The organism is Streptomyces sp. NPDC004266, from assembly GCF_042874095.1.
GTDB lineage: Bacteria > Actinomycetota > Actinomycetes > Streptomycetales > Streptomycetaceae > Streptomyces.
On sequence record NZ_JBIAMM010000016.1, the window covers coordinates 162,494 to 217,582 of the forward strand.

At 72.8% G+C, this 55,089-nt stretch carries 53 protein-coding genes, 1 tRNA gene and 1 riboswitch (2 of these 55 only partly in view); of the genes, 34 read left to right on the forward strand and 20 right to left on the reverse strand.

The window, feature by feature from the left end; all coding sequences use genetic code 11:
• Window positions 1-1,554, forward strand: the 3' portion of a protein-coding gene (gene helR, locus ACFYUZ_RS31840) for an RNA polymerase recycling motor ATPase HelR (RefSeq protein WP_389315076.1). The gene continues 612 nt to the left of window position 1, outside the view; only the last 1,554 of its 2,166 coding nucleotides appear in the window; its start codon lies beyond the left edge, outside the window; the stop codon is at window positions 1,552-1,554.
• A gap of 43 nt (window positions 1,555-1,597) precedes the next feature.
• Window positions 1,598-2,032 (forward strand): VOC family protein, encoded by a 435-nt coding sequence (locus tag ACFYUZ_RS31845; RefSeq protein WP_389315078.1) that lies wholly within the window; start codon window positions 1,598-1,600, stop codon window positions 2,030-2,032.
• 46 nt (window positions 2,033-2,078) lie between these two features.
• Here the strand turns inward: ACFYUZ_RS31845 and ACFYUZ_RS31850 are convergent, their stop codons facing one another.
• The 3 genes from ACFYUZ_RS31850 to ACFYUZ_RS31860 are packed head-to-tail and all read right to left on the reverse strand — an operon-like array spanning window position 2,079 to window position 3,692.
• Entirely contained in the window at window positions 2,079-2,687 is a 609-nt protein-coding gene (locus tag ACFYUZ_RS31850) for a GNAT family N-acetyltransferase (RefSeq protein ID WP_389315080.1), read from the reverse strand.
• Between the two features lie 58 nt (window positions 2,688-2,745).
• Window positions 2,746-3,324, reverse strand: coding sequence for an HAAS signaling domain-containing protein (locus ACFYUZ_RS31855; protein ID WP_389315082.1), 579 nt, complete (start codon window positions 3,322-3,324; stop codon window positions 2,746-2,748).
• Window positions 3,321-3,692, reverse strand: coding sequence for a PadR family transcriptional regulator (locus ACFYUZ_RS31860; protein ID WP_123459182.1), 372 nt, complete (start codon window positions 3,690-3,692; stop codon window positions 3,321-3,323). The genes ACFYUZ_RS31855 and ACFYUZ_RS31860 overlap by 4 nt, the downstream gene beginning before the upstream one ends.
• Before the next feature lie 76 nt (window positions 3,693-3,768).
• On the opposite strand from ACFYUZ_RS31860, the gene ACFYUZ_RS31865 reads away from it, so the two are divergent.
• Complete coding sequence (locus ACFYUZ_RS31865) at window positions 3,769-4,506, forward strand: DUF2625 domain-containing protein (RefSeq protein ID WP_389315084.1); 738 nt, start codon at window positions 3,769-3,771, stop codon at window positions 4,504-4,506.
• Window positions 4,503-5,006 (forward strand): GNAT family N-acetyltransferase, encoded by a 504-nt coding sequence (locus ACFYUZ_RS31870; protein ID WP_389315086.1) that lies wholly within the window; start codon window positions 4,503-4,505, stop codon window positions 5,004-5,006. Before ACFYUZ_RS31865 ends, ACFYUZ_RS31870 begins: the two co-directional genes overlap by 4 nt.
• A gap of 75 nt (window positions 5,007-5,081) precedes the next feature.
• Here ACFYUZ_RS31870 and ACFYUZ_RS31875 read toward each other — a convergent pair whose 3' ends face one another.
• A complete protein-coding gene (locus ACFYUZ_RS31875) occupies window positions 5,082-7,418 on the reverse strand; it encodes a YfhO family protein (RefSeq protein WP_389315088.1) in 2,337 nt (778 codons plus the stop codon).
• Window positions 7,419-7,544: 126 nt separating this feature from the next.
• Here ACFYUZ_RS31875 and ACFYUZ_RS31880 point away from each other — a divergent pair, with 126 nt between their 5' ends.
• The 3 genes from ACFYUZ_RS31880 to ACFYUZ_RS31890 all read left to right on the forward strand — a co-directional run bounded on the left by ACFYUZ_RS31880 (window position 7,545) and on the right by ACFYUZ_RS31890 (window position 10,244).
• Complete coding sequence (locus ACFYUZ_RS31880) at window positions 7,545-8,528, forward strand: glycosyltransferase family 2 protein (protein WP_389315090.1); 984 nt, start codon at window positions 7,545-7,547, stop codon at window positions 8,526-8,528.
• A gap of 80 nt (window positions 8,529-8,608) precedes the next feature.
• Window positions 8,609-9,253: a SurA N-terminal domain-containing protein gene (locus ACFYUZ_RS31885; protein WP_389315092.1), complete on the forward strand. Its 645-nt coding sequence runs from the start codon at window positions 8,609-8,611 to the stop codon at window positions 9,251-9,253.
• 19 nt (window positions 9,254-9,272) lie between these two features.
• Window positions 9,273-10,244 carry a nucleoside triphosphate pyrophosphohydrolase gene (locus tag ACFYUZ_RS31890; protein WP_389315094.1) on the forward strand — a complete coding sequence of 324 codons (972 nt, stop codon included), beginning with the start codon at window positions 9,273-9,275 and terminating at the stop codon, window positions 10,242-10,244.
• A 13-nt stretch (window positions 10,245-10,257) separates the two neighbouring features.
• Here the strand turns inward: ACFYUZ_RS31890 and ACFYUZ_RS31895 are convergent, their stop codons facing one another.
• Window positions 10,258-11,493: a globin domain-containing protein gene (locus tag ACFYUZ_RS31895; protein ID WP_389315096.1), complete on the reverse strand. Its 1,236-nt coding sequence runs from the start codon at window positions 11,491-11,493 to the stop codon at window positions 10,258-10,260.
• Between the two features lie 88 nt (window positions 11,494-11,581).
• On the opposite strand from ACFYUZ_RS31895, the gene ACFYUZ_RS31900 reads away from it, so the two are divergent.
• The 9 genes from ACFYUZ_RS31900 (at window position 11,582) to ACFYUZ_RS31940 (ending at window position 22,100) form a co-directional block, all read left to right on the forward strand.
• The gene (locus tag ACFYUZ_RS31900; protein WP_389315098.1) at window positions 11,582-12,865 is read left to right on the forward strand and encodes a cytochrome P450; all 1,284 of its coding nucleotides are present in this window, start codon (window positions 11,582-11,584) and stop codon (window positions 12,863-12,865) included.
• 94 nt (window positions 12,866-12,959) lie between these two features.
• The gene (locus ACFYUZ_RS31905; protein ID WP_389315100.1) at window positions 12,960-14,006 is read left to right on the forward strand and encodes a transglycosylase family protein; all 1,047 of its coding nucleotides are present in this window, start codon (window positions 12,960-12,962) and stop codon (window positions 14,004-14,006) included.
• Window positions 14,007-14,264: 258 nt separating this feature from the next.
• Window positions 14,265-14,438, forward strand: a riboswitch (cyclic di-AMP (ydaO/yuaA leader).
• Between the two features lie 3 nt (window positions 14,439-14,441).
• Window positions 14,442-15,164 carry a transglycosylase family protein gene (locus ACFYUZ_RS31910; RefSeq protein ID WP_389315102.1) on the forward strand — a complete coding sequence of 241 codons (723 nt, stop codon included), beginning with the start codon at window positions 14,442-14,444 and terminating at the stop codon, window positions 15,162-15,164.
• 358 nt (window positions 15,165-15,522) lie between these two features.
• A complete protein-coding gene (gene eno, locus ACFYUZ_RS31915) occupies window positions 15,523-16,809 on the forward strand; it encodes a phosphopyruvate hydratase (protein WP_389315103.1) in 1,287 nt (428 codons plus the stop codon).
• 90 nt (window positions 16,810-16,899) lie between these two features.
• Window positions 16,900-17,370: a septum formation initiator family protein gene (locus tag ACFYUZ_RS31920; RefSeq protein WP_389315105.1), complete on the forward strand. Its 471-nt coding sequence runs from the start codon at window positions 16,900-16,902 to the stop codon at window positions 17,368-17,370.
• 32 nt (window positions 17,371-17,402) lie between these two features.
• The gene (locus ACFYUZ_RS31925; protein ID WP_389315107.1) at window positions 17,403-17,942 is read left to right on the forward strand and encodes a DUF501 domain-containing protein; all 540 of its coding nucleotides are present in this window, start codon (window positions 17,403-17,405) and stop codon (window positions 17,940-17,942) included.
• The gene (locus ACFYUZ_RS31930) at window positions 17,939-18,853 is read left to right on the forward strand and encodes an exopolyphosphatase (RefSeq protein WP_389315109.1); all 915 of its coding nucleotides are present in this window, start codon (window positions 17,939-17,941) and stop codon (window positions 18,851-18,853) included. Before ACFYUZ_RS31925 ends, ACFYUZ_RS31930 begins: the two co-directional genes overlap by 4 nt.
• 370 nt (window positions 18,854-19,223) lie before the next feature.
• Complete coding sequence (locus ACFYUZ_RS31935) at window positions 19,224-20,609, forward strand: NAD(P)/FAD-dependent oxidoreductase (protein ID WP_389315111.1); 1,386 nt, start codon at window positions 19,224-19,226, stop codon at window positions 20,607-20,609.
• A gap of 192 nt (window positions 20,610-20,801) precedes the next feature.
• Window positions 20,802-22,100 carry a class I SAM-dependent methyltransferase gene (locus ACFYUZ_RS31940; protein WP_389315113.1) on the forward strand — a complete coding sequence of 433 codons (1,299 nt, stop codon included), beginning with the start codon at window positions 20,802-20,804 and terminating at the stop codon, window positions 22,098-22,100.
• Between the two features lie 62 nt (window positions 22,101-22,162).
• Here ACFYUZ_RS31940 and ACFYUZ_RS31945 read toward each other — a convergent pair whose 3' ends face one another.
• Together ACFYUZ_RS31945 and ACFYUZ_RS31950 are read right to left on the reverse strand one after the other, a co-directional pair.
• Window positions 22,163-24,694, reverse strand: a complete 2,532-nt coding sequence (locus ACFYUZ_RS31945) for an ABC transporter permease (protein WP_389315115.1) — start codon at window positions 24,692-24,694, stop codon at window positions 22,163-22,165.
• A gap of 53 nt (window positions 24,695-24,747) precedes the next feature.
• Window positions 24,748-25,518, reverse strand: a complete 771-nt coding sequence (locus ACFYUZ_RS31950) for an ABC transporter ATP-binding protein (protein ID WP_389315116.1) — start codon at window positions 25,516-25,518, stop codon at window positions 24,748-24,750.
• Window positions 25,519-25,898: 380 nt separating this feature from the next.
• Here ACFYUZ_RS31950 and ACFYUZ_RS31955 point away from each other — a divergent pair.
• Window positions 25,899-25,983, forward strand: a tRNA-Leu gene (locus ACFYUZ_RS31955).
• Between the two features lie 8 nt (window positions 25,984-25,991).
• On the opposite strand, the gene ACFYUZ_RS31960 is transcribed toward ACFYUZ_RS31955, so the two are convergent.
• Window positions 25,992-26,609 (reverse strand): hypothetical protein, encoded by a 618-nt coding sequence (locus ACFYUZ_RS31960; protein ID WP_389315118.1) that lies wholly within the window; start codon window positions 26,607-26,609, stop codon window positions 25,992-25,994.
• A gap of 184 nt (window positions 26,610-26,793) precedes the next feature.
• On the opposite strand from ACFYUZ_RS31960, the gene ACFYUZ_RS31965 reads away from it, so the two are divergent.
• Window positions 26,794-27,696, forward strand: a complete 903-nt coding sequence (locus ACFYUZ_RS31965) for a Bax inhibitor-1/YccA family protein (RefSeq protein WP_389315120.1) — start codon at window positions 26,794-26,796, stop codon at window positions 27,694-27,696.
• Between the two features lie 64 nt (window positions 27,697-27,760).
• Here the strand turns inward: ACFYUZ_RS31965 and ACFYUZ_RS31970 are convergent, their stop codons facing one another.
• On the reverse strand, window positions 27,761-28,321 hold the full coding sequence (locus tag ACFYUZ_RS31970; protein WP_389315122.1) for a TetR/AcrR family transcriptional regulator: 561 nt from the start codon (window positions 28,319-28,321) through the stop codon (window positions 27,761-27,763).
• A 102-nt stretch (window positions 28,322-28,423) separates the two neighbouring features.
• Here ACFYUZ_RS31970 and ACFYUZ_RS31975 point away from each other — a divergent pair, with 102 nt between their 5' ends.
• Together ACFYUZ_RS31975 and ACFYUZ_RS31980 are read left to right on the forward strand one after the other, a co-directional pair.
• On the forward strand, window positions 28,424-29,296 hold the full coding sequence (locus ACFYUZ_RS31975) for an alpha/beta fold hydrolase (protein WP_389315124.1): 873 nt from the start codon (window positions 28,424-28,426) through the stop codon (window positions 29,294-29,296).
• Between the two features lie 41 nt (window positions 29,297-29,337).
• On the forward strand, window positions 29,338-29,667 hold the full coding sequence (locus tag ACFYUZ_RS31980) for a hypothetical protein (protein ID WP_389315126.1): 330 nt from the start codon (window positions 29,338-29,340) through the stop codon (window positions 29,665-29,667).
• A gap of 65 nt (window positions 29,668-29,732) precedes the next feature.
• On the opposite strand, the gene ACFYUZ_RS31985 is transcribed toward ACFYUZ_RS31980, so the two are convergent.
• From ACFYUZ_RS31985 to ACFYUZ_RS31995, 3 genes are all read right to left on the reverse strand, one after another.
• Window positions 29,733-30,566, reverse strand: a complete 834-nt coding sequence (locus tag ACFYUZ_RS31985; protein WP_389315128.1) for a hypothetical protein — start codon at window positions 30,564-30,566, stop codon at window positions 29,733-29,735.
• Window positions 30,567-31,117: 551 nt separating this feature from the next.
• Complete coding sequence (locus ACFYUZ_RS31990; protein ID WP_389315129.1) at window positions 31,118-32,338, reverse strand: acetyl-CoA C-acetyltransferase; 1,221 nt, start codon at window positions 32,336-32,338, stop codon at window positions 31,118-31,120.
• A 151-nt stretch (window positions 32,339-32,489) separates the two neighbouring features.
• Window positions 32,490-33,485, reverse strand: a complete 996-nt coding sequence (locus ACFYUZ_RS31995) for an SGNH/GDSL hydrolase family protein (RefSeq protein WP_389315131.1) — start codon at window positions 33,483-33,485, stop codon at window positions 32,490-32,492.
• Between the two features lie 104 nt (window positions 33,486-33,589).
• Between ACFYUZ_RS31995 and ACFYUZ_RS32000 the strand changes: the two genes are divergently transcribed.
• Together ACFYUZ_RS32000 and ACFYUZ_RS32005 are read left to right on the forward strand one after the other, a co-directional pair.
• Complete coding sequence (locus tag ACFYUZ_RS32000) at window positions 33,590-34,978, forward strand: cystathionine beta-synthase (RefSeq protein WP_389315133.1); 1,389 nt, start codon at window positions 33,590-33,592, stop codon at window positions 34,976-34,978.
• A gap of 422 nt (window positions 34,979-35,400) precedes the next feature.
• Window positions 35,401-36,234, forward strand: a complete 834-nt coding sequence (locus ACFYUZ_RS32005) for a MurR/RpiR family transcriptional regulator (RefSeq protein WP_389315135.1) — start codon at window positions 35,401-35,403, stop codon at window positions 36,232-36,234.
• A gap of 21 nt (window positions 36,235-36,255) precedes the next feature.
• Here ACFYUZ_RS32005 and ACFYUZ_RS32010 read toward each other — a convergent pair whose 3' ends face one another.
• The 5 genes from ACFYUZ_RS32010 to ACFYUZ_RS32030 form a co-directional block, all read right to left on the reverse strand.
• A complete protein-coding gene (locus ACFYUZ_RS32010; RefSeq protein WP_389315137.1) occupies window positions 36,256-36,627 on the reverse strand; it encodes a hypothetical protein in 372 nt (123 codons plus the stop codon).
• A gap of 54 nt (window positions 36,628-36,681) precedes the next feature.
• Window positions 36,682-37,074 (reverse strand): roadblock/LC7 domain-containing protein, encoded by a 393-nt coding sequence (locus ACFYUZ_RS32015; RefSeq protein WP_389315139.1) that lies wholly within the window; start codon window positions 37,072-37,074, stop codon window positions 36,682-36,684.
• A 41-nt stretch (window positions 37,075-37,115) separates the two neighbouring features.
• On the reverse strand, window positions 37,116-37,880 hold the full coding sequence (locus ACFYUZ_RS32020) for a transcriptional regulator (protein ID WP_389315141.1): 765 nt from the start codon (window positions 37,878-37,880) through the stop codon (window positions 37,116-37,118).
• Entirely contained in the window at window positions 37,877-38,269 is a 393-nt protein-coding gene (locus ACFYUZ_RS32025; RefSeq protein WP_389315142.1) for a hypothetical protein, read from the reverse strand. The genes ACFYUZ_RS32020 and ACFYUZ_RS32025 overlap by 4 nt, the downstream gene beginning before the upstream one ends.
• Window positions 38,270-38,454: 185 nt before the next feature.
• A complete protein-coding gene (locus tag ACFYUZ_RS32030; RefSeq protein ID WP_389315144.1) occupies window positions 38,455-39,792 on the reverse strand; it encodes a diaminopimelate decarboxylase in 1,338 nt (445 codons plus the stop codon).
• Window positions 39,793-39,887: 95 nt separating this feature from the next.
• Between ACFYUZ_RS32030 and hutU the strand changes: the two genes are divergently transcribed.
• The 5 genes from hutU to ACFYUZ_RS32055 all read left to right on the forward strand — a co-directional run bounded on the left by hutU (window position 39,888) and on the right by ACFYUZ_RS32055 (window position 46,038).
• Complete coding sequence (gene hutU, locus ACFYUZ_RS32035) at window positions 39,888-41,564, forward strand: urocanate hydratase (RefSeq protein WP_389315146.1); 1,677 nt, start codon at window positions 39,888-39,890, stop codon at window positions 41,562-41,564.
• Between the two features lie 17 nt (window positions 41,565-41,581).
• On the forward strand, window positions 41,582-42,778 hold the full coding sequence (locus ACFYUZ_RS32040; RefSeq protein ID WP_389315192.1) for an allantoate amidohydrolase: 1,197 nt from the start codon (window positions 41,582-41,584) through the stop codon (window positions 42,776-42,778).
• On the forward strand, window positions 42,769-44,109 hold the full coding sequence (locus tag ACFYUZ_RS32045; RefSeq protein WP_389315148.1) for a formimidoylglutamate deiminase: 1,341 nt from the start codon (window positions 42,769-42,771) through the stop codon (window positions 44,107-44,109). The genes ACFYUZ_RS32040 and ACFYUZ_RS32045 overlap by 10 nt, the downstream gene beginning before the upstream one ends.
• Before the next feature lie 103 nt (window positions 44,110-44,212).
• Window positions 44,213-45,382: an imidazolonepropionase gene (gene hutI / locus ACFYUZ_RS32050; protein ID WP_389315150.1), complete on the forward strand. Its 1,170-nt coding sequence runs from the start codon at window positions 44,213-44,215 to the stop codon at window positions 45,380-45,382.
• Between the two features lie 23 nt (window positions 45,383-45,405).
• Window positions 45,406-46,038 carry a LysE family translocator gene (locus ACFYUZ_RS32055; RefSeq protein ID WP_389315152.1) on the forward strand — a complete coding sequence of 211 codons (633 nt, stop codon included), beginning with the start codon at window positions 45,406-45,408 and terminating at the stop codon, window positions 46,036-46,038.
• 6 nt (window positions 46,039-46,044) lie between these two features.
• Here the strand turns inward: ACFYUZ_RS32055 and ACFYUZ_RS32060 are convergent, their stop codons facing one another.
• Together ACFYUZ_RS32060 and ACFYUZ_RS32065 are read right to left on the reverse strand one after the other, a co-directional pair.
• On the reverse strand, window positions 46,045-46,401 hold the full coding sequence (locus ACFYUZ_RS32060; RefSeq protein WP_389315153.1) for a hypothetical protein: 357 nt from the start codon (window positions 46,399-46,401) through the stop codon (window positions 46,045-46,047).
• 231 nt (window positions 46,402-46,632) lie between these two features.
• The gene (locus ACFYUZ_RS32065) at window positions 46,633-47,529 is read right to left on the reverse strand and encodes an RNA polymerase sigma factor SigF (RefSeq protein WP_389315155.1); all 897 of its coding nucleotides are present in this window, start codon (window positions 47,527-47,529) and stop codon (window positions 46,633-46,635) included.
• Window positions 47,530-47,750: 221 nt separating this feature from the next.
• On the opposite strand from ACFYUZ_RS32065, the gene ACFYUZ_RS32070 reads away from it, so the two are divergent.
• The 6 genes from ACFYUZ_RS32070 to ACFYUZ_RS32095 all read left to right on the forward strand — a co-directional run bounded on the left by ACFYUZ_RS32070 (window position 47,751) and on the right by ACFYUZ_RS32095 (window position 52,919).
• Entirely contained in the window at window positions 47,751-48,119 is a 369-nt protein-coding gene (locus tag ACFYUZ_RS32070; RefSeq protein ID WP_389315157.1) for an STAS domain-containing protein, read from the forward strand.
• Window positions 48,120-48,210: 91 nt separating this feature from the next.
• On the forward strand, window positions 48,211-48,630 hold the full coding sequence (locus ACFYUZ_RS32075; RefSeq protein ID WP_389315159.1) for an ATP-binding protein: 420 nt from the start codon (window positions 48,211-48,213) through the stop codon (window positions 48,628-48,630).
• A 119-nt stretch (window positions 48,631-48,749) separates the two neighbouring features.
• Window positions 48,750-49,433: a peptidase gene (locus ACFYUZ_RS32080; RefSeq protein ID WP_389315193.1), complete on the forward strand. Its 684-nt coding sequence runs from the start codon at window positions 48,750-48,752 to the stop codon at window positions 49,431-49,433.
• Window positions 49,433-50,395, forward strand: coding sequence for a hypothetical protein (locus ACFYUZ_RS32085; RefSeq protein WP_389315161.1), 963 nt, complete (start codon window positions 49,433-49,435; stop codon window positions 50,393-50,395). Before ACFYUZ_RS32080 ends, ACFYUZ_RS32085 begins: the two co-directional genes overlap by 1 nt.
• Window positions 50,392-51,450 carry a hypothetical protein gene (locus ACFYUZ_RS32090; protein WP_389315162.1) on the forward strand — a complete coding sequence of 353 codons (1,059 nt, stop codon included), beginning with the start codon at window positions 50,392-50,394 and terminating at the stop codon, window positions 51,448-51,450. Before ACFYUZ_RS32085 ends, ACFYUZ_RS32090 begins: the two co-directional genes overlap by 4 nt.
• A 14-nt stretch (window positions 51,451-51,464) precedes the next feature.
• The gene (locus ACFYUZ_RS32095) at window positions 51,465-52,919 is read left to right on the forward strand and encodes a hypothetical protein (RefSeq protein WP_389315164.1); all 1,455 of its coding nucleotides are present in this window, start codon (window positions 51,465-51,467) and stop codon (window positions 52,917-52,919) included.
• 63 nt (window positions 52,920-52,982) lie between these two features.
• Here ACFYUZ_RS32095 and ACFYUZ_RS32100 read toward each other — a convergent pair whose 3' ends face one another.
• Entirely contained in the window at window positions 52,983-54,503 is a 1,521-nt protein-coding gene (locus ACFYUZ_RS32100; RefSeq protein ID WP_389315166.1) for a peptide MFS transporter, read from the reverse strand.
• 426 nt (window positions 54,504-54,929) lie between these two features.
• Between ACFYUZ_RS32100 and ACFYUZ_RS32105 the strand changes: the two genes are divergently transcribed.
• Window positions 54,930-55,089, forward strand: the 5' end (the start) of a protein-coding gene (locus ACFYUZ_RS32105) for a response regulator transcription factor (protein ID WP_030690380.1). The gene runs 518 nt beyond the window's last position; 160 of the gene's 678 nt are visible here — the first part of the coding sequence; its start codon is at window positions 54,930-54,932; the stop codon falls past the right edge of the window.

A 55,089-nucleotide genomic window follows, 5' to 3' on the forward strand; every position in this document is an offset into this window, starting at 1 on the left:
CGCGCCGGCTCGCGCGGCGCCCTCGTCGTCGACGGCGGCCCCGGCACCGGCAAGACGGTCGTCGCCCTGCACCGCACCGCGCACCTCCTCTACTCCGATCCGCGCCTCGGGCACCGCCGGGGAGGCGTGCTCTTCGTCGGTCCGCACCAGCCCTACCTGAACTACGTCTCCGACGTGCTGCCCAGCCTCGGCGAGGAGGGCGTGCGGACCTGCACCGTGCGCGACCTGGTCGCCGAGGGCGCGAGGGCGACGGCCGAGACCGACCCGGAGGCGGCCCGCCTGAAGTCCTCGCGGGAGATGGTCACGGCCATCGAGAAGGCCGTCGCGTTCTACGAGGAGCCGCCGACCGAGGGCATGACCGTCTCCACCCACTGGTCGGACATCCCGCTGACCGCCGCCGACTGGGCGGAGGCCTTCGACGCGGCCGAGCCGGGGACCCCGCACAACGAGGCCCGCGAGCAGATCTGGGAGCACCTGGTCTCCCTCCTGTTCGACAAGTACGACGGCGAGGAGGTCCCGGAGGAGCAGTTCCGCGCGTCGCTGCGCCAGGACCGGGAGTTGACCGGCGCCCTCCACGGCGCCTGGCCGATGCTGGAGGCGGCCGACCTCGTCGGCGACCTGTGGACGGTCCCCGCGTACCTGCGGATGTGCGCGCCCTGGCTGACCCCCGACGAGGTGAAGCGGCTGCGGCGCGCGGACGCCCAGGCGTGGACGGTCTCGGACCTGCCCCTCCTGGACGCGGCCCGGCAGCGGCTCGGCGACCCGGCGTCGGCCCGGCTCAAGCTGCGGCGCAAGGCCACCGTCGCCGCCGAGCGCGAGCGCATGGCCGGCGTCATCGACAGCATCGTCGCGGCCGACGCCGACGGCGAGGGCGCGGTCACGATGCTGCGGGGCGAGGACCTCCGGAACCGCCTGGTCGACGAGGACGCCCTGCCGACCGCGGAACACGAGCCGCTCGACGGCCCGTTCGCGCACATCGTGGTGGACGAGGCGCAGGAACTGACCGACGCGGAGTGGCAGATGCTGCTCCTGCGCTGCCCGTCGAAGAGCTTCACGATCGTCGGCGACCGCGCCCAGGCCCGGCACGGCTTCACCGAGTCGTGGCGGGAGCGCCTGGAGCGGGCCGGCTTCGACCGCATCGAGACCACGTCCCTGAGCATCAACTACCGCACGCCGGAGGAGGTCATGGCGGAGGCCGAGCCGGTCATCCGCGCCGCGCTCCCGGACGCCAACGTGCCGACGTCCATCCGCAGCAACGGCGTCCCGGTCACCCACGGTCCCGTCGCCGAGCTGGAGGAGATCCTCGACGCCTGGCTCGCGGAGAACGCCGAGGGCGTCGCTTGCGTCATCGGCGCCCCCGCCTTCCGCGAGCGCCCCCGGGTCCGCTCGCTCACCCCCTCGCTCTCCAAGGGCCTGGAGTTCGACCTGGTCGTCCTCGTCGACCCGGACTCCTTCGGCGAGGGCATCGAGGGCGCGGTCGACCGCTACGTGGCGATGACCCGCGCGACCCGGCGCCTGGTGGTCCTGACGAGCACCGCGACCCGGGGGGCCTGAAAAGGAAGTGAGCGGCGCGGGCGCCCCTTGTTACGGTGGCCGAATGGCATCGATCAAGGAATTCCAGGTCACGTTCGACTGCGCGAAGCCCGTGCGACTCGCCGCCTTCTGGTGCGAGGTCCTGGGGTACGTCCTGCCGCCGGCCCCGGAGGGCTTCGACACGTGGGAGGAGTACGACCGTTCGGTGCCGGCCGAGGAGCAGGACACCTACTTCGCGTGCAGCGACCCCTCGGGCAAGGGGCCGCGCCTGCTCTTCCAGCGCGTCCCCGAGGGCAAGGTCGTCAAGAACCGGGTGCACCTCGACGTGCGGGCCGGCACGGGCCTCGTGGGCGAGGAGCGCCTCGCCGTCCTGGAGGCCGAATGCGCGCGCCTGGTCGAGCTCGGCGCGACCCATCTGAAGACGCTGTACGCCGACGGGGAGAACGAGTCCTGCATCAACATGCAGGACATCGAGGGCAACGAGTTCTGTCTCGACTGAGCGCGTGCCGGAGGCCCCGCGCGGGCGGGGCCTCCGGCGAACGGCGTCAGGCGCCCCGCGGGTCGCGCTTCATGGACCACAGGACGGGGCCGCCGCCCGGCAGGGAGAACTCCCCGCGGACCCTGAAGCCGAAGTGCTCGTAGACCGGCAGGTTGTCCGGCTTGGAGGACTCCAGGTAGACCGGCAGGCCCGCCGCGTCGGCCTTGGCGAGGCCGGAGCGGAGCAGGGCGGAGCCGTGGCCCAGGCCGCGGGCGGCGGGATCGGCGCCGATGACGGCGAGGTACCAGTGGGGCTCGGCGGGCCCGTGCTCGGCGGCCGCCGTGACGGCCTCCTGGAAGGCCGGGGCGCGGTCGCCGAGTATCTCCACGAGCTCCCGGACGGTCTCCGCGTCGGGGACGGCCTTGTCCGCCCCCTCGGGCGAGACCCAGAAGGCGGCGGCCGACCCGGTCCGCTCGCAGACGCCGTGGAGGCCGTACTGCCGGGTGAAGAGGGTCGTGAAGTAGCGGCCGAGGCCCGCCTCGCGGGTGGCGGCGTCGGGGAAGAACCAGCGCATCATCGGGTCGTCGCCGAAGGCGGAGGCCAGGGTGCGGCCGACCGTGTGAGCGTCGTCGATCGTGGCCGTTTTCGGTGTGTTCGACAGGGTCATACGGGTCATTCTGCACCCGTGATGATCTTGGTCGGCGGGCGGGTGGCCCCTGTCCTTCCGGGCCTGGTCAAGCGGCCTGTGCCGGGGCCCGGAGCAGACGGACCGCCGCCGTCGCGGGCAGGGCGATGCTCACGGCGAGAAGGATGAGCAGCTCCACCATGCCGAGGCGGGCGGCCAGGAGGAGCATGCTGAGACCGACCGTGACCGGCGCCGCGAGGGTCAGGGCGGTCGCGACCGCCTTCGTCCGCCGCTGCCACGCGGCGGACGTCCACAGCAGGCCGAGCCCCAGGGCGAGGGCGGCCAGGCCGGCGAAGGGGGAGGTGAGCGCGGCGAGGCCGCTCACGCCGAGCAGGACGGCGGTGAGGACGCTCCGTGACCGGGGCTGGGGGGCCGCCGAAGGGGCGGCGGGAACGGCGGTGGTCTCCGGCTCCTCCGCGCGGGCGGCCGCGACGATGGCGGAGGGGCTGCCGAGCCGTTCGAGCGCCGCGCGGACGGCCTCCGGGTCCTGCTCCTCCCCGACGGCGACCGCGAGGTGTTCGCGCAGGTCGGCGAGGAGTTCCTCGCGGCGCCCTGCGGGCAGGAAGGACGCCTCCCGCTCGATCGTGGCCAGGTAGTCGGTCACGAGGGGGTGTTCGGTGCCGGTCATGCGGAGCCTCCGTGGGATGCGGTCAGGAAGTGGTCGACGCCGTCGCGGAAGCGCGGCCAGCTCTCGGCGAACTCGGCGAGCGCGGTCCTGCCGGGCGCGGTGAGCGTGTAGTAGCGGCGGGCGGGGCCGGTGGCCGACTCGCGCAGCTCGGTGTCGACGAGTCCGTCGCGGCGAAGCCGGGACAGCAAGGGGTAGATCGTGCCCTGGCTGGTGGTCATGACGCTGACGGCGGCCAGCTCGTCGAGGATCTCGACGCCGTAGCGCGGGCCGTCGCGCAGCAGGGCCAGGACGCAGTACTCCAGTACGCCCTTGCGCAGCTGACTGGCGACCTTTCCGGACGCCTCTGATCTTGCTTCGCCAGGAACCATGCAATGCAAGATACCCCCGGAAGTGCCGTCGATCAACGGAGAACCGCGGCGGAGCGGCGCGTGCGACGATGCCGGGGTGCGAGAACTGCGTGGACTGAGCGAACTGACCGAGGTCGAGGACCCGGCGTGGCCGCTGCTCGAAGAGGAGCTGCGGACGGCACAGGTGCCCGTCGAGGTGCTGGACGCCGACCCCGCGCGAGGAGCGGCCACGCTCCTCCAGACGCAGGTCACCGTCCGCTCGTACCTGGGCGCGTTCCTCTTCCGCACCGGCGGCGCCCTCGTCGACGACGGCTGGCTGCGGGTGTACGGCAGCCCGGCCGTCCACAACGACCGGCGCCTGCCCGGCCTCGCCCGGGTCAACGGCTACCCCGCCGAGCCCGACCCCGCCTGGCGGCCCGCCGCCGGACTCGTCGTCGCGCACGACGTGCTCGGCGGGGCCTTCGCGATCCAGGGCGGCACGGAGGAGGAGACCGGACTGCCGGGCAGCCCCGGCGAGATGGTCTACTTCGCGCCCGACTCGCTGCGCTGGGACGCGATCGGCGCCGGGTACGGGGCCTGGCTGTCGTGGGTGCTCGCCGGGGGGATCGAGGAGTTCTACGAGGGCCTGCGCTGGCCCGGCTGGCGCGACGAGGCACCCGGCCTGACCGGCGGCGAGGGACTCAGCCTCTACCCGCCCCTGTGGTCCGCCGAGGCGCACCAGGACCTGGCCGGGACCAGCCGCGCGGTCGTCCCCCTGGGGCAGCTGCTCGGGCTGGGACGCGAGACGGCCCTGCAGCTCGACGGCACCGACCCCGGCTTCCTGGGGGACGTGTGACCCTCCGGACCGCGACCGTGCGCACCCGGCGGCTCGACCTCGTGCCGCTCGCCGTCGCGCACGCCGACGAGATGGCCGGGGTCCTCGCCGACCCCGCCCTCCACGCCTTCATCGGAGGCGCCCCGCTCACCGCGCCCGAACTGCGCGCCCGGTACGAGCGGTTGGTCGCCGGACCGCCCGATCCGGCGGTCGTCTGGTGCAACTGGGTGGTGCGGCTCCGCGAGGAGGACCGGCTCGCCGGGACGGTCCAGGCGACGGTCACCGACGGCGGGCGGACCGCCGAGGTCGCGTGGGTGACCGGGACCGAGTGGCAGGGGCGGGGGATCGCCCGGGAAGCGGCCGGGGCCCTCGTCGGCCTGCTGGCCGACCGGGGCGTCCGCACCGTCGTCGCCCACGTCCACCCCGGCCACGCGGCCTCCGCCGCCGTCGCCCGCGCGGCCGGCCTCGCGCCGACGGGGGAGGAACGGGCCGGCGAGGTCCGCTGGGAGCTGCGGCCGTGAGCGGGGACGGGCGGCGTCGCCTCCCGCCAGGGCTCCGGGACGAGGCGCTCGTCGTCCCGCCCGCCGGCGGGGCCGTCAGCGAGGCGACCGCCCGGCCCTGACGCGCACCAGGACCACCCCCAGCAGCCCCAGCGCCGCCACCGCCCCCGCCGCCAGGCCCGCCCGCAGGCCCGGCGGGCGGAACGTGCAGGAGAGCTCGCCGCCGCCGGCCGGGACGGCCAGGAGGCCGCCGTACGAGGCCGGTTCGGCGCCCCCGCAGTGCCAGCCCGCGATGCGGGGCGCCGCGACGACCGCCGTGCCGGCGCCCGGCGGGAGGGTGGCCCGTATGCCGTCCGGGGTGACGCGGACCGAGGTCGCCGCGCGGGCGCGCAGGGCGGTCACCGCCGAGCGGAGGCGGTCGTGGTCCAGGCAGCCCAGCTCGCCCGGCCCCGGCAGGTCCGGCCTCAGGCCGGGGACCCGCTGGACGCCCAGCGAGGCCAGGGCCGCGCGGCGCTTCGGGGTGCCGCCGAGGAGGTGGACCGGGGCGTTCCCGCCGAGGCGGGCCGTGCCCGTCGCGTCGGGGGACCAGAGGAAGACCTCCGTGTCGACCCGGCAGGCGCCCGCGCGCGGAGCCCCGTACACCCGGGCGCCGAGCAGGAGTTCCTGGTTGCGGAAGGGCGACGGGCCGTAGACCGGGGGCGGGCCCGGGGGCCGTACCGTCACCAGCGGCAGGCGCGTGTCCGTACGCACGACCGCGCCGTCCCGCCAGCGCGCGCCCACGCCGAACAGCGCGTCCGTCACCGGATTGTCCAGGCTCGGCAGGTTCCGGCCGCGCGAGGTCCAGCCGCCGCCGAGCGCGGCCAGGGTCTCCGTCAGGACCGCCGGGGTGTGGCTGCTGTAGTACGCCGCGCCCTGGCCGCCCAGGAGCAGCGGATCGTTGCCCGCGACCCGGGGCAGCCCGGAGTCCGTGCGGTAGGCGGGCCAGCCGTCCGCCGCCGCGAGCGCCGCCGCCCGCCGCTCGTGCTCCGCGCCCCACGGCGGGTAGTCGTCGAGCCGGGCGAGCCGCTCCCGGTCCGCGTACGCCGTGGTCGCCGCCGCCTGCCCCAGCAGGGTTCCGGTCACGAGGAGCGCGGCGAGGAGTCCGTACCGGCCCCGGCGGGGCAGGAGGAGCGCGCCCGCCACCGCCGCCAGGCCGACGCCCGCGAGGAGCAGCGCCCAGGGGGTGAGGAGCGGGCTCGGCAGGGCCCCGGCCGTGAGGGCCAGGACGACCGCCGCCCCGCCGAGCAGCGACCTGCGGTCCGGGAGGCCGTGGGCGAGGCCCGTCCAGGCGGTGAGGACCAGGACGCCGGACAGGACGAAGGTCTGGCGGTACGGGCTGCCGTTCGGGGTGGCGAAGACGTGCCAGACGAGGTGCGTCGGACCCCACTGCATCGACGCCGCGGCCGCCGCGCACAGACCGCCCCACAGCCACCGCTCGCGGCCCGGCGCGTCCCGGCGGAAGAGCAGCGCCCCCGCGAGCAGCGGCACCGCCGTGCAGACGAAGGCCGCTGGCGTCGAGAAGCTGTAGGTCGCCGGGAGCAACCGGGCAAAGAAGTCCGTGCCGGCCGCCGGGACGAAGTCCCGGACGACGCCCGGGTAGGCGTGCCGGGAGCCGAGGAGGACGGGCACCAGGACGGGGGCCGCGAGGCCCACGCCGAGGGCCGTCGTCACCGCCGCGCGGAGCAGCGTCCGCCACCGGAAGGAGTCCGTGACCGCCAGCCGGACCAGGAGCACCAGGGCGGCGCCCAGGGTCGCCATGTACGCCGTGTAGAAGTTCGCGAACCAGCAGCCCGCCACCACCAGGGACCCCAGGAGCGGCCGCCGGCCCTCCCGCACCCACTCGCCCACCAGGCAGAGCAGCGGGAAGGCGACCAGGCCGTCCAGCCACATCGGGTTGTACGTGCCCTCCGCGAGCGACCACCCGCACAGGGCGTACGAGGCGCCGAGCACCGCCGCCCACCACCACGCCCCGGCCGGGCCGAGGCGCCGCAGCAGGAACGTCATCGCCGCCGCCGCGACCGCCGTCTTCAGGACGGTGATCCCGTACACCGCGTACTCGACGTCGCCGCGCGGGAAGAGCGCGACCAGCGGCGCGAAGGGGCTCGACAGATAGGTGCCGTAGTCGGGCAGGAAGCTCGTGCCCCAGCCGGCCCCCCAGTCCAGCAGCAGCCCGCCGTCCGCCCGGCCGCGCAGCAGGTCCCACAGGTGCGCGTGGAACGGCACGAACTGGTTGGCGAGGTCGTTGACGGCCCGGCGGCGCGGCCCGAAGGGGAACACCCGGGCGACGGCGTCCCCGCCGCAGACGGCGACGACGGACAGGGCGGCGGCGAGCGCCGGAGCGAGCGGGCCGGAGGGGCGGGCGGGGGGCGGCTGGAAGCGCGTGGCGTTCGGCATGGCCGTTCGAATATGCCAGCGCCCCCACGGGAAGGGGCGGGCCCGCCGGGCCAGTTCACGAGATGGTCGTCTGAAGGTCATCCACCCGGACCGGCCGGGACACCGGGCTCCGTTGTCGTGGTCCGCGTGCTGCTCTCGATCGTCGTCCCGTGCTTCAACGAGGAGGACGTCCTCGCCCGCTTCCACGACCACGTGACCGCCGAACTGGACCGCCTCGACGGGGAGTTCGAGATCGTCTACGTGGACGACGGCAGCCGGGACGGGACCCTCCCCCTGCTCCAGGAGCTCGCCGGCCGCGACCCGGACCGGGTCCGCTACCTCTCCTTCAGCCGCAACTTCGGCAAGGAGGCCGCGATGCTCGCCGGGCTCCGGCACGCCGCCGGAGACGCCGTCGTGATCATGGACGCCGACCTCCAGCACCCGCCGGAGCTCGTGCACCGCATGGTCGCCCTGCACGCCGAGGGGTACGACCAGGTCGTCGCCCGCCGCACCCGCGAGGGCGACCGGGTCACCCGTACCCTCACCGCCCGCCTCTACTACCGGGCGATCAACCGGCTCGTCGACGTCGAGCTCGTCGACGGCGTCGGGGACTTCCGGCTGCTGTCGCGGCGCACCGTCGACGCCGTCCTCGGACTCGGCGAGTACAACCGCTTCTCCAAGGGCCTCTTCGCCTGGGTCGGCTTCCGCACCACGACCTTCTCCTACGAGAACGCCGTCCGCGAGCAGGGCCGCTCCAAGTGGACCTTCGGCAAGCTCCTCAACTACGGCCTCGACGGCCTCCTCTCCTTCAACAACAAGCCCCTGCGGGCCGCCGTCCACCTCGGGCTCCTCCTCACCGTCGTCGCCCTCGGCTACGCGGCCTGGATCGTCGGCGACGCCCTCGTCAACGGCGTCGACACCCCCGGCTACGTCACCCTCCTCGTCGCCGTCACCGCCCTCGCCGGGGTGCAGATGGTGATGGCCGGGCTGATCGGCGAGTACGTCGGACGCATCTACTACGAGGTGAAGCGGCGGCCGCACTACCTGCTGAAGGAGACGAGCGGCGCTTCGCGGGCGGCCGACACCCGGGTGACGGGTGAGTCGTTGTGGGAAACAGTCGCTCCGAAGTAGTGGCTCCGGCCCCGGCGACTCCCTACCATCGATCACCGCAAGGTCGTTCAACTGACGCACGACCAGCCCGGGAGGCTCCTTTGCACCGCCGCACTGCGCTCACCGTCTCCGCCGCCCTCCTCGCCGCGGCCCCGCTGCTCACCGCCTGCGGCAGTGACGCCCATCCAGGAGCGGCGGCCGTCGTCGGCGGCCAGCGGATCGAGGTCGCCGGCCTGCAGGCGCAGGTCGAGGACGTGCGGGACGCGCAGGCGGCCTCGCCGCAGTCCGCGCAGCTCGTCGCGGCCACCGGTGACCTCAGCCGCCGCAAGCTCAACGTCATGATCTTCGACCGGGTCGTCGACGAGGTCGCCCGCGACAACGGCGTCACCGCCGGCCGCGCCGAACTCCAGCAGGCCCGGGACTCCTTCGTCCGCCAGGCCGGCGGCGAGGAGCAGCTCAAGGCCGTCCTCCTCCAGGAGCAGGGCGTGGCGCCCGACCAGATCGACGCGTTCGTCCGCCGCAACGTCCTCATGAACAAGATCGCCCAGAAGCTGGGGGTCACCGAGAGCCCCGAGGGCCAGAAGAAGCTGACGGACGTCTTCTCCGCCGCCTCCAAGAAGCTCGGCATCGAGGTGAACCCGCGCTACGGCCGCTGGGACGACGCCCAGGTCCGGCTCTCCGACACCACGGCCCCCTGGCTCCGCCAGATCAGCCAGGACCCGGCCGCCGTCCCGTCCGGAGCATGAGCCGAGGTAGGTTCGAGGGGTGACTTCTGAGAGCCCCGGCCGCATCGTCCTGCTCACCGCCAGCCACCGCGTGGCGCCCGGACTGCTGTCCTGGCCCGCCTGGCAGGCGCTGCACGGGGCCGACCGGGTGCTCTGCCCCGACGAGGACCACCCCCAGCTGCCGTACCTGCGGGAGGCCGGCGTCGCCGTCGAGCACGTCCGGCCCACCGCCGAGGAGCTCGTCGAGGCCTGCGCCGGAGGCCGCACGGTCCTGCTGCTGCCCTCCGGCGAGGGGGACAGGGCGCTGACCGACGGCCTCGCCCGGCTCGCCGGTTCAGGCCGCGTGTCCATGCCCGACCTGGAGCTGCTGCCCGGCTCGTACGACCTGCCCGGCGCCCGCCTCCTCGACCTCGTGCAGATCATGGACCGCATCCGCCGCGAGTGCCCCTGGACCTCCCGCCAGACCCACCGGGGGCTCGCCAAGTACGCCATCGAGGAGGCGTACGAGCTCGTCGAGGCGATCGAGGAGGGCGACCGGCGGGAGCTGCGCGAGGAGCTCGGGGACGTGCTGCTCCAGGTCGTCTTCCACGCCCGGATCGCCGAGGAGGACGCGGAGGAACCGTTCTCCGTGGACGACGTCGCCGGGACGCTCGTCGAGAAGCTGATCCACCGGCACCCGCACGTCTTCGGGGACGCCACCGCCGAGACCCCCGAGGACGTCCACGCGCACTGGCTGCGCACCAAGGCCGTCGAGAAGCAGCGGGAGTCCGTCACCGACGGGGTGCCGCTCGGGCAGCCGGGGCTCGCGCTCGCCGCGAAGCTCGCGGGCCGGGTCCGCACGGCGGGCCTCGACGTCGAGCTCCCGGCGGGCGAGGGCATCGGCTACGAACTGCTCGCCCTCGCCGCCCGCGCCGACGCGGCCGGCGTGGACCCGGAGGCGGCCCTGCGGGCGGCGGCCCGGACGTACCGCGACACGATCCGCGCGGCGGAGGGCGTGAAGGACATCCCCTAGGTGTGCTGTCCGGTCACGGTCCGAAGGACGTCCCCCGGCTCCGGGCGCGCGGCGCCCGGGCCTCCGGGTCGTGCCAGAGGGGCGCCGGGGGGCTCAGGAGGCGTTCGGCCGCCGTGCTCGGGCGGGTGGTGAAGCGGCCCACGGGCGGCAGGGTGTCGTGGTGGATCCGCGCCGGGTCCGTGCCCAGCTCCTCCAGGAGCTCGGCGACCTCCGCCACGAAGGCCGGCGGCCCGGCGAGGTACACGTCGTGCGCGGACCATCGGACGCACGCCCGCAGCGCCTGGAGCAGCCGCTCGGTCGCCCGGTCCTTGCGCTGCCGGGGCGCGGCCGTGATGTAGGTGACGTTCAGGCCGGGGAGGCGCTCCTTCAGGAGCTCGGCGGCCTCGCGCGCGTACAGGTACTCCCTGGAGCGGGCCACCACGAACAGCCGGCCCTCCAGCCCCGGCTCGGCCCCGGCGGCCTCCGCCAGGAGCGCCCGCACCGGGGCCCAGCCCGTGCCCCCGCATATATAGGTGCGCAGTCCGCCCGGCGGCGTCCGCGCGACGAGCCCGCCGCCGGGGGCGCTGAGCCGCAGCACCTCGCCCGGGCCCGTCTCCTCGACCAGCGCCGTGCTCATCGCGCCGCCCGCGACCCGGCTCACGTGCAGCTCCACCGTGCCGTCGGGGCGGGGCGCGTCGGCGAGGGAGTAGGTGCGCCAGACGCGCGGGACCCGCAGCGAGCTGACGCTGACGTACTGGCCGGGCAGGTAGGGGAGGGGCCGGCGGGGGCGGAGGGTGAGGACGGCCAGGTCGTCGCCGTACCGCTCGTGCCGCACGACGTCCGCGTCCCACCAGGCGGGCTCCCCGGCCCCGGCCGCCGCGTCGGCGCCCGCCAGCATCAGATCGGCGACGTGCCCGTACGCCTCGGTCCAGGCCTTCTCCGCCTCGATCGTCCAGGCGGCGCCGGCCGCGTGCGCGAACGCGGCGACCAGGCTCTGCCCGACGGCCGCGTACAGCGCGGGGGAGGCGAGGAACCTGCGGTGGTCGCGGCCCAGCTGCCCGAGGTAGGCCGCGAGCCCGGGGTCCTCCAGGTGGGTCACCACATGCGTGAGCGCGGCGAGGAGCCGGTCCCGCTGGGGGAGCATGTCCTCGGGGAAGAGCTCGCGCACCCCGGGGTTGTGCCGGAAGAGGTGCGAGTAGAAGAACGTGACGGCGTGCTCGGCCCGTCTCTCGACGACCGCGAACGTGCTCCGGAGCAGCTGGTGATCCACTGACAGGAATCTAGGGCACAACCCGCACGGGTCGATCACGGATTCTCCACATGGTCTGCCTCCCGGGACCGCCCTGTACGGTCGTGGCGTGAGTACGACCCCCGGCCCCGCCCCCGCGCCCGAGCTCTTCACCTGGGAGTTCGCCGGCGACCCTTACCCCGCCTACGCCTGGCTGCGGGAGCACGCCCCCGTCCACCGGACGACGCTGCCCAGCGGGGTCGAGGCCTGGCTCGTGACCCGGTACGCGGACGCCCGGCAGGCCCTCGCCGACCAGCGGCTCTCCAAGAACCCCGCGCACCACGACGAGTCCCCGCACGCGAAGGGGAAGACCGGCATCCCCGGCGAGCGCAAGGCCGAGCTGATGACGCATCTGCTCAACATCGACCCGCCGGACCACACCCGGCTGCGGCGGCTCGTCTCGAAGGCCTTCACCCCGCGCCGGGTCGCCGAGTTCGCCCCGCGGGTGCAGGAGCTCACGGACCGTCTCATCGACGCCTTCGCCGAGCGGGGGAGCGCCGACCTCATCCACGAGTTCGCCTTCCCGCTGCCCATCTACGCGATCTGCGACCTGCTCGGCGTGCCGCCGGAGGACCAGGACGACTTCCGGGACTGGGCCGGGATGATGATCCGGCACGGCGGGGGCCCGCGCGGCGGGGTCGCCCGGTCGGTGAAGAAGATGCGCGGCTACCTCGCCGAGCTGATCCACCGCAAGCGCGAAGAGCCGGGAGACGACCTCATCTCGGGGCTCATCAAGGCCTCCGACCACGGCGAGCACCTCACCGAGAACGAGGCCGCCGCCATGGCCTTCATCCTGCTGTTCGCCGGCTTCGAGACGACCGTCAACCTCATCGGCAACGGCGTGTACCAGCTGCTGCGCCACCCCGGGCAGCGCGCGCGGCTCCAGGCCTCGCTCGCCGCCGGGGAGACCGGCCTCCTGGAGACCGGGGTCGAGGAGCTGCTGCGGTACGACGGGCCCGTGGAGATGGCGACCTGGCGGTACGCGACGCGGGCGCTGACCATCGGCGGGCAGGAGATCCCGGCGGGCGATCCGGTGCTCGTGGTGCTCGCCGCCGCCGACCGGGACCCGGAGCGGTTCGACGGGCCGGACACCCTCGACCTCGCCCGGCGCGACAACCAGCACCTCGGCTACGGGCACGGCATCCACTACTGCCTGGGCGCGCCGCTCGCCCGCCTCGAAGGGCAGACGGCGCTCGCGACCCTGCTGACCCGGCTGCCGGACCTGCGGCTCGCCGCCGATCCGGCCGAACTGCGGTGGCGCGGTGGCCTCATCATGCGTGGTTTGCGCACGCTTCCGGTGGAGTTCTCCCCTTCCGTACCGGTCCCGCCCACTGACGTGCCATCAGAAATGTGATCTTCGTGTGATCGTGGCGCCATCGACTTGTGACGGACGTTCGAATGCCGCTACGTTTCCCGGCAGTCTCAGCCGTCACGCGAAAGGCGTTCCTATGCGTTCCGGGAACGGACGACACCGTCGCCCCCGTCAGGCCCCCGCCCTCGTCGTCGCCGCAGGTGTGACCGGATCCGCCATGGCGCTGCCGTTGCTCGCCACCGGATCCGCCTCCGCCGCCGACGCCGCCACCTGGGACCGGGTCGCCGAGTGCGAGTCCGGTGGCCAGTGGAGCGCCAACTTCGGCAACGGCATGTACGGCGGCCTCCAGTTCACCCAGGACAGCTGGGAGCGCAACGGCGGCCTCGCCTACGCGCCCAGCCCCGACCTGGCCAGCCGCGCCCAGCAGATCGCGGTGGCCGAGAAGGCCCTCGCCAAGGGCAGCACCGAGTGGGCCACCTGCGCGCCGATCGCGGGCCTGACCAACGACGGCAAGGCCACCGGCGTGAACCCCGGCCCGGCCGTCGTCCCGGCGGCGCCCACCGGCCCCCTTCCCGAGTCCGACCGCACCGCCGGCACCCCGACGGCTCCGTCGGCGACCGCGGGGACGGCGGACCGGTCCGCCGCGTCCGCGACCCCCTCCGCGCCGGCCACGCCGACCGCTCCGGTGACCTCCGCCACGCCGACCGCGCCGGCCACGTCCGCCACGCCCGCCGCGCCGACGGCTCCGGGCGCTCCCGGTGCTTCCGTTACGCCCGGTACGCCGGATTCGTCCGTCACGCCGGGAGCTGACGCGCCGTCGGCCACCCCCGGCACCGGCAAGCACCGGGGCGAGGCCGCGCCTGAGGAATCCGACAAGACGGGTGGTTCGCCCGAATCGGGTCGACACGCTTCGAGTGTGGACAAGATGGGTGAAAAGGTCGACGCCACGCCCGCGACTGACGAAGCGAAGAATTCGGGCGCAACGGACAGTCAGGACACTCCGGGCGAGTACACCGTGCAGCCGGGCGACAGCCTGTCCGGCATTGCGCAGGAGAACGAACTCTCCGGGGGCTGGACCGCCCTCTACGACGCCAACCGGCAGACGGTGGGCACCGATCCGAACCTCATCCTGCCTGGTCAGAGCCTCGACCTGACGGTGGGTTCGACGACGGCGGCCGGTTAGTTCGCGGGCTTATGTCCGGTTCTGGGGAAGTGAGACATGGGTCTCTTCGCCCCAACTGGCGTGTCGCGTCCGCAAACTTTGCTTCCGTCACCTCTCACCTGCACAAACACCACCCGCCGGAGGGTGGACAAGGGCGATTTTTCCTCATTGCGCCTCTTTGAACTTCCGGCGGGTCTGTGTCTACGGTCGTCACCGCTCGCCACCGCGGGCCCCGTCGACCGAAACGCCGAATCCTGCCGTCGGCCGATGGGAACAGTCGTCGCGCAAGCGCCGAAGGCAGGAGTGGGGGACCCAAGGTAAGTGCCGGTCCCGGCCGTTGAGACAGACGGCCGACGACCGGCTTGGGGTGAAGCCGCGTGCAAGGACACGCGGCCGGGCAACTTTCCGGCCCGAACCCGACAGCTCACCTCACAGGCGTCGGTGAGGAGAATCCCCATGCTGTTTTCCGCCAAGGGCAAACACCGCCGTCCCTCCAAGGCCACCCAGGTCGCCGCCCTCGTCGGCGTCACCGGCATCGCCGTCGCCGCCCCGCTGATGACCGCGGGCACCGCCTCGGCCGCCACCTCCGCCGAGTGGGACGCCGTCGCCCAGTGCGAGTCCGGCGGCAACTGGGCCATCAACACCGGCAACGGCTTCTACGGCGGCCTGCAGTTCACCAACTCCACCTGGGCCGCCTTCGGTGGCACCGCCTACGCCCCGCGCGCCGACCTGGCGTCGAAGTCCCAGCAGATCGCCGTCGCCGAGAAGGTCCTCGCGGGCCAGGGCAAGGGCGCGTGGCCGAGCTGCGGCGTCGGCCTCTCCGGTGCCTCCTACGACGGCGGCGCCGCCGAGAGCACCCCGCAGCAGAGCGAGCCCCAGCAGGCCGCCCCGAAGCAGGCCGCGCCGCAGCAGGCCGCGCCGAAGCAGCAGGAGCGTCGCGCCGAGCAGCCGACCACCCGCAGCGAGCAGCGCAAGGCCCCCAAGACCGTCACCACCCCGACCGGTGAGAAGGTCAAGAAGGGCGACGGCGAGTACAAGGTCGTCACCGGCGACACCCTCAGCAAGATCGCCCAGGCGCACGGCGTCAAGGGCGGCTGGGCCAAGCTCTTCGAGTTGAACGAGGACGTCGTCGAGAACGCCGACCTCATCTACCCGGGTCAGCAGCTCCACCTGAAGTGAGCCCGGCGGCTCGCGTGAGTCCGGCGGCTCACGCGGCCCCGACGACCCTCCCGCGGTGACCACCCCGGTCCGGCGCGCCCTTCCCCCGTGCGCGCCGGACCGGGGTTCCCCCGTTCACGGAGACCGTTCGCGGGGGGCCGCTCGCGGAGGCCGCTCGCGGAGCCCCGGGGCCCCTGGCGGTTACCGTCCAGTAGATCTGGGGTCCTTCGTCCCGGGATGCGTGCCCTTGGGTCCTTTTTCGTCCCAGCGGGCGGGCGCCCGGCCGGTCGGAGCCCCCGAGCCGGTTAGGCTCTTGCCGCAAGGCCACGCGACCCTGCACCGACCTTGCGTCACATCCAGCGTCACATCCCAGAAGGAGATGCTCGTGCCGTCCATCGACGTCGTCGTAGCCCGGGAAATCCTGGACTCCCGAGGCAACCCCACGGTCGAGGTCGAGGTCGGCCTCGACGACGGCAGCACCGGCCGTGCTGCCGTTCCGTCCGGTGCCTCCACCGGTGCCTTCGAGGCCATCGAGCTCCGCGACGGTGACCCCAACCGTTACCAGGGCAAGGGTGTCGAGAAGGCCGTCCTCGCCGTCATCGAGCAGATCGGCCCGGAGCTCGTCGGCTACGACGCCACCGAGCAGCGCCTGATCGACCAGGCCATGTTCGACCTGGACGCGACCGAGAACAAGGGCTCGCTCGGCGCCAACGCCATCCTCGGCGTCTCCCTCGCCGTCGCGCACGCCGCCTCCGAGGCCAGCGACCTCCCGCTCTTCCGCTACCTGGGCGGCCCGAACGCGCACCTGCTGCCCGTTCCGATGATGAACATCCTCAACGGCGGTTCGCACGCGGACTCCAACGTGGACATCCAGGAGTTCATGATCGCCCCGATCGGCGCGGAGTCCTTCTCCGAGGCCCTCCGCTGGGGCGCGGAGATCTACCACACCCTCAAGAGCGTCCTGAAGCGCAAGGGCCTCTCCACCGGCCTCGGCGACGAGGGCGGCTTCGCCCCGAACCTGGAGTCGAACCGCGCCGCCCTCGACCTCATCGTCGAGGCCATCAAGGAGGCCGGCTACACCCCGGGCACCGACGTCGCGCTCGCGCTCGACGTCGCCGCGTCCGAGTTCTACAAGGACGGCGCGTACGAGTTCGAGGGCAAGTCCCGCTCGGCCGCCGAGATGACCGAGTACTACGCCGAGCTCGTCTCCGCGTACCCGCTGGTCTCCATCGAGGACCCGCTGTTCGAGGACGACTGGGCCGGCTGGAAGGTCATCACCGAGAAGCTGGGCGACAAGGTCCAGATCGTCGGCGACGACCTCTTCGTCACCAACCCGGAGCGCCTGGCCCGTGGCATCGAGGAGGGCACCGCCAACGCCCTCCTGGTCAAGGTCAACCAGATCGGCTCGCTGACCGAGACCCTCGACGCCGTCGAGCTCGCCCAGCGCAACGGCTTCAAGTGCATGATGTCCCACCGCTCCGGCGAGACCGAGGACGTCACCATCGCCGACCTCGCCGTCGCCGTGAACTGCGGCCAGATCAAGACCGGCGCCCCGGCCCGCTCGGACCGCGTCGCCAAGTACAACCAGCTGCTGCGCATCGAGGAGATCCTCGACGACGCCGCGGTCTACGCCGGCCGCAGCGCCTTCCCGCGCTTCAAGGGCTGACCTCGCCTGACGCTGTAGTTACGTCCGTCCCCGTACTCGGTCCCGTACCGTGTGCGGGGACGTACGCGTGAACAGGGGAGGCGACACGACATGGCCGCGAAGGACCGGGACCGGTTCTCGACCGCGACCCGGATCAGACTGCTCGGCGAGCAGACCGCCGCCCGTGTCTACCGCTCCCAGACCCGCCGTCAGGCCCGCCGCTCCCGGCTCACCGGCCGCGCGGCCTTCCTGGCCCTCGTGGTCTGCTCCCTCGTCGTGGCGCTCGCCTACCCGATGCGGAGCTACGTCTCCCAGCAGGGCGAGATCGCCGAACAGGAGCGCCGGGCCGCCGAGGCCGCCCGGCGGGTCGAGGAGCTGAAGGACGAGAAGGCCCGCCTCCAGGACCCGGCCTACGTCCGCCGCCTCGCCCGCGAGCACCTGCACTACGTGATGCCCGGCGAGACCGGCTTCACCGTGGACGACCCCGACGCGGAGCGACGGCCCCGCGCCGACCAGGGCGCGGCCGACCGCCCCTGGTACGACAACCTCTGGGACGGCGTCGACCACGCCGACCGTCCCTGACCACTCCTCCGCGACACACGAGCAAGGCAGACATGGAAACGCCCCCTCCGCAGACCGAACGCACCGAGCCCACCGAGACGGACATCGCCGCCTTCGAGCTCCAGCTCGGCCGCCCGCCCCGCGGCCTGCGCGCCATCGCGCACCGCTGCCCGTGCGGCAACCCGGACGTCGTCGAGACCGCGCCCCGGCTCCCCGACGGCACGCCCTTCCCCACCACGTACTACCTGACCTGCCCCCGGGCGGCCTCGGCCATCGGCACCCTGGAGGCCAACGGGGTCATGAAGGAGATGCAGGCCCGGCTCGCCACCGACCCGGAACTCGCCGCCGCCTACCGGGCCGCGCACGAGGACTACATCGCCCGCCGCGACGCCATCGAGGTCCTGGAGGGCTTCCCGAGCGCCGGCGGCATGCCGGACCGGGTCAAGTGCCTGCATGTCCTCGTCGGCCACTCGCTGGCCGCGGGCCCGGGCGTGAACCCGTTCGGCGACGAGGCGCTCGCGATGCTGCCGGAGTGGTGGGCGAAGGGCCCCTGCGTGAACCCCTGCGCCGACGAGGAAGAAGGCGAGAAGTGACCCGGGTCGCCGGAATCGACTGCGGTACGAACTCCATCCGCCTCCTCGTCGCCGACGTCCACCCGGAGACCGGCGAGCTGATCGAGCTGGACCGGCGGATGACGATCGTCCGGCTCGGCCAGGGCGTCGACAAGACGGGCCGGCTCGCCCCCGAGGCCCTGGAGCGGACCTTCGCGGCCTGCCGCGAGTACGCCGAGGTCATCAGGGAACTGGGCGCCGAGCGGATCCGCTTCGTCGCCACCTCCGCCTCCCGCGACGCCGAGAACCGCGCGGACTTCGTGAACGGGGTCGTGGAGATCCTGGGCGTCGAGCCCGAGGTCATCACCGGCGACCAGGAGGCCGAGTTCTCCTTCACCGGCGCCACCGGCGAGCTGCACGGGGACGACCGGCGCCTCGTCGTGGACATCGGCGGCGGCTCCACCGAGTTCGTGGTCGGCAACAAGCACGTCGAGGCCGCCCGCTCCGTCGACATCGGCTGCGTCCGGCTCACCGAGCGGCACGTCCGGCACGACCCGCCGACCGCCGAGGAGGTCGCCGCGATCCGCGCCGACGTCCGGGCCGCGCTCGACCTGGCCGCCGAGGCCGTGCCGATCGACACGGCGGAGACCCTCGTCGGGCTCGCCGGCTCCGTCACCACGGTCGCCGCGATCGCCCTCGGGCTCCCCGAGTACGACTCCGAGAAGGTCCACCACTCCCGTCTCTCCGCCGCCCAGGTCGCCGAGGTGACCGAGCGGCTGCTCGCCTCCACCCACGACGAGCGGGCCGCGATCCCCGTCATCCACCCCGGCCGGGTCGACGTGATCATCGCCGGGGCGCTCGTCCTGCGGGAGATCGTGGAGCGCGTCGGAGCCCGCGAGGTCGTCGTCAGCGAGCACGACATTCTCGATGGGATCGCCCTATCCGTCGCATAGTGGGCGCCTATCGAGCCCTCCGGCGACACCCCGTCGGAAAAGGTTCGTGAAGTTCTTCACAAGGAAAAGGGCCCCGATGGCGCCCGAGGAGGGTCCTTAGGCCCTTCGAGGGGTGCCTCGGGGCCCTTTCGCAGGTTCGGAGGCCGATTGGCTCGATGTTTCCATCGTGTGAAGCGGGGGTCCGCTTCAGCGTTAACGGAGGCTCTCCAGACCAGTTCACGGGGGGTGAACAACGTTCACCAGTGCACCCCGGTTCCTTTGCAGCGCCATGACATGGATCACGTGGGCGGCGGAGTGTAGCAGAGGTGTCCCAGAACCTTGTGAAGGGGCGCACGAGCACCCCCCTCGGGAGGGGTGGATACTCGATCCCATGAGCACCACGGAGCGTCCCAGGATCCTCGTAGTAGGCGGCGGGTACGTAGGCCTGTACGCAGCTCGGCGCATCCTCAAGAAGATGCGCTACGCGGAGGCGACCGTCACGGTCGTCGACCCGCGGTCGTACATGACCTACCAGCCCTTCCTCCCCGAAGCCGCCGCCGGCAGCATCTCCCCGCGTCACGTCGTCGTCCCGCTGCGACGCGTCGTCCGCGGAGCCGAGGTGCTCACCGGCCGGGTCACCACCATCGACCAGGACCGCAAGGTCGCCACGATCGCGCCGCTCGTCGGCGAGGCGTACGAGCTGCCGTTCGACTACCTGGTCATCTCGATGGGCGCGGTCTCCCGCACCTTCCCGATTCCCGGTCTCGCCGAGCAGGGCATCGGCATGAAGGGCATCGAGGAGGCCATCGGCCTGCGCAACCACGTCCTCGAGCAGCTCGACAAGGCCGACTCGACCACCGACGAGGAGGTCCGCCGCAAGGCCCTGACCTTCGTCTTCGTCGGCGGTGGCTTCGCCGGCGCCGAGACGATCGGCGAGGTCGAGGACATGGCCCGCGACGCCGCGAAGTACTACCAGAACGTGTCGCGCGAGGACATGCGCTTCATCCTGGTCGACGCGGCCGACAAGATCCTCCCCGAGGTCGGCCCCAAGCTCGGCCAGTACGGCAAGGAGCACCTGGAGTCCCGCGGGATCGAGATCTACCTCGAGACCTCCATGGACTCCTGCGTCGACGGCCACGTCGTGCTGAAGAACGGCCTCGAGGTCGACTCCAGCACGATCGTCTGGACCGCCGGCGTGAAGCCGAACCCGGCGCTCTCCCGCTTCGGTCTGCCGCTCGGCCCCCGCGGCCACGTGGACTGCAACGAGAAGCTCCAGGTCAACGGCATGGACTACGTCTGGGCCGCGGGCGACAACGCCCAGGTCCCGGACATGGCCGCGATCAAGGCCGGCGTCCCGCGCGAGCGCGCCTGGTGCCCGCCGAACGCCCAGCACGCCCTGCGCCAGGCCAAGGTCCTCGGCGACAACGTGGTGGCCGGCATGCGCGGCTTCCCGCAGAAGGAGTACAGCCACGCCAACAAGGGCGCGGTGGCCGGCCTCGGCCTGCACAAGGGCGTCGCCATGATCGTCATGGGCAAGATGAAGATCAAGCTCAAGGGCCGTCTCGCCTGGTACATGCACCGTGGCTACCACGGCATGGCGATGCCGACCTTCAACCGCAAGATCCGCGTCTTCGCCGACTGGACCCTCGGCATGTTCCTCAAGCGCGAGGTCGTGTCGCTCGGTGCCATGGAGACGCCGCGCGAGGAGTTCTACGAGGCGGCCAAGCCCGCCCCGGCGCCGGCCGCCCCGGCGCAGGAGAAGGCCAAGGCCTCGTAAGACCCCCCGCAGCAACAGCAGTAACTGCAGTAACACGCAAGGCCGTAAAAGGGCCGTCCGCCATCCGTGGTGCGGACGGCCCTTCGCGTGTTTTGCCGACTCGTTGCGCCGTTTCGGGACTGCGACGCCTACGGACGGTGTTCCCTTGGTGACGAACATTTCTGGGGCACGAAGATCACGGAGGTGTGCACCATGGCCGACGCCGCGTCGCGGCTGACGACTCTCGCCGAGGAACTCCTCGGCGAACCGCTCCCGGTCCGTCTGCGAGCCTGGGACGGCAGCGAGGCCGGGCCCGTCGGTGGTCCCGTCCTGATCGTCCGCGACCGCCGGGCCCTGCGGCGACTGATCTGGAAGCCCGGCGAACTGGGCCTCGCCCGCGCCTGGGTGGCCGGCGAGATCGACGTCGAGGGAGACCTCTACGCGCTCCTGGACAGCCTCTCCGGCCTCCTGTGGGAGCGCGGCGAGGAGACCAGGAGCCTGCTGGACTCCGTGCGCGACCCCAGACTGCGCGCCGCCGCCCGCGCCCTGCTGCGGATCGCCGGCCCCCTTCCGCCGCCGAAGCCCCCGGTCGAGGAGGTGCGCGGCCGCAGCGGCAGCCGGCACAGCAAGCGCCGCGACAAGCAGGCGATCAGTCACCACTACGACGTGGGCAACGACTTCTACGAGCTGGTCCTCGGCCCCTCGATGGTCTACTCGTGCGCCTACTGGTCCGAGGACGGCACCCTCGAGGACGCCCAGCGCGACAAGCTGGACCTCGTCGCCCGCAAGCTGAACCTCAAGGAGGGCGACCGGCTCCTCGACGTGGGCTGCGGCTGGGGCTCCATGGCCATCCACGCCGCCCGCGAGTACGGCGCCAGGGTCGTCGGCGTCACCCTCTCCCGCGAGCAGGCCGCCCACGCCCGCAAGCGGATCGCCGACGAGGGCCTCACCGACCTGATCGAGATCCGCGTCCAGGACTACCGGGACGTCACCGACGGCCCGTACGACGCGATCTCCTCGATCGGCATGGCCGAGCACGTCGGCGCCGCGAAGTACCGGGAGTACGCCGACGACCTGTACGACCTCCTCAAGCCCGGCGGGCGGCTCCTGAACCACCAGATCTCCCGGCGCCCCGAGCCGGACGAGGACGCCTACGAGATCGACGCCTTCATCGACGCGTACGTCTTCCCCGACGGTGAACTCTCGCCCATGGGCAGCACCCTGACGGTCCTGGAGGACGCCGGCTTCGAGGTCCGGGACGTGGAGGCGATCCGCGAGCACTACGCGCTGACCCTGCGCCGCTGGGTGGCCAACCTGGAGGCCGACTGGGACCGGGCGGTCCGGCTCACCTCGGCCGGCCGGGCCCGCGTCTGGCGGCTCTACATGGCGGCCTCGGCGGTCTCCTTCGAGCGCAACCGGATCGGCGTGAACCAGTTCCTCGCGGTGAAGACCCCGGTGTCGGGGAAGAGCGGGACGGCGCTGCGGCCGCGCGTCTGGAACGAGAAGGTCTGACGCACGCGCGCGAAGGGCCGGCCTCCCGAGCGGGAGGCCGGCCCTTCGCCGTCGTGCGGGGTCTACTCGGCCTTGATGGCGGAGAGCATGTTCAGCTTCGCCGCGCTCCGGGCCGGCCACAGGGAGGCGAGGACGCCGACCAGGGCGGCCAGGACCAGGAAGAGCCCGATCCGGTCCCAGGGCAGGACCAGGCTGTAGCCCGGCAGGCTGCTCTTGATGGTCTCGCCGACGGCCCAGCCGAGGAACGAGCCGAGGCCGATGCCGACGACCGCGCCGAACACCGAGATGACGACGGCCTCCAGACGGACCATCCGCTTCACCCGGCGCCGGTCGAGACCGATCGCCCGCAGCATGCCGATCTCCTGCTGGCGCTCGAAGACGGACATCGCGAGGGTGTTGACGACACCGAGGACGGCGATGATCAGGGCCATGCCGAGCAGGCCGTACATGATGTTCAGCAGCATGTTGATCGGGCCGCCGAAGGTGTCACGGATGTCCTTGTGGTCCATGACGGTGATGGCCGGGTTGTCGCCCATGGCCTTCGACAGGGCCTGCTCGTTGGCCGCGGAGGCGCCGCCGTCCGTCTTCACGAAGATCTGCGGGACGTAGGGCTGCTCCTCGTGGGCGTCGAGGATCTTCTTGTCGAGGAGGACGGGCGAGACGAACTCGCTGTCCTCGTAGATCGCGCCGACGGTCAGCTTCGCCTTCTGCTTGTCCAGGTACTCGACCGGGACGGTGGCGCCGACCTTCAGGCCGCGCTTCTCTGCGGTCTTCTCGGCGACGGCGATCTTCCCCTCGCCGAGCGAGGCCATCGAGCCGTTCACGACGGTGAGCTTGAGGACCTTCTCGACGGCGCCGGGGGTGACGCCGGAGGCCGAGGTGTAGGTGCCCCCGATGTCGAGCGCGCCGGCCTGCTGGGGCGAGACCGCGGTGACCCCGGGGGCCTTCTCCAGCGCGGTGAGCGCCTCCTGGCTGAGGCCGGTGCCGCTGGCCATGGTGACCATGTAGTCGGCCTTGATCTGGTCGGTCGTCGCCTTGTCGAGGGCCGAGCCGACGGTGGCGCCGAGCACCGAGAGGCCGGTGACGAGGGTCAGGCCGATGGCGAGCGCGGAGGCGGTGGCGCCGGTGCGGCGCGGGTTGCGGACCGCGTTCAGGCCGGCCAGCTTGCCGGAGACCCCGAAGGCGCCGACGAACAGCGGGCGGATCAGGGCGATCACGGGCCGGGACAGCATCGGGATCAGGACGATGACGCCGATGAGGGTGAGGAACGCGCCGCCCGCGATGAACATGCGGCCCTCGTCGCCGCCCTGGCCCGCGCCGAGCACGATCAGGACGGCACCGAGCGCGGTGAGCGCGGCACCGAAGGAGTTGCGCAGGACGAGCGACTTGGTGCTCGCGGTGGCGTGGACGCTGCCCATGGCGGCGACCGGCGGGATCTTCGCGGCGCGGCGGCCGGGCAGCCAGGCGGCGAGCATGGTGATCAGGACGCCGACGCCGAAGGCGGCCAGCGCCGGGGTGGCGCCGAGGACGAGGTCGCCGGCCGGGACCTTCAGGTCGAAGGCGCTCATGGCCGAGCGGAGGCCGACGGCGAGGCCGATGCCGAGGACGTAGCCGACGGCGGAGGCGACCAGGCCGACGAGACCGGCCTCGGCGAGGACGGAGCGGGTGATCTGCTTGCGCGAGGCGCCGACCGCGCGCATCAGCGCGAGTTCCTTGGTGCGCTGGGCGACCAGCATGGTGAAGGTGTTGGAGATCAGGAAGATCCCGACGAAGAGCGCGATGCCGGCGAAGCCCAGGAGGACCTGGTTGAGCGCGCCCATGCCGGCCTCGATGTCCTTGGCCTGCTGGTCGGCGAGGGCCGCGCCGGTCTGCGCGGTGGCCGCCTTCGGGACGACCTTCAGGACCTCGTCGAGGAGCTTGGCGTCGTCGGCCCCGGGGGCGGCGGTGACGGTCAGGCTCTGGAACCAGCCGGGCTTCAGGTAGAGCTTCTGCGCGACGGACGTGTCGAAGACGACCAGGCTGCCGCCGGCGTTGACGGCGCCGTCCTCGGTGGTGAAGACACCGGAGAGGGTGTACTCCTTCACCGGGCCGTTGGTGGCGACGCGGACGGTGTCGCCGACCTCGTAGCCGCCCTTGTCGGCGGTGTCCTTGTCGAGGGCGATCTGGGTGTCCCGCACCGGGCCCGCGCCCGAGGTGAAGGCGTACGCGCGGTCCTTGCCGTCCTTGCCGGGGGTGAAGTTGGCGCCCTTGTTGGCCCAGCCGAGGCCGATCAGCTTGCCGTTCTTGTCGGGCACTCCGGCGAAGCCGTCGACGCGCGGGGAGACGGAGGCGACCCCGTCGAGCTTCGCGACCTCGTCGACGACCTGCTGGGAGAGGCCGGGGGTCTTCCGGGCCTCCTCGGGGTTCGGGTACATCTCGACGGCGACGTCGACGTCGTCGTAGCTCTTGGCCGACTGGTTGCGGAAGGCCTGGGAGAGGGTGTCGGTGAAGACGAGGGTGCCGGAGACGAAGGCCACGCCGAGCATCACGGCGAGGACGGTCATCAGCAGTCTCGCCTTGTGCGCGAGGACGTTGCGCAGGGCGGTACGGAACATGGGTGGGTCCTGGAGGTTCGAGTGGGCGGCGGACGGGGCGGCTCGGGGCCGCGTCAGCTCGTACGGCCCTTGGCGTCGAAGGCCTTCATGCGGTCGAGGACGCCGTCCGCCGTCGGGCGCAGCATCTCGTCGACGACCCGGCCGTCCGCGAGGAAGATCACGCGGTCCGCGTAGGAGGCGGCCATCGCGTCGTGGGTGACCATGACGACGGTCTGGCCCAGTTCCCGCACCGAGTTGCGCAGGAAGCCGAGGACCTCGGCGCCGGAGCGGGAGTCCAGGTTTCCGGTGGGCTCGTCGCCGAAGATGATCTCGGGGCGGGAGGCGAGGGCGCGGGCCACGGCCACGCGCTGCTGCTGGCCGCCGGAGAGCTCGGACGGGCGGTGCTTGAGGCGGCCGGAGAGGCCGAGCATGTCGATGACCTGCTGGACCCACTGCTGGTCGGCCTTGCGGCCGGCGATGTCCATCGGGAGCGTGATGTTCTCCATGGCCGTCAGCGTCGGCAGCAGGTTGAAGGCCTGGAAGATGAAGCCGATCTTGTCCCGGCGCAGCTGGGTGAGCTGCTTGTCCTTCAGGGTGGAGAGCTCCGTCTCGCCGATCCGGACCGAGCCGGAGGAGAAGGAGTCCAGGCCGGCGACGCAGTGCATGAGCGTCGACTTGCCGGAGCCGGAGGGTCCCATGATCGCGGTGAACTCGCCCTGCCGGAAGTCCACGGTGACATGGTCGAGCGCGACCACCTGGGTCTCGCCGTGTCCGTAGACCTTCGTGAGATCCGTGGCGCGGGCGGCCACCGCGGTGGCGCGGGACACGGTGGGGGTGGTGGTCACGGGAGGACTCCTGTCACTGCGACTGCGATTCGGGAACCCCTCCATCGTGTCGAGCGTTCCGGCCCGGGACGTCCGTCCACGTGCCCGTTCCGGGGGCAGCCTGGAGTCTGACCGGGGGGTCGTTCCGTCCTCCTGAGGTATGACGGCGCCCCTGAGAGACGCCGTCGCGCCGACGTGACAGAAGTGCGACGACTTTTCGTCATTCCAGGGGGTGCGGCTTTGCGCCCGCGACCCGTGTCACAGTTTGACGAAAGGGCCCCCACCTGCGCTGACGCACCCTCAGACGTCAATAAAATAAGACAACATCGGGCCGGAGTTCCGCTGATCGGGGGAAACCGTCCCGATAGGCTCGTGCTGCCGACACGGAGCTTCGCGGCGACGCCCGGATGGTGGAACGCAGACACGGCGAGCTTAAACCTCGCTGGCCTTCGGGCCGTACCGGTTCGAGTCCGGTTCCGGGCACCACGGTCCCGCTATCGCGGGAGGTTCTTCAGCAGCCAGGAGCCGTACTCCTCGGAGAGGACCGGCCCGCCGGAGGCCGCTCCCGCACCGGTGACCGTGTCCTCGGCGATCTCCTCGGTCAGGCCGTCGGTCACGCCCTCGTCGACGAGCCGCAGGAAGCGGGGGATCCGGGGCCGCTCGCCCATGCGGCTCAGCTCGGCCTCGTCCTCCAGCTCCGGGACGGCGCCGTTGTGGGAGAAGAAGACGCCCGTCCGGTGGTCCAGTCGCTGGTACTCCATGCCCGCGAGGGCGTAGCGGGCGGCGAGGGCTCCCTGCCCGGTGCCGCCGACGGTCAGGGGGTGGGGGCCCGACTGCTCCGCGGCCGCCCGCGTGACGGCGTTCTGCACGGTCCCGCCGTCGCCGGTCATGGAGCCGTCGTCGGGCAGGCCGAGCAGGACCAGGTCGTGGCCGCGCGCCCTCAGCTCCGAGAGGAGCGAGTACGAGCCGTGGTCCGCGGCCGCGGCGAGGGCGGCGGGCTCGACGCCGGCGTCGCCGACCAGGATCACGGGCCTGGTGAGGGAGCCGTTCGCGGTGAAGACCCACGCGGTCGCGTGGCGCAGGGTCCAGGTCTCGTCGGGTGCGGTGGTCAAGGGGGCTCTCCCGGGGTAGGGGGTGTTTCCGACGGGAAGAGCCTGGCCGGACGGGGAGGCCCGCAGCCGACGAAGATCGAAAACTTACGGGAAAAGATCCTCCCCGAGCACTAGGGTCTTTCTTTTGCCTACGCATTACCCTTGACGCAAGACCGCGCCGTGCGGTCCGCCATGGAGGAGTGAGATGAGGAGCAGCAACCCGGTCTTCTCGCGACGGGGGTTCAGCCGCGACGCGGGCTACGCGGGCTTCAACGCGCAGCAGCCGCAGGCCGGGGGCCCCGCCGTGGGAACCAACCCGTACGCCACGGGCAACCCGTACGCCCAGGGCGCGGCGAACCCGTACGCCACCAACCCGTACGCCCCGCAGGACACCCAGCTCGGCGCCCCGCAGCAGGCCCGCGGCAACGTGATGACGATCGACGACGTCGTGAGCCGTACGGCCATGACGCTCGGCACGGTCGTGCTCACCGCCGTGCTGTCCTGGCTGCTGCTGCCGGTCGACCCGGCGAACCTGGGCAAGTCCTACGGCATCGCCATCGGCGCCGGTCTCGTCGCGCTGGTCCTGTCGCTCGTGCAGTCCTTCAAGCGCAAGCCGTCTCCCGCGCTGATCCTGGGCTACGCGGCCTTCGAGGGCGTCTTCCTCGGCGTCATCTCGGCCGCCGTCTCGACGTACATCGCCGACGGCGTGGTCATCCAGGCGGTCCTGGGCACGATGGCGGTCTTCGCCGGTGTGCTCATCGCCTACAAGATGGGCTGGATCCGCGTCACCCGCCGCTTCTACGGCTTCGTGATGGCCGCCGCGATGGGCTTCGTGCTGCTCATGGCGGTGAACCTGCTGTTCTCGATCTTCGGCGGCGGTGACGGCCTCGGCTTCCGCAGCGGCGGCCTCGGCATCGTCTTCGGCATCGTCGGCATCATCCTCGGCGCCTGCTTCCTCGCCCTCGACTTCAAGCAGGTCGAGGACGGCGTGACCTACGGCGCGCCGCGCGAGGAGGCCTGGCTGGCCGCCTTCGGTCTCACCATGACCCTGGTGTGGATCTACCTGGAGATGCTGCGTCTGCTGTCGATTCTGCAGGGCGACGACTGACGCGCCCCCCGACTCGGGGGGAAGGGCCCGTCCGGCTTCGTGCCGGGCGGGCCCTTCCGCGTCCTCAGGGGCGGGCCGCGTCGAGGAGGACGCGGGCCGCCGCCTTCGCCTGGGCGGCCGGTTCCGGGGAGCCGGTGATGCCCGCGACGGCCATGGCGCCGTTGGCGAGCAGGGCCAGCTGGTCGGCGAGGACGGGCGGGGCGCCGAGGGCGTCCGTCTGCTCGGCGAAGTACGCCCGCAGGGCCTCCTTGTGGTCGCGGGCGATCGCGGCGACCGCCGGGGTGACCCCGCCGAGCTCCCCGAAGGCGTTGATGAACGCGCAGCCGCGGAAGCCGGGCTCCGCGAACCAGCCGGCCAGCCAGTCGAAGACCGCGAGCGCCCGCCCGCACGGCCCCTCCGCGGTCCGCGCGCCGTGCTCGGCGAGCGCTGTCCGCACGGCCTCGTCGCGGCGCCGCAGGACGGCCTCGACGAGCAGGTCCTTGGAGGGGAAGACCTGGTAGAGCCGCTTCAGCGAGACCCCCGAGGCGGTGCGGAGGGCGTCCATGCCGACGGCCTGCACCCCCCGCTCGTCGAAGAGCCGTTCCGCGGTGTCGAGCAGCTTCAGCTCGGCCGTCTCGGCGTCCATCGTCCGATCACCCCTTGCGTGGAGAACCATCGTTCTCGTAGTCTACAGGGCATCGGGAGAACGACCGTTCTCTCGTTCGGGAAAGACCACGGGGAGACACCCATGTCCGCCTTCGCCCTGCGCGCCCGCACCGCCACCGTCGACGGGCTCGACGTCTTCTACCGGGAGGCCGGCGACCCGGCGAACCCCACCCTCGTCCTGCTGCACGGCTTCCCGTCCAGCTCGCACATGTACCGGGGGCTCATCGCCGACCTCGCCGACGAGTACCACCTGATCGCCCCGGACCACATCGGCTTCGGCGCCTCCGCCGCCCCGGCCGTCGAGGACTTCCCGTACAGCTTCGAGAAGCTCACCGAGATCACCCTCGGACTCCTCGACCGCCTGGGCGTGGAGAGGTTCGCGCTCTACGTCCAGGACTACGGCGCGCCGATCGGCCTGCGGATCGCCTCCCGCCACCCCGAGCGCGTCACCGCGATCGTCAGCCAGAGCGGCAACGCCTACACGGAGGGGTTCACGCCCTTCTGGGACGTGCTCTTCGCCCATGCCCGGGACCGGGCGGCGCACGAGGCCGACGTACGGGAACTGCTGACCGCCGGGGCCACCCGCTGGCAGTACACCCACGGCGTGCCCGCCGACCGGCTCGACCGGATCTCCCCCGAGACCTGGACCCTGGACCAGGCCGGCCTCGACCGGCCCGGCAACAAGGAGATCCAGCTCCAGCTCTTCTGGGACTACCAGTTCAACCTGGACGGCTACCCGGCCTTCCAGGAGTACTTCCGCACCCACCGGCCGCCGCTGCTCGCGGTCTGGGGGCGCGGCGACGAGATCTTCGGGCCGGCCGGGGCGGAGGCCTTCGCCCGGGACCTGCCCGATGCCGAGATCCACCTCCTGGACGCCGGGCACTTCGCCCTGGAGACGCACGGCGAGGAGATCGCCGGACTCGTCCGCGGCTTCCTCGGCCGGCACGTGAAGTGACCCGTTGGCAGGGGGCCCGGGCGGCCGCGTAGGGTCGCGGGGTGCACGATACGAGTGAACTGACCGCCGCCGTCGAACGGTTCGCCGACCGGCTGCGGTCCGCCCCGCAGAGCCGCCTCCGGAACGGCGCGGCGGCCGAGGGGCTGGCCCTCGCCCGCGAGTTGGCGGTGCGCGCCCAGCGCGCCGAGGACCCTGCCCGGGAGCCGAGGATCATGCCGGACGCGGGCCTGTTCGTGGTGGGCGACCAACTCGCCGTCGCCGGGAACGATCTGGCCGAGGTGCTGCGAACGGCCCCGGCCGGCTCCCGCGAGGGAGAGCTGGACGAGGCCGTGAGGCTGGTACGGGAGGCGATGGAGCGCGCGGGGCTGTAGGAGGCCTCCGGGGGCCGCCCTGCGGGCCCTGCGGGGCCCCCGGGTCCCCCAGGGGGCTGCGGGCCCTACAGGGAGGCGATCACGCGGTCCGCGAGGATGTAGACGTTCTCCTCGTCCGTGTCGCCGTACGAGAAGGTCAGGGCGAAGGCGCCCGAGACGCCCGAGCCGCCGAGCAGCACCGGGGTGCGGCCCGCGCGCAGGGCCTCGGCGAGGCGCTCCGCGGTCTCGCGGTGGCCGGGGGTCATGCAGAGCGTGGTGCCGTCCGCGAAGACGTACACGTCGAGGGTGCCGAGCGGACCCGGGCGGACGTCGGTGAGCGCGGTGCGGGTGTCCGCGAGCTCCTCCAGGCGGGCCACCGTCCGCTCGTGGTCGGTCACCACGGGCGTCTGCACCGGCACGAAGTCCGGGTGCGAGGGGTGCCGGCGGCGGGCCGCGGCCAGCTCCGCCGAGTCCTCGGGGTACTCGTCGAGGGAGTCCAGCGCCTCGGGGCCGTCCAGCGAGGCGGCCTCCGCCTCCATGGCCTCCAGGGCCATCGCCTCCAGGCCCACGAAGTCGGTCTGGCGCGGCACGAAGAAGGTGCCGTCGTCGGCCGGGCCGCCCAGGCCGCCCAGCAGGGACGGGGCGTCGGCCGCGTCACGGGCCTCCTGCGCGGCCCAGAAGGCGCGTGCCTCCGCGAGCTCGCGCTCGCGCTCCTCGGCCAGCGCCTCGGCGACCGCGGCCCGTATCTCGGCGGCGGGCGAGGTGCGGGCGGCCGGGACCGTCCCGCCGTGACCGGCGGCCAGCTCGCCCCGGAGGGCGGTGACCTCCTTGCGGAGACCGTGGACGGCGTGCAGGGCAGCAGCGCCCACGGCCGTGGCAGCGGCCGTGGTCAGCAGCAGGGCAAGAGACATGGCGCTCACTGACGTACTCCCGATTCCGAGTCGATCCCCCGACTTCCTACATCAGCTTGTCCCGGGGTGGTGCCCGCTGTCAGTGCATTACGTCACGAATTGGACAGGTATTTCTGCCAGGCGTTTAGTCCCGAAACTGCTCTGACCTGGGAAAACGAACTCCCCCGGGATGTAGGTCACATCCTGGGGGAGATTCGGTCACGGCTCGGACGCGACACGGTTGACCCGCCCGGCCGTCGGTTGGCTCAGACCGCCACGGCTCAGCTCAGTCGCTCGGTTCCTTGGTCGCACCGAGCTTCGCCACCGCTGCGGGCAGGTGCCGCCTTCGTTCCTCAGGCGACCCCTACCCTCCGCCACGGCTCAGCTCAGTCGCACGGTTCCTTGGTCGCACCGAGCTTCGCCACCGCTGCGGGCAGGTGCCGCCTTCGTTCCTCAGGCGACCCCTACCCTCCGCTACGGCTCAGCTCAGTCGCACGGTTCCTCGGTCGCACCGAGCTTCGCCACCGCTGCGGGCAGGTGCCGCCTTCGTTCCTCAGGCGACCCCTACCCTCCGCTACGGCTCAGCTCAGTCGCTCGATGACCATGGCCATGCCCTGGCCGCCGCCGACGCACATGGTCTCCAGGCCGAACTGCTTGTCGTGGAACTGGAGGCTGTTGATCAGCGTGCCGGTGATGCGGGCGCCGGTCATGCCGAAGGGGTGGCCGACGGCGATGGCGCCGCCGTTGACGTTCACCTTGTCCAGGTCCAGGCCCAGGTCCTGGTAGGACGGGATGACCTGGGCGGCGAAGGCCTCGTTGATCTCGGCGAGGTCGATGTCGCCGATCGTCAGGCCGGCGCGCTTGAGGGCCTGCTTCGAGGCCTCGACCGGGCCGAGGCCCATGATCTCGGGGGAGAGGCCGGAGACGCCGGTGGAGACGATCCGGGCCAGCGGGGTCAGGCCGAGCTCGCGGGCCTTGGTGTCGGACATGATCACGAGCGCGGCGGCGCCGTCGTTCAGCGGGCAGCAGTTGCCGGCGGTGACCAGGCCGTCGGGGCGGAAGACCGGCTTGAGGCCCTGCACGCCCTCCAGCGTGACGCCCGCGCGCGGGCCGTCGTCCGCGGAGACGACCGTGCCGTCCGGCAGCGTCACCGGGGTGATCTCGCGCTCCCAGAAGCCGTTCTTGATGGCCTGCTCGGCGAGGTTCTGCGACCGCACGCCGAACTCGTCCATCTCCTGGCGGCTGATGCCCTTCCAGCGGGCCAGGTTCTCCGCGGTCTGGCCCATCGCGATGTACGCGTCCGGGACGAGGCCGTCCTCGCGCGGGTCGTGCCAGGTGGAGCCCTCGGACTCCGCGACGGCCTTCGTGCGGGCCTCCGCGTCGGCGAAGAGCGGGTTGTGCGTGTCCGGCAGCGAGTCCGAGTTGCCCTTCACGAAGCGGGACACCATCTCGACGCCGGCCGAGATGAAGACGTCGCCCTCGCCCGCCTTGATCGCGTGCAGCGCCATGCGGGAGGTCTGCAGCGAGGAGGAGCAGTAACGGGTGATCGTGCAGCCCGGCAGGTGGTCCATGCCCATCTGCACGGCGACGATCCGGCCCAGGTTGTTGCCCTGCTCGCCGCCGGGGAGGCCGCAGCCGAGCATCAGGTCGTCGATGTCGCGCGGGTCCAGCTCCGGCACCTTCGCCAGGGCGGCCTGGACGATGGTCGCGGTGAGGTCGTCCGGCCGCAGGTCCTTGAGGGAGCCCTTGAAGGCCCGGCCGATGGGCGAGCGGGCGGTCGAGACGATCACGGCTTCGGGCATCACGGCTCCATGAGGGTGCGGAGTGAGCGGGCTGAAAGGGAAGTTACCCGTACGTACCGCACGGGTCACCGCTTGGACGGTGTGACGCGGACCTCTTTTCTAAGCGAGCGCTCAGTCGTGGGGCCTCCCCGCGGGGCGCCCCACGACGGGGTCACGTCTGGGCGTCCTCCGGGGAGGGCTCCGGGGGGACCGGGAGGCGGCGCCGGCGGCGGTGCTTCAGGAGGGCCCACGGCGCACGCGCCCCCGTGACCTCCGTCCCCGCCTCCCGTACCGCCTCCGCCGCGGCCTTCGCCACCGGCAGCATGTTCTCCCGCCGCTCCGGCTGCAGCCGGTCCGCTTCCGGCCAGACGCCCAGCGCGGCGCAGAGCGTCGGCAGGACGGCCATCGCCGCCGTCGCGTACCCCTCGGCCGAGGGGTGGAAGCTGTCGATCCCGAACATCTCGCGCGGGTTCGCCGCGAACTCGGGTCCGAGGAGGTCGCCGAGCGACACGGTGCGGCCCCCCTGCTCCACGACCACGATCGTCTGCGCCGCCGCCAGCTGCCGCGACGCCCGCCGGGCCAGCCAGCGCAGCGGCTGGTAGACGGGCTCGATCGTGCCCAGATCCGGGCAGGTCCCGACCACCACCTCCGCGCCCGCCGTCCGCAGCCGGCGCACGGCCGAGGCGAGTAACCGCACGGACTCCGTGGGCGGCAGGCGGTGCGTGACGTCGTTCGCGCCGATCATGATCACGCACACGTCCGGCGGCCCGAGCGGCTGCGCGAGGAGCAGGGACACCTGGCGCTCCAGGTCGTCCGAGCGCGCCCCCGAGAGCGCCACGTTCCGCAGGACCACCGGCCGCTCGGCCACGGCCGCGAGTCCGGAGGCGAGGAGCGCGCCCGGTGTCTGACCCGAGCGGCGGACGCCCTGGCCCGCCGCCGTGGAATCACCCAGAAGGGCCAGCCGCAGCGGGTCCTCCGTGCCGAAGGCGCGGCCGTAGAGCCCGTCCGCCACCGGCGGCAGCGGTGCCGGGGCGCCGTAGACCGTGCGCTTGGCCAGCTGCGCCTCGGCCAGGAGGATCCCCACCGCCGCGACACCGATCAGCCCGATGCTCCCGCCGCCGTACGCCGCACCCGCCGCGATCCGTCGCGCCACCCTCGCCCTCGACATGGGGGCCGTCACCTCCTTCAAGCCGTTCAGGGTCTAAGTGCCCCGTAACCCGCTCCGACTACGCATACGCTGGCCACACCATTACGGAGACCCCGGAGATTACGGTGCAATTCCACGACTCGATGATCAGCCTCGTCGGCAACACCCCGCTGGTGAAGCTCAACAACGTCACAGCGGGCATTCAGGCGACCGTTCTGGCCAAGGTCGAGTACTTCAACCCCGGAGGCTCGGTCAAGGACCGGATCGCCCTGCGCATGATCGAGGCGGCGGAGCAGAGCGGTGAGCTCAAGCCCGGCGGCACCATCGTCGAGCCCACGTCCGGCAACACCGGCGTCGGCCTGGCGATCGTGGCCCAGCAGAAGGGCTACAAGTGCATCTTCGTCTGCCCCGACAAGGTGTCGCTCGACAAGATCAACGTGCTGCGGGCCTACGGCGCCGAGGTCGTGGTCTGCCCCACGGCCGTCGACCCCGAGCACCCCGACTCGTACTACAACGTCTCGGACCGGCTGGTCCGTGAGACGCCGGGCGCCTGGAAGCCCGACCAGTACTCGAACCCGAACAACCCGCGCTCGCACTACGAGACCACCGGTCCCGAGCTCTGGGAGCAGACGGACGGCAAGATCACCCACTTCGTCGCGGGCGTCGGCACCGGCGGCACGATCTCCGGCACCGGCAACTACCTCAAGGAGGTCAGCGGCGGGAAGGTGAAGGTCGTCGGCGCGGACCCGGAGGGCTCGGTCTACTCGGGCGGTTCCGGCCGTCCGTACCTGGTCGAGGGCGTCGGCGAGGACTTCTGGCCGACCGCGTACGACCGGAACGTCACGGACCGGATCGTCGCGGTGTCCGACAAGGACTCCTTCCAGATGACCCGCCGCCTCGCCAAGGAGGAGGGCCTCCTCGTCGGCGGCTCCTGCGGCATGGCGGTCGTCGCGGCCCTGGAGGTCGCCAGGGAGCTCGGTCCCGACGACGTCGTCGTCGTGCTGCTGCCGGACTCGGGCCGCGGCTACATGTCGAAGATCTTCAGCGACGAGTGGATGGCCGGCCACGGCTTCCTGGAGGACACCTCCACCGCCACTGTCGCCGACGTCCTGCGCCACAAGGAGGGCGGCATGCCGTCCCTCGTCCACATGCACCCGGACGAGACCGTCGGCCAGGCCATCGAGGTGCTGCGCGAGTACGGCGTCTCCCAGATGCCCATCGTGAAGCCCGGCGCCGGCCACCCCGACGTCATGGCGGCCGAGGTCGTCGGCTCGGTCGTCGAGCGCGAGCTCCTCGACCACCTCTTCACCAAGAAGGCCTCCCTGGAGGACCCGCTGGAGCAGCACATGAGCGCGCCGCTGCCGCAGGTCGGCTCGGGCGAGCCGGTCGCCGACCTGATGTCCGTCCTCGGCGAGGCCGCCGACGCGGCGATCGTGCTGGTCGAGGGCAAGCCGACGGGCGTGGTGAGCCGTCAGGACCTGCTGGCCTTCCTGGCCAACGGCGGCACGAAGTAGCACGTCGGCAGTTCGTGCAAACGGTACGAGGGCGACACGTGGCCGCAGCACCGGCTTAACACGAGTCGGGCACATTGGTGGTCGTCGGCGTCACGGACTTCCGGAGCGGCTCCCGGGTTTCTGCCAGACGCCGCGGACGCGGAGACCGGCCCTGACCCGGACCCGCGTCCCCGCGGGGACCGCCGTCGTCCCGCCCCCCGGTCACGGGGGTGCGGCGGTCCCCGCGCCATCCCGCCCTGTGAACGGGCCCCCGCTCGCGGGGGCCCGTTCGCGTGTCGCCGCCCCCTCCGGCCGGCGGGCCCGGTGCGCCGGCCGTGAGGGCCGCCCCCCGGCACGTCCCGGCGGACACCCCTGCCGCCCGGCGCCCGATGTGCATATCCTTATGCAGGAAGTTCAGAGATGAATAGGCGAAAGGGGGCGGCATGAGCGACAGCCCGGCCGGCCGGCTGCAGGCGCTCTTCGAGGGGCACCGGCTGACACCCACGCAGCGGCGGATCGCGCACTGCATGGTGCGGCGCGCCGGCGACGTGCCGTTCCTGTCCAGCGTCGAGCTCGCCGAGCTCGCCGGCGTCAGCCAGCCCTCCGTCACCCGCTTCGCCGTCGCCCTCGGCTTCGACGGCTACCCGGCGCTGCGCAAGCACCTGCGGGAGAGCATGCCCGCGGCCGCCGAGGAGGCCTCCGGCCTCAACGAGTACCAGCAGGCCGTCCTCGCCGAGATCGAGAACCTCCAGCACCTCGCCGGACTCCTCGCCGACCCCGCCCCCGTCGAGCGGGCCGGCCGGCTCCTCGCCGGCTCCCGCCCGCTCCCCGTGCTCGGACTGCGGGCCGCCTCCTCGCAGGCGCGGGGCTTCGCCTACTTCGCCGCCAAGGTGCACCCGGACGTCCGGCTCCTCGACGAGGGCGGCTCGATGCTCACGGACCGCGTCGACGCGGCCGTACGGGCCGGGGCCACGGCCCTGCTCTGCTTCGCGCTGCCCCGGCACCCCCGGGAGGTCGTCGAGGCCCTGGAGTACGCGCGGAAGGCCGGGCTCACGGTCGTGACCGTCGCCGAGTCGGCGTTCGCGCCCGTCGCCGCCCACAGCGACCTGCTGATCCCCGCCGCCGTCGGCACCGGACTCGCCTTCGACACCGCCTGCGCGCCGATGCTGCTCGGCCGGGTCCTCCTGGAGGCCATGGCGGACGAACTCCCCGACGCGCAGGCGCGCCTGGAGGAGTTCGACACGAAGGCGGCGGCCCGGGGCCTGTTCGTCGAGTAGGCCCCGGGGCGCCGCCCCGGATCAGACGTCCAGCTCGGCCTCGATCTTCTTCAGCTGGTGGCGGGCCATCGCCAGGTTCGCGCGGTTCTTGTCGAGCGCCAGGTAGAGGAAGAGGCCGCCGGCGCCGCGCCCCTTGAGCAGCCGGATCAGGTGGTACTGACTGTTGAGGGTGATCAGGATGTCCTCGATGTCCTCCTGGAGCCCCAGCATCTCCATCGTCCGGACCTTGGCCCGGACGACGTCGGTGTTGCCCGCCGCGGCCATGTTCAGGTCGAGGTCCTTGCCGCCGCCGATCGTGCCGAGCGCCATGCCGCTGGTGTAGTCGACGAGGGCCGCGCCGATCGCGCCTTCGATCGCGACGGCTTCCTTGAGGGAGGTCTCGGTGTTCGCCATGGTGTCGTACTTCTTCCTTCTCGGTGCTGTTCGGACGGTTCGGTTCAGGTCTTCTCAGTTCAGGTCTCTGCGTTCCAGCGCGCCGTCGACGAGCTCCCCTATCCGGGCGCTGGACCTGCGGGCCTCCAGGTGGAGCCGCCCCACGTTGATCCGGGGTTCGGCGAGCAGCGTCAGGACGGCCGAGCCGCCCGCCGCGTACGTCGCCACGTAGCCGTTCTCGCCGCGCACGAGCAGCTCGCGGAAGCGGCCCTGGCCGGTGGTGTCGGTCAGCCGCTGCCCGACACCCAGCGCCGCCGCGGTCAGCGCGGCCATGGTCTCCGCCTCGCCGTCCACCGTGTCGTGGGCGAGGACGAGGCCGTCGGCGCTGGCCGCCAGGGCTCCGGTGAGCTGGGGCAGCCGCGCCCGCAGCCGTCTGAGCTCGCCGAGGACCTCGGCTTCTGCCGTCATGAGCTGTCTCCTCTCGGCGCGCATGCGCAGGGCACGCCTCATCACAGATGTGCCTCCAGGGCGTCACGGAGCCGGCGCAGCAGGGCGATGTCGGGATCGGCCACCGGCAGGGCCGGTAAGGGCACCTGCGGCGGCGGTACGGGGTCGGGGGCGAGCGGTGTCCCGACGAGGCCGGCCGCGGCCAGGCGCCGTACGTCGAGCAGCGTGTGGAAGGCGGGCCGGCCGAGCAGCCGGGCCAGCTCCGCCGGGGTCCGCCGTCCGTCGGCGGCGGCGAGCAGCGCGCGCTGCCGGGCCCCCACGGTCTGGCCGGGGGAGGCCGGGCGCGGCACGACCGGGGCGGTGTCCACCGCGGCGTACGGCCAGACGGCGTCGAGGAGTTCGCGGCGGCGGACGGTCTCGCGCTCGACGGCCTCGGCGGAGACCGGCCGCACCGTCCCGAACCAGTGCCCCACCCCGTACCGGAAGCGGGTCGGTCCGCTGGTGGGGGAGAGGGCGAAGAAGGCCGCGTCGAAGACGGCGCCGAGGTGGCAGATCTCCAGCTCGCCGTCGTGCAGCCGGCCGCTGTCGACGAGGAAGCGGCCGACCGCGCGGTGCGCCCCGGCCCGGTCGACGGCCTCGTCCCAGCCCTCGCGGGGCAGCCGGCCGCCGGTGGTGAGGAGGACGTCGACGCCGGGGGCGGCGGGCGACTCGGCGTGCACGATCCGGCCGTCGACGAGGTAGAGCGTGCCGTGGTCGCGCAGCAGGGCGCCGGTGGCCTTCTCGGCGGCGAGCCGGACCAGCATCGGGGAGACGGCCGTCCTGCTCATCCGAGGACCAGTCTCTCGGCGAGGTCGCGGAGCCGGAGCCGGGCGAGGGCGAGGTTGCCGGAGTCGCGGTCGAGCCAGAGGTGGAGGAAGACGCTGCTGTCGAAGGAGGTCTCGACGAAGCGGAGGACGTGGTAGCCGGCGCGGGTGGTGACGATCAGGTCCTCGACGGGCGGGCCCGCCCCGGCGTCGTCCTCCGTCGCCGTGAAGGAGTCGAACTCGGCTGCGGACCGGGCGAGTTCGGCGGTCTCGGCGGCCGTCGTCTCGTGGTCGCCGACCGGTGAGTCGCCCGCCGTGCCGAGCGCGAGCCCGCTGGTCCAGTCGACCAGGGAGGCGCCCCGGGCTCCCGGCAGGGTCATGGCCTCCAGCAGGCACTCGTCGATTCCGGGCACGCGGAATTCCCCTCCCGATGCGGCGTGCGGACGTGCGGCAGTGACGGTGACGCTACTGAACGTTCCGGCCGCAGGGAGGGGTTCTGGCATTTTCCATCGGAACATGCCCGTGTCTGACTCGAATTGATCCGAGGGGGTGGGGGCCGGCCGTACGCGCCCACGGCGTGGGCGATGCCGGGCGGGTCCTACCCGACGGGCTGCCGGACCAGCGCGTCCGCCCGTTCCCCGCCCGCCTCGGCGACGATCTCGTCGAGCGTCTGGGCCCTGCGCACGGTCGTGAACCTCACCGCTCCGTCGTCCTCGACCGTGAAGCCGTGGATCCCGGGCCGGGGCAGGCTGTTGTACGCGTAGTGGTGGGCGAAGTAGTACGCGCCGGTGTCCGGGACCGCCACGACGTCGCCCGGGTGCAGCAGCGGCAGCGAGCGCCCCGTGGCGAGCAGGTCCCCGGCGAAGCAGGCGGGGCCCGCCACGTCCTGGACGGTGACGTCCCCGGTGCGGGGCCGGCCCTCGGAGTCGTACGCGAGGACGCGCAGCGGCCAGGAGCCGGGGGCGTAGACCGTGCGGGCGGCCAGCTGCACGCCCGCGTGGGTGACGGCGATCGGTCGGCCCCCGGAGGTCTTCGTGTACTCCACCCGGGCGAGGACGGTGCCGTGCTTGGCGAGCAGGGAGCGCCCGAACTCGGTGACGAGCCGGTAGCGGCCGTCGAGGAGGCCGGGGACGGTGTCGGCGAGCAGCCGGGCGTACTCCGCGTACGTCGGCGTCTCCTCGTCGGAGGCGAAGTTCACCGGAAGCCCGCCGCCGATGTCGAGGGTGTCGATCTGCTGCCGGCCGGCCGCCCGGTTGATCTCCTCGGCGAGCGCGTACGCCTCCCCGACGCCCTGGGCCATGAGGGCGAGCGGGATGCCCTGGGAGCCGGTGTGGGTGTGCAGCCGGGTCAGCCAGGGCCGGTCCAGGAAGGCCCGGACGACGGTCCCGCGGGCGCCCTCGTCGCGGAGCGCCACGCCGAACTTGGAGGTGGCGGTCGCGGTCGAGAGCGCGTCGATGGAACCGGCTCCGACCTGCGGGTTCACCCGGAGGCCGAGCGGTGAGGCGGTGGGGGCGGAGGCGACGAGCGCGTCGAGGCGGGTCAGCTCCTGGAGGTTGTCGGCGTTGACGGCGATCCCGAGCGCGAGGGCCTGGCGGAGCTCGGCCGGGGTCTTGGCGGGGGAGTCGAGGACGGTGTGCGCGGGCGGGACGCCGGCCGCGCGGGCGAGGGCCAGCTCGCCGGGGCTCGCGACCTCGACGCCCAGCCCCGCCTCGTGGAGCAGGCGCAGGACGGGGACGAGCGGGGCGGCCTTCACGGCGAAGGCGTGCAGCACGGGTGCGTCGGTGACGGCGGCGAAGGCGCTGGTCAGGGCGGCGGCGGAGGCGCGGATGCCGGCGGTGTCGAGGAGGGCGACGACCGGTTCGGCGGGGGAGAGGAGTCCTTGTTCGACGGAGGCTCGGACGGCGAGATCACGGCGGTAGGAGGCCATGCGGCCCATCCTCGTCCATCGTCCGGCCGGAGCGCCCTGTTGACTACAACTATTCAGCGGGCCAAGATGTGAATATCTGAACGACATTCCGAGGAGGCACCCCCATGTCAGGACCCCGCCCCGTGCGAGCAGCCCGCGGTACGGAACTGAGCGCCCTGGGATGGCAGCAGGAAGCCGCCCTCCGGATGCTCCAGAACAACCTCGACCCCGAGGTCGCCGAGCACCCCGACAAGCTCGTCGTCTACGGCGGCACCGGCAAGGCCGCCCGCGACTGGCGCTCCTTCGACGCCATGGTCCGCACCCTGCGCACCCTCAAGCAGGACGAGACGATGCTCGTCCAGTCCGGCCGCCCCGTCGGCGTCATGCAGACCCACGAGTGGGCCCCCCGCGTCCTCCTCGCCAACTCCAACCTGGTCGGCGACTGGGCCAACTGGGAGGAGTTCCGCCGCCTGGAGCACCTCGGCCTCACCATGTACGGCCAGATGACCGCCGGATCCTGGATCTACATCGGCACCCAGGGCATCCTCCAGGGCACCTACGAGACCTTCGCCGCCGTCGCCGCGAAGAAGTTCGGCGGCACCCTCGCCGGGACGATCACCCTCACCGCCGGCCTCGGCGGCATGGGCGGCGCCCAGCCCCTCGCCGTGACGATGAACGACGGCGTCGCCATCTGCGTCGACTGCGACCCGCGCGCCATCGAGCGCCGCATCGAGCACCGCTACCTGGACGTCAGGGCCGACAACCTGGCCCACGCCCTCCAGCTCGCCACCGAGGCCCGCGACGCCCGCCGCCCGCTCTCCATCGGCCTCCTCGGCAACGCCGCCGAGCTGCTCCCGCAGATGCTCGCCGAGGGCGCCCCGATCGACATCGTGACCGACCAGACCTCGGCCCACGACCCCCTCTCGTACCTCCCCGTCGGCGTCGCCTTCGAGGACATGGCCGACGCCGCCGCCAAGGACCCGGCCGGCTTCACCCAGCGCTCCCGCGAGTCGATGGCCAAGCACGTCGAGGCCATGGTCGGCTTCATGGACGCCGGCGCCGAGGTCTTCGACTACGGCAACTCGATCCGCGGCGAGGCCCAGCTGGCCGGCTACGACCGCGCCTTCGCCTTCCCCGGCTTCGTCCCCGCCTACATCCGCCCGCTGTTCTGCGAGGGCAAGGGCCCGTTCCGCTGGGCCGCCCTCTCCGGCGAGGCCTCGGACATCCACAAGACGGACAAGGCGATCCTCGACCTCTTCCCGGAGAACGAGTCCCTGCACCGCTGGATCAAGATGGCCGGCGAGCGCGTCCACTTCCAGGGCCTGCCCGCCCGCATCTGCTGGCTCGGCCAGGGCGAGCGCGACAAGGCGGGCTCCATGTTCAACGACATGGTCGCCGACGGCACCCTCGCCGCGCCCCTCGCGATCGGCCGCGACCACCTCGACTGCGGCTCCGTCGCCTCCCCGTACCGCGAGACCGAGGCCATGCTCGACGGCTCCGACGCCATCGCCGACTGGCCGCTGCTCAACGCCATGGTCAACGTCGCCTCCGGCGCGTCCTGGGTCTCCATCCACCACGGCGGCGGCGTCGGCATGGGCCGCTCCATCCACGCCGGCCAGGTCTCGGTCGCCGACGGCACCAAGCTCGCGGGCGAGAAGATCCGCCGCGTCCTGACGAACGACCCCGGCATGGGCGTCATCCGCCACGTCGACGCCGGCTACGACATCGCCGAGCGCGTCGCCGACGAGAAGGGCGTCCGCGTCCCGATGCGCGAGGGCTCCGAGGACGAGGCCTCCGCGTGAGCGACAGCTTCCACGCCATGTGGCGGTCGCTGCGGCCCATCGGCCGCAGCGCCGCCTCCGGTGGCTACCGCCGCTATGCCTGGACCGAGGCCGACGCCGACTGCCGGCTCTGGTTCCGGATGCAGGCCGAGGCCCGCCGTCTGGACGTCGAGACCGACCGCAACGGCAACCAGTGGGCCTGGCTCGGCGACCCGACGGCCGGCGACGCCGTCGTGACCGGCTCCCACCTGGACTCCGTCCCCGACGGCGGCGCCTTCGACGGCCCCCTCGGCGTCGTGTCCGCCTTCGCCGCCCTCGACGAGCTCCGTGCCCGCGGCGCCTCGTTCAAGCGGCCCCTCGCCATCGTCAACTTCGGCGACGAGGAAGGAGCCCGCTTCGGCCTCGCCTGCGTCGGCTCCCGCCTCACCGCCGGCCGGCTGACGAAGGAGCAGGCGTACGAGCTCCGCGACGCCGACGGGATCAGCCTCCCGCAGGCCATGGAGGCGGCCGGGTACGACCCCTCGGGGATCGGCCCCGACCCCGAGCGGCTGGCCCGCGTCGGCGCCTTCGTCGAGCTCCACGTCGAGCAGGGCCGCGCCCTGGACCTGTCCGGGGACGCCGTCGGCATCGCCTCCTCCATCTGGCCGCACGGCCGCTGGCGGTACGACTTCGCGGGCGAGGCCAACCACGCCGGCACCACCCGGCTCGTCGACCGCCGCGACCCGATGCTCACCTACGCCGAGACCGTCCTCGCCGCCCGCCGCGAGGCCGGACTCGCGGGCGCCGTCGCCACCTTCGGCAAGATCGCGGTCGAGCCGAACGGCGTCAACGCCATCCCGTCGATGGTCCGCGGCTGGCTCGACGCCCGCGCCGCCGACCAGGGCTCCCTCGACAAGGTCGTCGCGGGCGTCGAGGCGGCGGCCCGGGAGTACGCCGACCGCCACGGCATCGACCTCGCCGTCGTCCAGGAGTCGTACACCCCCGTCGTGGAGTTCTCGCACGCCCTGCGCGACGAGCTCTCCCGGATCCTGGGCGCCTCGGGCAAGGTGCCGGTCCTCGGCACGGGCGCGGGACACGACGCGGGCATCCTGTCCGAATCGATCCCGACCGCCATGCTGTTCGTACGGAACCCCACCGGCGTCTCGCACTCCCCTGCCGAGTTCGCGGCCGAGGACGACTGCGTGGCCGGGGTCATCGCACTCGCCGACGTACTGGAGGAGCTGGCGTGCCGCTGACGACGTACTGGCTGGAACACGCCTGGCTCGACACGAACGTCGAGCCGGGCGTGGCCCTGGAGGTCGGCCCGGGCGGCCGGATCGACGCGGTCCGCACGGGAGTGGAGACGCCCCCGCCGGGCGCCGTCGTCCTGCGCGGCCTCACCATCCCCGGACTGGCCAACGCCCACTCGCACGCCTTCCACCGCGCCCTGCGCGGCACCGTCCAGGTCGGCTCCGGCACCTTCTGGACCTGGCGCGAGGTCATGTACACGGTCGCCCAGCGACTCACGCCCGACAGCTACTTCGCGCTCGCCCGCGCCGTGTACGCGGAGATGGCGCTCGCGGGCATCACCTCCGTCGGCGAGTTCCACTACCTGCACCACGCGCCCGGCGGCACCCCGTACGCCGACCCCAACGCGATGGGCGAGGCGCTCATCGCCGCCGCCGCCGAGGCGGGCATCCGCATCACCCTCCTCGACACCGCCTACCTCTCCTCCGGCTTCGGCGCCGCCCCCGAGCGGCACCAGCTCCGCTTCACGGACGGCACGGCGGAGAAGTGGGCCGAGCGGGTCTCGGCCCTCAAGGACCGGGACGGCGTACGCATCGGCGCCGCGATCCACTCCGTACGGGCGGTCCCGGCGGACCAGCTGTCGACGGTGGCGCAGTGGGCGCGGGACCGGCAGGCCCCGCTCCACGTCCACCTCTCGGAGCAGACCGCCGAGAACGAGGCCTGCCTCGCGGCCCACGGCATGACGCCGACGCGGCTCCTCGCGGAGCACGGCGTCCTCGGCGCGCGGACCACGGGCGTCCACAACACGCACATGACGGACGAGGACATCGCGCTCATCGGCGGGTCCGCCACCGGCACCTGCATGTGCCCGACCACCGAACGGGACCTCGCCGACGGCATCGGACCGGCGGTCGCCCTCCAGCGCGCCGGCTCGCCGCTCTCCCTCGGCAGCGACAGCCACGCGGTGATCGACCTCCTGGAGGAGGCGCGCGCGATGGAACTGGACGAACGCCTCCGCACCCGCACCCGCGGCCACTGGACGGCCGCCGCGCTGCTGCGCGCCGCCACCGCCGACGGCCACGCGGCCCTCGGCTGGGCCGACGCGGGCGTCCTGGAGTCCGGTGCCCTGGCCGACTTCACCACGATCACCCTGGACTCGGTCCGCACCGCGGGCCCGGTCCCGCGCCTGGCGGCGGAGACGGCGGTCTTCGCGGCGACGGCGGCGGACGTGCACCACGTGGTGGTGGGCGGCCGGACGATCGTCCAGGACGGCACGCACGTCGCCGTACCGAACGTGGGCGAGGCCCTGGCCTCGGCGATCGCCACGCTCAGGAACTAGGCGCGCCGGCCGGTGGTGGGCATGCGTTCCGCGGGGCGGAACGGCTGGACACCACCGGCCCACCGGCCCGCACCCGAACCGCCCGCCCCCACCGGAGAGCAACATGACGACGACGCTGATCACGAACATCGGCAGCCTGGTGACGAACGACCCCGCCCTCGGCGAAGGCCCCCTCGGCCTGGTCCGGAACGCGGCCCTCGTCCTGGAGGACGAAAAGGTCTCCTGGGTGGGTCCGGCGACGGCGGCCCCGGCCGCCGACCAGGCCGTCGACGCGGCCGGCCGCGCCGTCATCCCCGGCTTCGTCGACTCCCACTCGCACCTCGTCTTCGCGGGCGACCGCACGGCGGAGTTCAACGCCCGCATGTCCGGCCAGCCCTACAAGGCCGGCGGCATCCGCACGACGGTCGCGGCGACCCGCGCGGCGAGCGACGCCGAACTCTCGGCGAACGTGGCCAAGCACATGTGGGAGGCCCTGCGCCAGGGCACCACCACCTTCGAGACCAAGTCGGGCTACGGCCTGACCGTCGAGGACGAGGCCCGCGCCCTGCGCATCGCCGCCGAGCACACCGACGAGGTCACCTACCTCGGCGCGCACATCGTGTCGCCGGACTACGCCGACGACCCGGCCGGGTACGTGAAGCTGGTGACCGGCGAGATGCTGGACGCCTGCGCCCCGTACGCCCGCTGGGTGGACGTCTTCTGCGAGAAGGGCGCCTTCGACGGCGACCAGGCCCGCGCGATCCTCAAGGCCGGCCAGGCGAAGGGCCTGCAGGCGCGCGTCCACGCCAACCAGCTCTCGTACGGCCCCGGCGTGCAGCTCGCGGTCGAGCTGGACGCGGCGAGCGCCGACCACTGCACGCATCTGACGAGCGCCGACATCGACGCCCTCGCCCAGGGCGACACGGTCGCGACCCTGCTCCCCGGCGCCGAGTTCTCCACCCGCGCCGAGTGGCCGGACGCCCGCCGCCTCCTCGACGTGGGCGTCACGGTCGCCCTGTCCACGGACTGCAATCCCGGATCGTCCTTCACGTCCTCGATGCCCTTCTGCATCGCCCTCGCGGTCCGGGACATGCTGATGACGCCGGACGAGGCGATCTGGTCCGCCACCGCCGGCGGCGCGGCGGCCCTGCGCCGCACCGACGTCGGCAGGCTGGGCGTCGGCGCCCGCGCGGACCTCGTCGTCCTCGACGCCCCGTCCCACGTCCACCTGGCCTACCGTCCGGGCGTGCCGCTGGTCGCGGAGGTCTGGCGGAAGGGCGCGCGGACGGTCTGAACGGGGGCCTACCCTCGGGTGCCATGACGACCGCCACCGCCCTCTGGTCCTTCGCCCTGGTCGTGGGTCTCCTGACCCTCACCCCGGGCCTCGACACCGCCCTCGTCCTGCGCACGGCGGCCCTCGGTCACCGCGCGCGGGCCTGGGGCGTCGTCCTCGGCATCCAGACGGGCGTCCTGGCCTGGGGCGCGCTCACCTCCCTGGGCGTGACCGCGCTCCTCACGGCCTCCCACCTGGCGTACGAGGCGCTGCGCTGGGCGGGCGCGGCGTACCTGGTGTGGATGGGCGTCCAGATGCTGAGGAAGACGTTCGGCGGGCACGCCGTGCGGGAGGCGGTCCGGGAACGGGCCACCCCGGACACCTTCACGGCGGGCTGGCGCCAGGGCACCCTCACGAACCTGCTCAACCCGAAGGTGGGCGCCTTCTACGTGGCGGTGCTCCCGCAGTTCCTCCCGGTGGACACGGACCACCTGGCGATGGGCCTCCTCCTCACCACGGAGCACATCCTCCTCGGGCTCCTCTGGTCCGCCGTCCTGATCGCCGGAGCCCGCCTCCTCTCCGCCTGGCTCCGCCGCCCCACGGCCCGCCGCACCCTCGACCGCCTCACGGGCACGGTCATCACGGCCTTCGGCCTCCGACTGGCCCTCGGCGACTGAACCCCGTCAGCTGAACCGGTGGACGACCTCGATCTCGCCCACGACGTGCGCGTTGAACTCGTCCAGCTCCTCCGCCGGGACCCACAGCTCCAGGATCGTCCGGCCGCCCGCCTGCCGGACCGGGTACCTGCGGAGGAACTCCGTGTCGACCTCGAAGCGGGTGACGTAGCCGGCGCCGTCGTGCTTCACGTTCCAGTCGCGGGCGATCATCACCGCGTACTCCTCGTCGAGGACCGGGTAGAAGATCGGCTGCTCCGGCAGCCGCGGCGGCCAGGCGCGCCATCCCGACTCCCGCACGAGCTCCAGCTCGACGGGGCCGGTGGGGCGCCACAGGGTGGTCGTCGGGCGGGGGCGGGTGGTCATGGCTGTTCGCTCTCCGTGCGCGGGGTCGGGGTCCTGAACCGTAGCGGCGGCCCCGTGGGGCGTGCACCTCGATTCCGTCAGGTCGGGCCTTCCCGGCCGCGGGGGCCCCACCGGCGGCTCCGCCGCCCCTCGGCCCTCGTCCGGCGACGGCGAAGGGCCCGTCCAGGGTCCTCGGACCGTGAACGGGCCCTTTCCACGGCCGTCTCGGAGGTTCGGTGGTGCCGGTGGAGCTCACTCCTCCAGCGTCAGCCCGCGCCGCAGCCGGCCGAGGGTGCGGGAGAGCAGCCGGGACACGTGCATCTGCGAGATGCCGAGTTCCGCGCCGATCTCCGACTGGGTGAGGCCGGAGACGAAGCGGAGGGAGAGGATCTGCCGCTCGCGGGTGGGCAGCGACGCGATCATCGGCTTGAGGGAGGCGATGTACTCGATGCCGGTGAGGCCGTGGTCCTCGTAGCCGAGCCGGTCGGCGAGCGCGGCCTCGCCGCCGGCGCCGTCCTCCTCGTCGGGCTGTGCGTCGAGCGAGGCCGCGGTGTAGGCGTTGCTGGCGGCCAGGCCCTCGACGACCTCCTGCCGCTCGATGCCGAGCTCCTCGGCGAGTTCGGCGACGGTCGGGGCGCGGTCGAGGCGCTGGGCGAGCGCGTCACCGGCCCTGGCGAGGTCGAGCCGGAGCTCCTGGAGCCTGCGGGGCACGTGCACGGACCACGAGGTGTCGCGGAAGAAGCGCTTGATCTCGCCGATGATCGTCGGCATCGCGAAGGTCGGGAACTCGACGCCACGGGTCAGTTCGAAGCGGTCGATCGCCTTGATGAGGCCGATGGTGCCGACCTGGACGATGTCCTCCATGGGTTCGCTGCGGGTGCCGAACCGGGCGGCGGCGAACCTGACGAGGGCGAGATTGAGTTCGACGAGGGTGTTGCGGACATACGCGTACGCGTGGGTGCCCTCCTCCAGCTCGGAGAGCCGGGCGAAGAGCTGCTTCGACAGGGCGCGGGCGTCGACCGGGCCGATCCGGTCGAGCGGCGTGTCGAGCAGTCGGTCGGGCAGATCGACGACAGGGGGGACGGGGTGCTGGGGAAGTGCTGCCGACGGCGCGTCGGGGGTACGCGGGGCGTCGAGCCGGGGTGACATGGGTCTCCTTCTGGTGCTTCTCGCTGCGGTTTGCGGCGCCTCCAAAGCCGGCCGGGTCGGACGTTCCCTTCTAGCCCTACCGGGTCGACCCCGATGGTTGCAAGTGGCAATAATCCGTTTCGTTCTGATATGTGAGGTACCTCGTGTGCATTGAGGGGCGTGCCGCTTGTAGGGTTCGAGGCACGTCAGTCGGCATCCGCGAGAGCGAAAGAGGCACGGCCATGGACCGCCAGCACATCGGCAGCGCGCCGCCCGCGCGACTGCGGGTCGAGGTCCGGGACGTGGCGGGGAGCACGCTCCTCACGCCCGTCGGTGAGCTCGATCACCACACCGCCGATCTGCTGCGCACACCCCTCGACGACGCCCTCGACGAGGGCAGCGCACGACTCGTCGTCGACTGCTCGGGCCTGGAGTTCTGCGACTCGACCGGGCTCAACGTGCTGCTCGGCGCCCGGCTGAGGGCGGACGCCGCCGGCGGCGGCGTCCATCTGGTGGCGATGCCGCCCGCGGTGGCCCGGGTGTTCCACATCACGGGTGCGGACGCCGTCTTCACCGTCCACGAGACGCTCGCCACAGCCCTTCCGGAGTGAGGCCGCCCCTCCGCGCCCTCGCTCGGCCACGCTCCGTGGCGCCCGTACATTCCCACTCCTCCGTCCCGTCGATAGGTGAGGTGAAGCGTTGATGGACCAAGCTTCCGACGTCCGTACGCTCGCCCTCGGCGAGACCAGCGGCACCGTGCCGCTCGCGCGTGACTTCACGCGGACGGCCCTCTACGAGTGGGGCTGGCTGCCGGCCGCCACCGCCGACCGCAGGGCCGCCGCCGAGGACGTCCTGCTCGTCGTCTCGGAGCTCGTCACCAACGCCTGCCTGCACGCCGAGGGCCCCGAGCGGCTGCGCGTCCTGCGGACGCCCCGGACGCTGCGCCTCGAAGTCACCGACCGCGGCGCCGGACAGCCCGCGCCGCGCACCCCGCACCGGTCCGGGCGGCCGGGCGGACACGGCATGTTCATCGTGCAGCGGCTCTGTCTGGACTGGGGCATCGACCGCACCCCGGGAGCCCCCGGCAAGACGGTCTGGGCCGAACTGGCCGCGCCCGCCTAGGACTTTCACAAGTTCACCCGTTCCCCTGCCTTCCCTCCTCAAGGCCCCGGGCGTACCTTGACGGCCGATCTGAAAGACCGTCAGTTACGTTGCGGTGAGGGGTGCTCGGGGTGTCCAAGGTGCCGAACCGGAGGAGAACGACCGCCGCGCTCACGGCGGCGGCCGCGGTGGCGGGCGCGACCGTGCTGGCCGGAGCGCCGGCCGCCCACGCGGCCGTCGTTGACGTCGACTACGCCTGCGAGACGAAGATCGGGCCCAAGAGCGCCGTCTCGCCCGTCGACATCAAGGCCGTCAGGAACGGCAGCGCCTACACGGTCACGATGTCGTTCGAGAAGGGGGTCTCCGACAGCCCGGTCGAGCTCCCCAAGGGCGTCATGACGCCGCGCGCCGAGCTCGTCCTCGGCGGGGACGCGAGCGGCAGGGTGAAGGTCACGGGGACGCCGAACACGGTGGCCGTCCCGCCCGACACCCCGATCAAGATCGGCACGCTGACCGGCACGTTCACCCCGAAGAAGAACGGCAGGGTCACCTTCACGGCGGGCGTCCTCACCGTGCACGCCCTCGGCATGGACGCGGCCGTCTGCACACCGAAGAACAACCCGAAGCCGTCGCTGGAACTCCAGGTCACGGGGGTGTCCGGGGGCTCCGACACGCCGCCGCCCGCCGACGACGACGGCTCCGACGAACAGCTCCCCAAGACCGGCCCGCTGGACTCCGCCCCGGCGCTCGGCACCCTCGGCGGCACCGTCCTGCTGACCGGCGCCGCCGGAGTCCTCTGGCTCACGCGGCGCACGGCACGCTGATGCGCACGGCGGACCGCTCCGGACGGCGGGCGGCGGAGCCCTTCGGCCGGCGTACGGCGGACCTCTCCGGGCGCCGCACGGCGGCACGCCCAGGACGGCGTACGGCGGACCTCTCCGGGCGCCGCACCGCCGCACCCTCCGCAGGCCGCGCGGCGGCCCGCTCCGGGCTCGTGGCCGCCACGGCCGCCCTCCTCGGCGTGGTCGCGGCGGCGCCCCCCGGCGCCGGGGAGTGGACGGCGGGGCCCGCCGCCGGACGGCCGTACGCCTACCTGGAGGGCCCGGCCGGCAGCGTCCTCCAGGACACCCTGTCGGTCACCAACCCCGGCACCGCCCCCCTCACCGTCCGCCTCACCGGCCAGGGCGCCCCCGTCTCCTTCGCCGCGCGGACCGTGCGCGTGCCCGCCAGGACCCGGGCCGACGTGCCCTTCGCCGTGACCGTCACCGCGGACACCCCGCCCGGCGAGCACCGCGGCACCGTCCGGGCCTCGGCCGCCGGCCGGGAGGTCCGCGTCGACCTGCGGCTACGGGTCAGCGGACCGCACCTCGCCGCGCTCACCGTCGAGGACGTCCACCTCGACGGGGCCACCGGAGACCTCCGCTACACCCTGGTCAACCGCGGCACCACGCTCCTCGCCCCGCGCCTCGCGGTCCGCGCCGAGGGCCTCCTCGGCACCGTCCTCGACCGGCCGGACCGCCCCCTGCCGCTCACCCTGCGCCCCGGCGAGCGGGCCACCCGCACCGACTCCTGGCCCGACCCGCCCGCCCTCGACTCCGTCACCGTCCGGCTGACGGCCACCGCACCGGGCGCCGCCCCCGCCACCGCCCGCGCCGGGGCCGCCTTCGCCTCGGGCCCCGCCCTGACCGCGGCGGCCGGACTGCTCCTCGCGGCGGCGGCCGGAGCCGGGTACGCGGCACGGCGGCGCGGAACGTCCCGTACCCCGTCGGCGCCGGAGGCGGCATGAGGACGATCCGTACGGCCGCCGCCCTCCTCACCGCCCTCGCCCTCGTCCTGCTGCCCACCGCCCCCGCGGCGACGGCGGCCCCGGGACCGGTGGTCGAGCTCTCGAAGACCGAGGGCGGCAAGGGCGGCGAGATCACCGTCAGCGGCAGCGGCTGGAAGCCCGGCGCGCTGCTCATGCTCCTGATCTGCGGCCAGGGCACCCCCGGCACGGGCGTCATCGGCGGCACCAACTCCTGCGCCAACTCCGAGGGCCGGGCCGCCACCGTCGACGCGAGGGGCGCGTTCAGCGCGAAGCTCCCCGTCGCCGAACCGCCCAAGCCCTGCCCCTGCGTGGTGCACGTGGCCGGGGTCACCGGACAACAGGAGGCCGTCGACAAGGAGTTCACGGTCGCCGGCCACCCCACGGCCCCGCTCCCCGAGGCCTCCGGCGACGGCCGCCTCGCCGTCCTCGCCGCCGTCCGGCTCGACGGCTCCAGCGGACTCCTCGTCTGGTTCGGGGCGCCCCCGCGCCGCGAGGTCGTGTTCACCGTCGGCAACCTCGGGACGGCCCCCGTCAAGGACCCGGTCTTCCAGGTCGGCACCGGCCACGGCGTCTTCGCCCCGCAGTACGAGGAACGCCAGTGGCGCGGCACCGTCGAGCCGGGCCAGAAGGCCCTGATCCGCCTCCCCGCCGAGCTCGCCGCCGGCGCGCACGGCGACTACCAGGTCTCCGTGAAGTACGCGGGCAAGGTCCTCGTCGAGCAGCCGTGGGGCGTCGGCAGGCCCTGGGGCGTGACCCTCTTCTGGGTGCTCCTCGCCGTCGTGGTGCCCGCCGCGCTGTTCCGGATCGGCATGGCCGTGGTCGACCGCGCGCGGCCCGCTTCCGGGGCCGGCCGGGCCTCGGGGCCCAGGACCCGGACGGGGCCGCGCGGACGCCGTCGCGCCCCGGCCCGTACACCCGCTTCCGCCCCCGCACCGGGGGACGGGGAGACGACCGCGGCCCTGCCGTGGTTCAGCCCTGACTCCGCACCGTCAGCGCCAGAGAGCAGCAGCCCGACGACGAAGGGACAGGTGTGAGTACGCAACGGAGGATGAGCGCGGCCGGAGTCGCGCTGATGCTCGGCGGCGCGGGGATCCTGTATGCCGCCGGCCCCGCCCAGGCCGCCGAGGTGAGCTACGCGACGGAGTGCATCCCGCCGTCGATCTCGGGCCTTCCGCCCGTGCAGGGCACGACGAAGGTGCTGATCACCGCGCCCGCGGAGGCCAAGGTCGGCGACGAGGTCGAGATCGTCTGGAAGACGGTCCAGGCCGCCTCGAAGAACCCCGACGTGCTCGACCTCGACAAGGACACGGTGAAGCCGACCGGGGTCCTCACCGTCGGCGGCGCGGGGAGCGGGACCGTCGCGATGGAGGGGCCGCGGCAGAACCCGCCGATCCCCAAGAACTCCCCGATGGTCCTGCCCGACATGAAGGGGAAGCTGAAGCTGGAGAAGGCGGGCGAGATCACGCTGACGCCCGGCAAGTACACGATCAACGTCTCCAAGCCCCTGTCGACGGACACCAAGTGCTCCCCGAAGGAGACGGTGCCGGTCGGCGCGACGATCAAGGTCACGGACGGGGGAGGGGGGACGACGTCCTCGGGCGGTTCGACGACGTCGGGCGGCACCACGTCGGGCGGCACCACGTCGGGCGGCACCACGTCGGGCGGTTCGACCACCTCGGGCGGCACCACGACGACCTCGGGCGGCTCCTCCGACTCCGGCGGTACGAGTTCCACGGCCGGCGGTTCCACCGCCTCCGGCGGTACGAGCTCCACCGGCGGCGGCTCGAACAACACCGGCGGGGCCGCGACGAGCTCCACCGGAGGAACCGGCGGCGGCTCCGGCGGGCAGACCGACTTCCCCGGCAAGGAGGTCACCGTCGCCTTCGCCTGCCAGAGCCCCGGCCCGGCCGCGATCAACTCCAAGGTGACGATCGACGCCAGGAAGAACGGCAACGGCTACGACCTCACGGTCAAGACCGCCAAGGGCGTCATGGACAGCCCGGCGGCCCTGCCCGCGGGCGCCCTCAAGCCGTCCATGGCGGTCAAGCTCGGCGGGGCCGACAGCGGAACGGTGAAGGTCACCGGCCCCGCCAACGCGGCCCCCCTCGAAGCGGGCAAGCCGGTCGACCTGCCCGACATGAAGGGCACCTACACCCCGGGGGCGACGGGCAAGTCCACTCTCAGCCCGGGCACGCTCACCATCAGCGTCTCGCTCGGCGGCTCGCCGATCGTCATCCCCTGCCAGGTCAAGGGCGCCGTGCAGGCCTCCCTGGAGCTGGACACGAGCAAGCAGGCCGGCGGCGCCTCCGGCGGCTCCGACGGCGGGACGGACACGGGCACCGCCTCGGGCTCCGGCTCCGGCGGCTCCGACGGCGGGAACCTCGCCCACACCGGTGCCGAGAACGACGGCGCCCTGCGCGCCCTCGCCCTCGTCGCGGGCACGATCGTCCTGGTCGGCGGCGCGGTCTTCACCTTCACCCCCTGGGCGCGGCTCAGGCGGTGAGGAACGACGGAGGGCCCGTCGCACCGGTGCGGTGCGACGGGCCCTCCGTGCGGGCGGGTGACGTCAGTGGACGTCGCCCATGAGCGCCTTGACCTTCTTGCGGTACATGAAGACCGCGACGGCGGCGACCGTGGCGGCCGCGGCCTGCAGCGCGATGATCCCGGTGCCGTTCAGGTCCACGCCCGCGAGGGAGAGCAGACCCGTGGTGCAGTCACCGGCGGTGACGGCGAGGAACCAGACGCCCAGCATCTGCGAGGCGTACTTCTGCGGCGCCATCTTCGTGGTGACGGAGAGGCCGACCGGGGACAGACACAGCTCGGCGATGGTCTGGATCAGGTAGATCCCGACCAGCCACATCGGGCTGACCTTGGCGTCGCCGCCGGCCAGGCCGATCGGGGCGAGGAAGACGAAGAACGAGATGCCGATGCCCAGCAGGCCCAGCGAGAACTTCACGATGGTGCTCGGCTCCTGGTTGCGGCGGGCGAGCCACAGCCACAGCCAGGCGAAGACCGGGGCCAGCGCCATGACGAAGAGCGGGTTGAGCGACTGGAACCAGGTGGCCGGGAAGCTCAGCGGACCGAGGTGGTCGGCGGTCTTGCTGTCCGCGAAGAGGGACAGGGTCGAGCCGCCCTGGTCGTAGATCATCCAGAAGACGGCCGCGGCCACGAAGAACCAGATGTAGCCGGTGACCTTCGACTGCTCGACCTTGTCGAGGTCCTTGTCGCGCTTGATGCGGACGATCACGGCGATCGGGATGATCAGACCGGCGAGGGTGATCGGGACGAGCGCCCAGTTCAGGGTGTACATGCCGGCGGCGACGACGATGCCGTAGAAGACGGCGGCGACGACGATCGCGGCGCAGACCTTGACGATGACGGACTTGCGCTCGGCGGCGGAGAGCGGGTTCGGGACCACGCTGCTCTTCTCGCTCAGGTGGCGGGTGCCGAACAGGAACTGGCCCAGACCGATGGCCATGCCGATGGCCGCGAGCAGGAAGCCCAGGTGCCAGTTGTAGCTCTCGCCGACGGTGCCGATGACCAGCGGGGCGAGGAAGGCGCCGAGGTTGATGCCGACGTAGAAGAGCGTGAAGCCACCGTCACGGCGCGGGTCGTCCGGGCCGTCGTAGAGGTGGCCGACCATCGTGGAGATGTTGGCCTTGAGCAGACCGGAGCCGGCGGCGACCAGAGCCAGGCCGACGAAGAACATCGCCTGACCGGGGATGGCCAGCGAGGCGTGACCGGCCATGATCACGAAACCGGCGATGGTGACGGTCTTGCGGGCGCCCCAGACACGGTCGCCGAACCAGCCGCCGGGCATGGCCATCAGGTAGACCATCGAGACGTACACCGAGTAGATGGCCGTCGCCGTGGCCGCCGTCATGGCGAGGCCGCCACCCTGGCTGCCGGTCGCCGCGTCCGCGCCGCCGGAGACCAGGTACAGAACCAGCAGGGCCCGCATGCCGTAGTAGGAGAAACGCTCCCACATCTCGGTCATGAAGAGGGTGGCCAGACCACGAGGGTGGCCGAAGAACGTCTTCTCGGAACCAGGGGTTCCGGTCGAAGTCGTCGTCAGGCTGGACGCCATGTCGATCCTTGCTCTGTCGGGACGCACGCCTTGTGAGCGTGATGCGCCCGGTGGGGGAGGCCGGCACCGGCGGGGTCGTGTGACTCCGCCGGGATCCACGCCCCGGGAGACGCGTTTACGCGTCCAGGGACCCGGCCCACAGGTCGTTCACCGTCTCGAGGTTCGGCCGAGCCGACCCTACGCAGAAAGAGGACCTTGCCCCGTGAAGCAGGCCAAAGGTCCCCGATTACCGCTACTGACGTCTCGCCACCATACGACACGACAGTGCCGGATATGGAAGGACTTGAGAGATGGATCACAGGAAACGAAGGAACCGTACGCGATCATTCGAAGGTCATCTGCTGGATGCCCACAAGATCCCCAGGGGTCATTCGGGCCCTGCGGATCCCGCCCCGGCCCGGGCGCCGTGCGGACTACCATCACCCCATGACCCGTGTACTGCTCGCCGAGGACGACGCATCCATCTCGGAACCGCTGGCCCGCGCCCTGCGGAGAGAGGGGTACGAGGTCGAGGTCCGCGAGGACGGCCCGACCGCCCTCGACGCCGGCCTCCAGGGCGGGGTCGACCTGGTCGTGCTCGACCTGG

What these genes read in the sequence shown, in the direction of transcription:
- ACFYUZ_RS31845 (WP_389315078.1), top strand. Translation starts at nt 1,598, where the DNA reads ATGGCATCGATCAAGGAATTCCAGGTCACGTTCGACTGCGCGAAGCCC.
- ACFYUZ_RS31850 (WP_389315080.1), bottom strand. Translation starts at nt 2,687, where the DNA reads ATGACCCGTATGACCCTGTCGAACACACCGAAAACGGCCACGATCGAC.
- ACFYUZ_RS31855 (WP_389315082.1), bottom strand. Translation starts at nt 3,324, where the DNA reads ATGACCGGCACCGAACACCCCCTCGTGACCGACTACCTGGCCACGATC.
- ACFYUZ_RS31860 (WP_123459182.1), bottom strand. Translation starts at nt 3,692, where the DNA reads ATGGTTCCTGGCGAAGCAAGATCAGAGGCGTCCGGAAAGGTCGCCAGT.
- ACFYUZ_RS31875 (WP_389315088.1), bottom strand. Translation starts at nt 7,418, where the DNA reads ATGCCGAACGCCACGCGCTTCCAGCCGCCCCCCGCCCGCCCCTCCGGC.
- ACFYUZ_RS31905 (WP_389315100.1), top strand. Translation starts at nt 12,960, where the DNA reads ATGCGTTCCGGGAACGGACGACACCGTCGCCCCCGTCAGGCCCCCGCC.
- ACFYUZ_RS31910 (WP_389315102.1), top strand. Translation starts at nt 14,442, where the DNA reads ATGCTGTTTTCCGCCAAGGGCAAACACCGCCGTCCCTCCAAGGCCACC.
- eno (WP_389315103.1), top strand. Translation starts at nt 15,523, where the DNA reads ATGCTCGTGCCGTCCATCGACGTCGTCGTAGCCCGGGAAATCCTGGAC.
- ACFYUZ_RS31920 (WP_389315105.1), top strand. Translation starts at nt 16,900, where the DNA reads ATGGCCGCGAAGGACCGGGACCGGTTCTCGACCGCGACCCGGATCAGA.
- ACFYUZ_RS31925 (WP_389315107.1), top strand. Translation starts at nt 17,403, where the DNA reads ATGGAAACGCCCCCTCCGCAGACCGAACGCACCGAGCCCACCGAGACG.
- ACFYUZ_RS31935 (WP_389315111.1), top strand. Translation starts at nt 19,224, where the DNA reads ATGAGCACCACGGAGCGTCCCAGGATCCTCGTAGTAGGCGGCGGGTAC.
- ACFYUZ_RS31940 (WP_389315113.1), top strand. Translation starts at nt 20,802, where the DNA reads ATGGCCGACGCCGCGTCGCGGCTGACGACTCTCGCCGAGGAACTCCTC.
- ACFYUZ_RS31945 (WP_389315115.1), bottom strand. Translation starts at nt 24,694, where the DNA reads ATGTTCCGTACCGCCCTGCGCAACGTCCTCGCGCACAAGGCGAGACTG.
- ACFYUZ_RS31965 (WP_389315120.1), top strand. Translation starts at nt 26,794, where the DNA reads ATGAGGAGCAGCAACCCGGTCTTCTCGCGACGGGGGTTCAGCCGCGAC.
- ACFYUZ_RS31970 (WP_389315122.1), bottom strand. Translation starts at nt 28,321, where the DNA reads ATGGACGCCGAGACGGCCGAGCTGAAGCTGCTCGACACCGCGGAACGG.
- ACFYUZ_RS31975 (WP_389315124.1), top strand. Translation starts at nt 28,424, where the DNA reads ATGTCCGCCTTCGCCCTGCGCGCCCGCACCGCCACCGTCGACGGGCTC.
- ACFYUZ_RS31990 (WP_389315129.1), bottom strand. Translation starts at nt 32,338, where the DNA reads ATGCCCGAAGCCGTGATCGTCTCGACCGCCCGCTCGCCCATCGGCCGG.
- ACFYUZ_RS31995 (WP_389315131.1), bottom strand. Translation starts at nt 33,485, where the DNA reads ATGTCGAGGGCGAGGGTGGCGCGACGGATCGCGGCGGGTGCGGCGTAC.
- ACFYUZ_RS32005 (WP_389315135.1), top strand. Translation starts at nt 35,401, where the DNA reads ATGAGCGACAGCCCGGCCGGCCGGCTGCAGGCGCTCTTCGAGGGGCAC.
- ACFYUZ_RS32010 (WP_389315137.1), bottom strand. Translation starts at nt 36,627, where the DNA reads ATGGCGAACACCGAGACCTCCCTCAAGGAAGCCGTCGCGATCGAAGGC.
- ACFYUZ_RS32015 (WP_389315139.1), bottom strand. Translation starts at nt 37,074, where the DNA reads ATGACGGCAGAAGCCGAGGTCCTCGGCGAGCTCAGACGGCTGCGGGCG.
- ACFYUZ_RS32020 (WP_389315141.1), bottom strand. Translation starts at nt 37,880, where the DNA reads ATGAGCAGGACGGCCGTCTCCCCGATGCTGGTCCGGCTCGCCGCCGAG.
- ACFYUZ_RS32030 (WP_389315144.1), bottom strand. Translation starts at nt 39,792, where the DNA reads ATGGGCCGCATGGCCTCCTACCGCCGTGATCTCGCCGTCCGAGCCTCC.
- hutU (WP_389315146.1), top strand. Translation starts at nt 39,888, where the DNA reads ATGTCAGGACCCCGCCCCGTGCGAGCAGCCCGCGGTACGGAACTGAGC.
- ACFYUZ_RS32040 (WP_389315192.1), top strand. Translation starts at nt 41,582, where the DNA reads ATGTGGCGGTCGCTGCGGCCCATCGGCCGCAGCGCCGCCTCCGGTGGC.
- hutI (WP_389315150.1), top strand. Translation starts at nt 44,213, where the DNA reads ATGACGACGACGCTGATCACGAACATCGGCAGCCTGGTGACGAACGAC.
- ACFYUZ_RS32055 (WP_389315152.1), top strand. Translation starts at nt 45,406, where the DNA reads ATGACGACCGCCACCGCCCTCTGGTCCTTCGCCCTGGTCGTGGGTCTC.
- ACFYUZ_RS32060 (WP_389315153.1), bottom strand. Translation starts at nt 46,401, where the DNA reads ATGACCACCCGCCCCCGCCCGACGACCACCCTGTGGCGCCCCACCGGC.
- ACFYUZ_RS32065 (WP_389315155.1), bottom strand. Translation starts at nt 47,529, where the DNA reads ATGTCACCCCGGCTCGACGCCCCGCGTACCCCCGACGCGCCGTCGGCA.
- ACFYUZ_RS32070 (WP_389315157.1), top strand. Translation starts at nt 47,751, where the DNA reads ATGGACCGCCAGCACATCGGCAGCGCGCCGCCCGCGCGACTGCGGGTC.
- ACFYUZ_RS32075 (WP_389315159.1), top strand. Translation starts at nt 48,211, where the DNA reads ATGGACCAAGCTTCCGACGTCCGTACGCTCGCCCTCGGCGAGACCAGC.
- ACFYUZ_RS32085 (WP_389315161.1), top strand. Translation starts at nt 49,433, where the DNA reads ATGCGCACGGCGGACCGCTCCGGACGGCGGGCGGCGGAGCCCTTCGGC.
- ACFYUZ_RS32090 (WP_389315162.1), top strand. Translation starts at nt 50,392, where the DNA reads ATGAGGACGATCCGTACGGCCGCCGCCCTCCTCACCGCCCTCGCCCTC.
- ACFYUZ_RS32095 (WP_389315164.1), top strand. Translation starts at nt 51,465, where the DNA reads ATGAGCGCGGCCGGAGTCGCGCTGATGCTCGGCGGCGCGGGGATCCTG.
- ACFYUZ_RS32100 (WP_389315166.1), bottom strand. Translation starts at nt 54,503, where the DNA reads ATGGCGTCCAGCCTGACGACGACTTCGACCGGAACCCCTGGTTCCGAG.